The organism is Siculibacillus lacustris, assembly GCF_004328075.1.
Lineage (GTDB): Bacteria > Pseudomonadota > Alphaproteobacteria > Rhizobiales > Ancalomicrobiaceae > Siculibacillus > Siculibacillus lacustris.
On record NZ_SJFN01000003.1, the window covers coordinates 113,197 to 170,019 of the forward strand.

A 56,823-nucleotide genomic window follows, 5' to 3' on the forward strand; every position below is an offset into this window, starting at 1 on the left:
CCGACCTGCTTGGCGACCGCCCACAGGTTCACCGCATCGTCGGCGATCGCCTCGTCGGTGCCGAGGCAGACCGGGATGCCGCGGTCGCGGATGCGGCGGAAGGACATCACGCCCGAGCCGAGCCGCAGATTGCTGATCGGATTGTGGGCGATCACCGCGCCCGAGGCGGCGATCAGATCGAGGTCGGCGTCGTCGACCCAGATCGCATGAATGATGTTCATGCGCTCCGACAGGAGACCGAGATCGGCGGTGTAGCGCACCAGCGAGCGGCCGGCGAAGCGCGGCTGGCTCTCGGCCAGGACCCGCTGCAGCTTGGTCTCCAGCATGTGGGCATAGATCGGCGTGCCGTGGCGGCGCGACAGATCGTCGAGGGCGGCGAAATAGTCGGGACTGACCCGCTGCGGCGCCGAGATCGAGGTCGCGGCGCGGATGCGGCCGTCGCAGGCGCCGTGCCAGCGGGTGAAGAGATGATCATAAGCTCCGAGCAGGTCGGCGCGCCCGAAAGTCGGGGGGCGATCGAGATCGCCGCGCAGCTCCGGCGGCACCAGATCGCGCAGGAACGGCAGTTTGTCGGCTTCCGGCAGTTCGGGCTGGTCGAGCGCCAGGGTCGCCCGGATGCCGCTGTCGGCATAGGCCTGGGCGACGGCGTCGATCAGCTCCGGCGTCGGGTTGGGTACGAAGAAGGCGTCGTCCTGCACCGAGGTGGTGCCGGTGGCGAGCATCTCCATCGCCGCCAGCAGCGTGCGGACATAGGCCTCGCGCGGGCTCGGCTTCAGGGCGTCGAGCGCCGGGCTCTCGTAGAGCATGAACACCTCGAGCGGCAGGCTCGGCAGGCGGCCCTTCATGTGGTTGACCGGCGAATGGAAATGGGCGTTGACGAGGCCGGGCATCAGCAGCCGGCCGGCCCCTTCGATCACCCGGGTCTCGGGGGTGATCGCGGCCCCGAGGTCCGGGCCGACCGCGGCGATGGTCGCGCCCGCCACCAACACGTCGGTCGCCGGCGACCGGCCGTCGGGGGCGCTCGGGTCGATCAGCACGACGCCTCGAAACAGGGTGGTCACGGCGCTTCGTCTCCTTCGAACAGTCGGCCCCAGGCGCGGGCGGGGTGCGGATCGATGCCGGCGGCCTCGAGCCCGGCGAAGACCCCGGCCAGCGTCGAATCCCAGATCGGCAGGCCGGTCTCGCGCTCCAGGTCGGCGACGACCCAGGCGGCGGGGAAATTGGTGCAGAGGGTGAGGATCACCTGCGGTCGGGCGGCGGAGACGCGGCGGATCAGGGCCGCGATCTCGGTCTCCGACACCCGCATGTAGGCGAGGTTGTCGGCGACCCCGGCGTGGGCTTCCGCGACGACGGTCAGGCCCTCGCCCGCGAGGGTGGCGACCAGCCGCTCCTGATAGTCGCCGCGGTAGGGCGTGACCACGGCGACGCGGGTGAGGCCGAGGCGGCGCAATTCCGATTCGATCGCCGTCATCGAGGTTGCGGCGCGGATGCCGGTCTCGCGTTCGATCGTCGCGATCAGCGCGTGGTCGTGGGCGAAGCCGATGCTCGCGCCCTTGCTGCCGTTCCAGACGATGGCGTCGAGCGCCGCGTCGCCGAGCAGCCGGGCGGCGCCGAGCATGCCGTCGAGGTCGTAGGCGTCGGGGTGGCCGTCCTTGGAGCCGCGCACCGGGGTGCGCGAATAATGCGCCGAGACCTCGGGAAAGTCGGCCAGCACCGCCGCGGTCACTCGTTCGACCACCAGATTGGCCGAGGGGGTGATCACGCCGATCGCCCTGGTCGCCAGGGGGATACGATGCGGGCCGGGGCGGTCGCTCATGCCGGATCCTCCGCGACGACGTGGTTGCGCTCGTCCGGCCACCACGCCTCGACCGCCGCGCCGGGGACGAGGCCGGCGAGGATGGCGCCGTCGTCGTTCTGGCGGATCGCCGTCAGCGGCTCGCCGCCGGCGCGCTTCAGATAGACGTGGGTGGTCAGCCCGCGATAGATCACCTGATCGATGGTGGTGGCGACCCGGTTGGGGCCGGATCCGGTGGTGCCGGCGAGGTCGAGGCGGATCGCCTCGGGTCGCAACGCCACGGTCAGGCGTTCGCCGACCGCCGCGGCGGAAGCGACGGTGACGCGGATGCCGTCGTCGCTCTCCATCAGCGCACGATCGCCTTGGCGCAGGACGATCCGCCCGCGCAGGAAGTTCGAGGTGCCGATGAAGCCGGCGACGAAGGCCGAGGTCGGCGACTGGTAGATCGCCGTGGGGCTCGCCAGCTGCTCGATGCGGCCGCCGCGCATCACCGCGACCTCGTCGGACAGCGTCAGGGCCTCTTCCTGATCGTGGGTGACCATCAGCGTGGTGATGCCGAGCCGGCGCTGCAACAGCCGGGTCTCGACCTGCATGGCCTCGCGCAGCTGTTTGTCGAGGGCGCCGAAGGGCTCGTCGAGCAACAGCACCGAGGGCTCGACCACCAGGGCGCGGGCGAGGGCGACGCGCTGCTGCTGGCCGCCGGAGAGCTGGTGCGGCATGCGGCCGGCGAGCTTGTCGAGCTTCACCAGCGCGAGCGCATCGATCACCTTGCGGGCGACGTCGGCCTTGGCGACGCCGCGCATCTCGAGGCCGAAGGCGACGTTGCCGCCGACGTCGAGATGCGGGAACAGCGCGTAGTTCTGGAACAACATGCCGACGTTGCGGCGATGGACCGGAACCCGGGTGACCGGCTGGCCCTTGATCGCGATCTCGCCGGCGTCGGGGCGCACCAATCCGGCGATCATCCGCATGACCGTGGTCTTGCCGCAACCGGACGGCCCGAGCAGGGACAGGATCGTGCCCCGCTCGACGCCGAACGACACGCCGTCGACCGCGCGGTGGCCGTGATAGGCCTTCACGACCCCGCCGAGTTCGATGTCCGGCCTCGCCATCATCGCCGCCTCACTTGGTGAAGATCTGATTGAGCTTCTCCACCCAGACCGAGCGGACGGCGTTCACATGGGCCCAATCGGGGCTGAACAGGCCGAGTTCGTCCATCTTGGTGTCGGGGTAGGCGAGCAGATCGGCGATCGGCGAGGTGAAGCTCAGGCCGCCGATCGAGGGCGAGGCGATCGCCGCTTCGGCCAGCCCCTGCTGCACCTCGGGCGCCAGCATGCGGTTCATGAACTCGGCGCCGAGATCCTGGTTCGGCGCGTTCTTGACCAGGATCTGGCAATTGACCCCGGCGAAGGCCCCCTCCTTGGGGAAGCACATGTCGATGCTCGCGCCCTTCAGCTTGTAGGGGTAGACATATTTCGAATATTCCGGCCCGCCGATCGCCCCTTCGCCCTGGGCCACCAGGAGCGGTGCGTCGTCGGTGTCGTAGAGCTTCAGGACGTTGGGCTTCAGCTCGGCGAGCTTGGGCCAGGCGGCATCGGCGAGATACTGGGCTTCCTTGTAGGGCTTGCCGGTGGCCACCGCGGCGGCGGCGATCACCGTGAAGACGCTCGGCGTGGTCTTGGTGCCGACCAGCGAGACCTTGCCGGCGAAACGCGGATCCCACAGGTCGGCATAGCTCTCGAGCGGCTTGGTCGCTTTCGGATTGTAGAACAGGCCGGCCGAGGAGATGGCCAGCGCGACGCCGTAGCCGTCGTTGTAGATGAAGCGCGGGAAGACCCGGGCGAGGTTGGGCATGCGATCCTTGGGCAGCGGATCGATCAGGCCTTCGCGCTTGGCGATCTCGACGCCGAGGTCGTCGACGAACATCACCGTGAACTTCGGCGCGTCTTTGGAGGCGCGCAGCAGGGCGATCTGGCCGAGGGTCGAGCCCTGCTGGGCGGTGACCTTGCAGTCGAAGTCCTTCTCGAACTTGGGCAGCACCGACTTGCGGATGAACTCGCCCTGGGTGCCGCCCCAGATGCCGATCTGGAGCGTCTTGCCCTCCGACCAGGCGTTGCGGACGAAGACGGTCGGCGCGGCGATCGCGGCGGCGCCGGCGGAGAGGAGGCCACGGCGGGTCGGACGGTAGAGGGAGGTCATGGAACGCACTCCTTGTCAGCGGCCGGCGACTCGCGTCGACGCGGCAGGGTCGGATCGAACGGCGAGGCTAGAGGCTCATGGCTTTCTGCAGCCCGGTGACCCGTTCGACGACGAGCACCAGGACCAGGGACAGCAGGATCATCAGGGAGGCGATCGCGGCGATGCCGGGATCGAACATGCGGCTGATCAACGAGAACATGGTCAGCGGCAGCGGCACGTTCTCGGCGTCGAACAGCCACATCGAGATGGCGTAGTTGTCGAAGGAGGTGACGAAGGCGAAGATCCCGCCGGCGACCAGACCGGGCACGATCTGCGGCCGGGTGACGTGCCAGAAGGTGCGCCAGCGGCTCGCCCCGAGCGTGCGCGCCGCCTCCTCGATCGCCGGATCGAGCATGATCAGCGACGCCGAGACGGTGCGCACGACATAGGGAACGGTCACCAGCACGTGGCCGATCACCAGATTGACCAGGGCGTCGTGCGAGCCGATCGACGAGAAGAAGCGCAGCAGCGCGATGCCGGTGACCAGACTCGGGAACACCAGCGGCGACAGCACCAGGCTCCGGATCAGGTCGCGGCCGGGGAAGGCATGGCGGGTCAGGCCGATGGCGGTCGGGGTGCCGAGCACCATGGCGCCGAGGGCGGCGAGCGACGACAGGATCAGGCTGAAGGTCAGCGAGTCGGTGAAGTCGCGTTCGCCGAGCACCGCGACGTACCAACGCAAGGTGAAGCCCTGGGGCGGGAACACCACGAAGGGCGTGTCGGAGACGCTGAGTGCGATCGGCAGCAGGAGCGGCACCAGCAGGAACAGCGAGATCAGGCCGGCGGCGAGATAGACGGGGAGGGCGGCGGCGCCGAGACGGTTTTCCATCAGCGCGCCCCCTTCATCTTCCGCTGCAGCCGGCGCTCGATCAGGCCGACCGAGGCGAGATTGACGCCCATCACCAGCACCACCAGCAGCGTCGCCAGGGCCGCGCCGAAGGGCCAGTCGAACACCGACAGGATCTGCTCCTGGACCAGCGGCCCGAGCATCTTGACGAAGTTGCCGCCGAGCAGCGCCGGGGCGACGAAGGCGCTGGCGGTCAGCGAGAACACCAGCGTCGAACCGACCGCCAGACCCGGCAGGCTGAGGGGAAAGGTCACGCGGCGGAACACCGCGAAGCTCGAGGCGCCCAGCGTGCGGGCGGCGTCCTCGACCGCCGGATCGATGCGCCCCAGCGCCGCGGCGATCGGCAGCACCATGGTCGACAGGAAGACGTGGACCGAGCCGATGACGATCGCCCATTCGGTGTAGAGCAGATGCACCGGGCCGAGACCGATCTGGGCGAGCAGCCAGTTGACGATGCCCTGATCGCCGTTGGCGAGGATCACCCGCCAGGCATAGGCGCGGACCACGACGTTGATCAGCATCGGGGCGATCACCACCACGGTCAGGATCCGGCCGATCAGGGCCGGGCCGCGGGCCATCACCAGCGCCAGCGGATAGGCCAGCAGCGCCGAGACGACGGTGGTCAGGACGCTGATCTCGAGGGTCGTCCAGGTCGCCTTGCGGTAGAGGTCGACCGAGAACAGGCGGATGTAGTTGGCGAAGGTGAAGCCGTCGGAGAGCGCGCCGGTATCGAGCTGGCGGTAGAAGCCCCAGCGGACCATCAGCCCGACCGGGACGAGGAAGACCACCGCGAAGAACAGCACCACCGGGGCGACCAGCCCCCAGCCGGCGAGGCCGTCGCCGGCGCCGCGCAGCGCCCCGGCGAGGCGTCGCCACGGGGACCCGAGATCGGTGCGCCGGTCGGTGATGCTCATGGCTGCCCCCCGTGCCCGGGCTCGAGGTGCGCGCGGTCGGTGGTCACCGACGCGGTACCCGAACGGCCTTCGCCCTGCCTCCGAGGCGCCTCCCGTGGCCCCTCGAAAGCTCGATGCCGACAGCGTCTCATCATATTGTCGACAATCAAAGGTGATATTGTGAGCGCAAATAGCGATAGAATGCCCATAATCTGGGCGCGATCGCCGCAGCGGTGATCGCCCGATGTTGACAAAGCCCCCGGGTGGGGGCACCCAGGATGGCTCTCGGGCAAGAGGACTTTCGTGATGCCGCAGTCGCAGGACACCGCCGATGCCGAACTCGGCTGGATCGGGATCCCCGAGGACGCCGGCCCCGACGAGAACGCGATCTACGAGCAGATCCATCTGGCGATCGCCCGTCAGGACCTGTCGCCGGGCACGCGTCTGCGCGAAGATCATCTGCGCCGGATCTTCGGGGTCAGCCGCGCCCGCATCCGCAACGTCCTGACGCGGCTCGCCTATGCCGGGGTGGTGACGCTCGAGCCCAATCGCGGGGCCTCGGTGACCAAGCCCAGCCCGAAGGACGCGCACGACAATTTCGTCGCCCGGCGGGCGGTCGAGGACGCGATCGTGCGGATCGCCGCCGGTCACATCGGGCCGGCCGATCGCGCCCTGCTCACCGCCAACATCGAGGCGGAATCCAAGGCGCGCCACGACGGCGACACCGCCGGCATGGTCTGGCTGTCGGGCGAATTCCACATGCTGCTCGCCCGGATCACCGGCAACCGGATCCTCGAGGGCATCTTGCGCGAACTGATCACCCGCGAGGCGCTGGTGATCTCGACCTTCGAGCGGCCCGGTCGCCCGAGCTGCTCCCACGACGAGCACCACGCGATTCTCGAGGCGCTGTGCGCGGGCGACGCCGACCGCGCCTCGCGTCTGATGCTCGGCCATCTCGGCAACGTCGAAGATCGCCTCGACCTCGACCCGCCCAAGAAGCCGGCCGATCTCGCCGAGATCTTCGGCCGCCATCCGACGCGGGTGTGAGCCGCCGCGGCGGGCGTCGCGGCGCCGTGCCCTTGATCAGAACCGCAGGTTGCGGATCAGTTCGTCGATCGCCTTCTGCCGCTGCGCAATGGCGTCGACCAGGGCCTTGTCGTCGCGGGTGATCTCGGCGAGGCGGTCCTCCTGCTGGCGCAGGGTGTCGAGGAAGCGCCGCCCGAGATCGGAGCCGGCCCCGGCCGACTGCAGGTTCTTGCGGATGCGGTCCTGGTCCTCGGTGATCGTCCGCCGCTCCTGGGCGAGCTTCGCCCGATCGGCTTCCGCGCGCGCCACGGCGCCGCTGAGCTCGGCGAGGCGCGCGACGAAGGCCTTCACCGCCGGCGTCGCCGCGTCCAGCCCCCGCACCTCGGCGAGCACGGCGTCGGGCGGCAGCGAGGTCAGCGTCACGCTCTGGCGATCGACGCGCTCGACCGCCAGCTCGGCCTTGGCGGTCTGGCCCTTGGCGACGTGGACGCGCCGCCGCAGCACTTCCGGCGTAGTCTCGACGCCGTCGCTCCCCGTCGCGACCGACCAGCCGTCGGCGCGCGCCTCTTCGAGCAGCACGTCGCGATCTTCGTCGGGCGGGGCGGTGATCTCCCAGGCGATCACCCGGCGCGAGGTCGTGGTCGTCGACAACAGGCCGTCCGCCGCGGTGCCGACCACGGTCTGGCGGATTCCGCGGTCCTCGCGCCGCACCCGGGTCTTGGTGTCGAGCGCGAACAGCACGATCTGATCGCCGGCGCGCGGCAGTTGCGCCAGCAGGGCGTCGCCGACATGGGTGACCGCCCCGTCGGCGCCGGTGGCGAAGGCGGTGACGATGCCCGGCGGCAAGGTGGCGTCGCCGTCGTTCTTCAGGCGGGCGGCGATGAACGGGCGCTGCTCGGCGGAACCGCCGCGATAGAAGGAGATTCGCTCGGCGGCGATCGTCCGGTCGACGAAGGGGACCATCATGGTGTGCCCGGTCGCCAGCGTCACGGCGGTCGGGAAATGGAACAGCAGTTGGGCGCTGCTCTCCTCGGCGACGGCGGCGGTGGCGCTCGACGCCGCGGCGAGATCCTGGACGGGCGCCGGGGCCATTTCGGCGGGGGCGGCCAGCATCGGGGCCGGCTTCGCCCGGGAGGCCACCCCCTTGGCCATCATCGGCGGCGGAGCCGCGGGCGCCCGCGCCGCGATGGCCGGCAGGGCCGGCGCGGCGGAGCCGGTCACCGGCACCTCCTGGCGGCGGCCGAACACCGGGTCGTAGAGCGGCTGATGCAGGGCCACCGGATTGCCGGAGACCAGGGTCAGATCGACCTTGGTCCAGTCGCCGCCGGTCAGGTTCTCGAGCACCGCCCAACCCTGGAGGCGCGCGGTCGCGTCCTTCGCGCCGGCCGGCGGCAGCACCAGCCGCCAGGTGGTCTTCCAGATCGGCGCCGGCACCACGTAGCTCAGAGCGACGTCGCGGGTACCGCTGCCCGACAGGCCGATCGCCACGGTGCGCCGGTCCTTGGCGCGGTTCTCGACCAGCCCCGCGAGCGCCCGGTCGATCTGGGCGCGGGTCTGCGGGTCGACGAAGGCGAGTTCGGTGACCTCTTCGAGCACCGCCTGCACCAGCCCGCGCTCGGTGACCAGGGTCAGCCGATGGCGCTCCTGGGTGCCGGCGCCGTCGGGCAGCCGGACGGTCTCGGTGACCAGGCGCAGCACCCGGCCGCGCGCCTCCACCGGTCCCTTGATGGTGATCTCGCTGCCGACCAGAGCGTCGATCAGGACGGCCGGCGCGGCCAGCGCGGTGCGGTCGAAGGGGAGGTCGCGGAACAGTTGGTCGAGCGGTTCGCGCCCGGGCAGCGACACCGCGCCGAGCGAGCCGATGCGATCGAACACCGTCAGGCTCTTCAGGATGTCGTCGACCTGATCGAGGCGGACGGTGAGATCGACGGTGGCCGAATCGGTCACCGGTCCGGACCGTGTGAACTGCGCCAGCCCGGCGGTCGATAGGACCACCCGGGTGAGCGGCAGTTCGTCGGCGCGCAACGGCGTGGCGGTCGCGAGCGCGAGGACGGCGACCGCGGCGAAGAGCCGGCGGCGGTGGGCGGCGAAGGGCGAGGAGCGAGGAGCCATGGATCACCGACTTGTCCCGGGGGAGCGACGCATGTCGCAGGCGGGGAGAGAATAGCGCCGGCGTCGGTCGTCCGGAACCGGGGAAATGACCCCGTCGGATCGGCGGCGATGATCGTCGCCGCCGATGTTCCCCGACGCGGCCTTTCTGCTCCTGCGAACATCTGTCGCGGGGATGCGCGTTGCGGTCGCGGGCGCCCTCGTCAGTGCTCCGCGAACGTCGTCTTCGCGACGCCGGATCGGCCCTTGCGGCGATACCGGCTATTGACGGGACTTGCATTCCGACATTTCTCTTGCATCGGCGAGTCTGTCGGTCGGCCCCACGACGGGACGGCGATCGACGCCGCATCCGGGTGCCGACGGCCGCAGAACGCCGTGATGTCTTGGAGTCGTCGCATGCCGACGGTCGCTGCCGAGCCCGTGATCCCCGCTCCCATCCTGTTGCTCAGACGGATCGGCAAGTCGTTCGGGCCGGTGCGGGCGCTCGAGGACGTCTCGTTCGACGTGCGCCCCGGCCGCGTCCACGGACTGGTCGGCGAGAACGGCGCCGGCAAGTCGACGCTGGTCAAGATCATCACCGGGCTCGAGGAAGCCGACGAGGGCGAGGTGATCCTCGCCGGCCGCGCGGTGCGCTTCCGCACCCCGATCGAGGCGCGCAACCACGGCATCGCCGCGGTCTACCAGGACCCGAAACTGTTTCCGCACCTGTCGATCGCCGAGAACATCGCGATGGGCGCCTATCCGTCGGGGTGGTTCGGCACCGTCGATCGGCGGGCGATGATCGACACGGCGCGCGAGCATCTCGCCCGGGTCGGGTCGGATCTCGATCCGAAGCGCACCGTCGCCGGCCTGTCGGTGGCCGAGCACCAGTTTGTCGAGATCGCCCGGGCGCTGTCGTCCGACGTGCGGGTGCTGATTCTCGACGAGCCGACCTCGGCGCTGACCCCGACCGAGGCCGAGCGGCTGTTCGCGGTGGTGCGCAGCCTTCGTGATCGCGGCACGGCGATCATTCTGATCACCCACCGCCTCGAGGAGATCGAGGCGATGTGTGACGACGTCACCGTGCTGCGCGACCGTCGCCACGTCGCGACGCTGCCGCGCGCCGAAGTCGATCGCGCCAAGCTGGTGCAGCTGATGGTCGGGCGCCCGCTCGAGGCGCTGTTCGCGCGCCGCGAACGGCCGACGATCGGTGAGGACGTGCTCCGCGTCGAGCATCTGTCGCTGGACGGGGTGTTCGACGACGTCTCGTTCTCGGTCCGAGCCGGCGAGATCGTCGGCATGGGCGGGCTGGTCGGGGCCGGGCGCAGCGAGATCGCTCAGACCCTGTTCGGGATCACCCCGCCGACCGCCGGCCGCGTGGTGCTGAAGGGCGTCGAAGTGGCGCCGCAGAGCCCGAAACAGATGCTGGCGCGCGGCCTCGCCTATCTCCCCGAGGATCGCGACCGCGACGGGCTGATCATGCCGGAGACGATCACCCACAACATCACCCTGCCGATCCTCGATTCGCTGTCGCATTGGACTGTGGTCGATCGGGCGGGCGAACGGCGGCTGGCCGAGAGCGCGTCGCAGACCTACCGGGTGCTGACGCCCTCGGTCGAGACGATCGTCTCGGCGCTGTCCGGCGGCAACCGTCAGAAGGTGGCCTTCGCCAAATGGTTGGCGACCGAGCCGGTGGCGCTGATCCTCGACGAACCGACTCACGGCATCGACATCGGCTCCAAGGCCCAGGTCCACGCGATGGTCGCCCAACTCGCCGATCGCGGCCTCGCGGTGTTGCTGATCTCCTCCGACCTGCCGGAGCTCTTGGCGATGAGCGACCGCATCCTGGTGATCGCCGAAGGTGCGCTGGTCGCCGAATTCGCGCGGGACGAAGCCACCCAGGAATCGGTGATGATGGCGGCGGCGCGCCAGCGCGGGGGGAAGCGGTGATGTCGGAGGCTCCGTCGGTCGCCGCGCGGCCGGGTTCGCGCAATCTCGTCGAAGTGGTGCTGCGCCTGCGCGAAGCCGGCGTCGTGGTGTTCCTGGTGGTGCTCGGGCTGGCCTTCGGTCTGGCGACCGATCGCTTCCTCAGCGTCCAGAACCTGACCACCGTCGCCTCCAGCGCGGCGATCCTGGCGATCGCCGCCTGCGCCCAGGCGATCGTGCTGATCACCCGCAACCTCGACGTCTCGGTCGGCTCGATGATGGGCCTCGTCGCCTATCTCACCGCCGACTGGGCGGCGACCCATCCGGGGATCACGCCGGTCGAGGTGGTGGCGATACCCTTGATGATCGGCACCGTCCTCGGGGCGATCAACGGTCTGCTGGTCGCCTATGGGCGGGTGCCGGCGCTGATCGCCACGCTCGGGACGATGTCGCTCTACCGCGGCTTCACCTACATCTACGCCCATGGCCAGGAAGTGACCTCGAGCCGCCTGCCGCCGTGGATGCTGTCGAGCGTCGATGCGCGCATCGGCGGGCTGCCGATCCTGATCCTGGTGTCGATCGCCATCGTCGCGGTGGTCGCCTGGCTGCTCCACGCCTATCCGTTCGGCCGGCGGCTCTATGCGGTCGGTTCGAACGGCGTCGCCGCCTGGTTCTTCGGCCTGCGCGCCGAACGGGTGGTGTTCTTCGCCTATGTCGCCTGCGGCTTTCTCTGCGGCATCGCCGGGCTGCTCTATGCGGCGCGGGTCGGCACGGTGACGGTGGTGCTGGCCAACGGCTGGGAGATGAGCTCGCTCGCCTCGGCGGTGATCGGCGGGGTCAGCGTCTCCGGCGGCTCGGGGACGGTGGTCGGCGCGGCGCTCGGCGCCGTGGTGCTGGCGACCATCGACAACGGGCTGGTGCTGCTCCGGGTCCCGGAATTCTGGCGGATGTTCATCCAGGGCGCGGCGATCGTCGCGGCGGTGGCGGTCGATGCGCTGATCGCCGAGGCGATCCGCCGGTCGACCGGCGGGCGGCGGCGATGAGGCGGGGGCGGCGATGAGCACGAGCGCGAAACGGCAGTTGCCCCTGTGGGAGATGGCGCTGGTGGTGGCGATCCTCGCCGCCGGGGCGTGGTCGTCGACGCTGTCGCCCTACTATCTGTCGGTCGACCAGCTGTTCGGCTCGACCCGGGCCTTCATCATTCCCGGCCTCCTGGCGCTCGGTCTGGCGGTGGTGGTGTCGCTCGGCGAGATCGACATCTCGCTCGCCTCGATCATCGCGGTCGGCACCGTGGCGCTGTCCAAGCTTTCGGCCGCCGGCGTGCCCTTCGCGGTCGCCGCGCCAATCGTCGTGGCGATCGGCGCCCTGTGCGGCGCCTTCAACGGCCTCCTGGTCGCCAAGTGGCGGCTGCCGTCGCTGGCGGTGACGCTCGGGACCATGGGCGCCTTCCGCGGCCTCGCCTTCATCGCCGGCTCGGAGGTCGGCTACACCGACTTCGACGACGTCTATCTGTGGCTCGGCTCGGACTACGTGTTCGGCGGCGTGGTGCCGGTGTCGCTGATCCTGTTTGCGCTCGCCGCCGCCGGGGTGTGGTTCCTGATGCACCGCACCGGCTACGGACGGCGCTGTTTCTCGATCGGCCTCAACCCGGACGCGGCGTGGTTCGCCGGGGTCGACGTGGTCGGGGTCAAGATCCGCGCCTATGCCCTGGCCGGGGCGCTGGCCGGCGCCGCGGCGCTGGTGTGGGTCGGCCAATACGGCTCGGCGCGCGGCGACAATGCCGACGGCTCGATCCTGTTCGTGGTCACCGCGGTGGTGCTCGGCGGCATGGACATCAACGGCGGCCGCGGCACGCTGTCCGGCGTGGTGCTGGCGCTGTTCCTGCTCGGCACGATCCGCAACGGCCTGGGGCTCGCCAACGTCGGCGGGCCGACCCAGACCGTGGTTCTGGGCGGTCTCCTCGTCGCGGGCGTGCTGCGCCCGGCGGCGGCGGCGGCGATCGCCCGCCTGTCTCGCCCTGCCAAGACCCGAGAAGCGCGCGCGCAGGGAGAGTGAAACGCGCGTCCAAGAAACGAGAATGGGGAGAAACGACGATGAAGATGAAACTCCTGGCCACGCTCGGGGCCGCGGTTCTGGCGGTCGGTCTGGCGGCGGGTCCGGCGCTGGCGCAGCAGAAGACCTCCGGGTTCAAGCTGATGATGACGCCGAAGTGGACCGGCTTCCCCTATTTCGAACTGACCGGCGAAGGCGCCAAGGCGGCCGCCACCGAGCTCGGCGACACGCTGATCTACGCCGGCGCCGATCATGCCGAAGTGTCGCTGCAGGTCGAGACCCTGCAGAACTTCGTCACCCAGAAGCCGGACGGCATCATCCTGGCGGCGATCGACGGCAACGCCGTGGCGCCCGTCCTCAAGCAGGCCCGCGCCAAGGGCATCGTGGTCGGCACCTATGACGCCGACGCCGCGGTCGCCGGCCGCGACATGTTCGTCAACCAGCTGTCCTACGAACAGGCCGCCCGCGTCATGCTCGACGCGGCGCTGATCGATGCGCCGGAGGGCGGCGAGATCGCCTTCATCGCGGCGTCGCCGACCTCGCCGAACCACGTCGCCCACATGAAGATCATGACCGAGCTGAGCAAGACCGAAGCCAAGTACAAGGTCTTCTCCGTGGTCGACACCCAGTACGCCGGTGACGACGACGCCAAGAGCTACGACGTCGCGGTCAACCTGATGCAGGCTCATCCCAAGCTGAAGGTGATCATCTCGTCGTCGGCGGTCAGCGCCCCGGCGGCGGCCCGCGCGATCGAGGCGACCGGCCACGTCGGCAAGGTCTGGGCAACCGGCTTCGCGCTGCCCAGCGCCATCAAGCGCTACCTCGAAAACGGCTCGCAGAAGGCCTTCGCCTTCTGGGATCCGTGGGAACTCGGCTATGTCGCGGCCTATGCCGTGCACCAGAAGCTGGCCGGCAAGTTCGACCCAAAGGAAGGCGCCGTCCTCGACGTGCCCAAGGCCGGCAAGTTCAAGACCTTCAAGGACGCCGAGGTGGTCTACGGCAAGCCGTTGATCTTCACCAAAGAAACGGTCGGCAAGTACAACTTCTGAGGTTCTCCTGCCGTCGGTGACGGCGATCGCGATGAGGGCGGCATCCCGAGGGTGCCGCCCTTTCGTCGTCGAGGGGCGCCACGTCTCGGCATCGGGGGTGACGATGGCGGCGTGCGGTGTGCCCGTCGCCCCTCGCCTTCCTCGCAGGCGAGACGCAGAACCCCGGCGGTCGCCCGCCGGGGTCGTGGGGGTGCGCATCGACGGCGAACCACCGGGGCTGTTCCCGGGGGGTCAGACTTCGGCGGTGCGGCGCGCCGCATGGTCGACCGGCGTCGCCGTCCCGGGGCGACGGGCGATGCCCAGGGCGAAGACGCCGAGGATCATCACCGACCCGATGATGGCGATGCCGCCCAGCAGATAGAGGCCGGCGGTGGTCGAATCGAACAGGGATTCGGCCCAGACCCGGATGTTCGGGGCGACGAAGCCGCCGAGATTGCCGAGCGAGTTGATCAGCGCGATCCCCGAAGCCGCCGCGGCGCCGCCGAGATAGCCCGTCGGGAAGGTCCAGTAGATCGGCTGGACGGCGAGCAGGCCGGCGCAGCCGATGCACAGCGCGACGAAGGCGGCGAGCGGCGAGACGACCGCCAGGGCCCCGGACAGGGCCACACCGGCGCCGCCGAGGAACAGGGTCGCCGCCGAGATGACCCGACGTTCGCCGGTGATCGTCGACAGATGCGGGATATACCAAGCGGCGAGCGCCGCGACCGCCCAGGGAATGCCGGACAGCACGCCGACCAGGAAGCCGACCTTGGAGCCGACCAGAGCCGCGACCTGGGTCGGCAGGAAGAAGGCCATGCCGTAGGAACCGACCTGGATGGTGAAGGCGATCAGGCAGAGATAGAGCACCTTGGGATCGGCCAGCGCCGCCCACACGCCCTTCGGGCCGTGGTCGAGCTTCTCGCGTTCTTCGGCGTCGATCACCGTCGCCAGCGCCGCCTTCTCCTCGGCGTCGAGCCAGGTGCAGCGCGCATCGGACGGCCGGTCGTCGAGGTAGAAGAACGCCCAGACACCGACGACGACCGCCAGCAGGCCCTCGACCAGGAACATCAGCTGCCAGGACTGCAAGCCCAGGAAGCCGTCGATCTGCAGCAGGCCACCGGACAGCGGGCCGCCGAGGACGAAGGCGATCGGCGGGCCGAACCAGAAATAGCCGGCGACCTTGGCGCGCACGTCGATCGGAAACCAGAAGGTCAGATAGAGCATGACGCCGGGCATGAAGCCGGCTTCGCTGGCGCCGAGCAGGAAGCGCAGCGTGTAGAAAATGGTTTCGGTGTGCGAGAACATCATCGCCGCCGAGATCAGGCCCCAGGTCACCATGATCCGCGACAGCCACATGCGGGCGCCGACCTTGAACAGCAGGACGTTGCTCGGAACTTCGAAGATCGCATAGCCGATGAAGAAGATCCCGGCGCCGAAGGCATAGGCCGCGTTGCTGAGGCCGGTGTCCGCCTGGAAGGCCTGTTTGGCGAAGCCGACGTTGGCCCGATCGAGATAGGCCATCACGTACATCAGCGCCAGGAACGGCAGCAGCCTCCTGATCGATTTTCCGATCGCCGCCGACAGTGCCGCCGGCCTCTTCTCTTGTGACATTTCCTCGCTCCTGTGCTCATGGTTGAGTCTGGTTTTTCGGCCCGTGGCAAGGGGAATTGCTGCGCCGTCGAGCCGTGGCCGTCCGCGATCTCGACCGGGCGGCACCCGGTGGAGCCGCGGACGCCGGCCTTCGGCTCAGGCCTGCCACTCCGCGCCGTGCGGGTAGGCGAAGCGCTCCAGCGTCTCGGGCTTCATGGTGACGCCGTAGCCCGGCAGCTTCGGCGGCATGTAGCGGCCGCGCCGGATGACGATCGGCTCGATGAAGTTCTCGTGGAGATGGTCGACGTATTCGAGGACCCGCTTCTCGAGCGACGCCGAGACGGCGATGTAGTCGAACAGCACGACGTTCTGCGAATATTGGCAGAGGCCGACGCCGCCGCCGTGCGGACACACCGGCACGCCGAACTTCGCCGCCATCAGCACCACGGCGAGAACCTCGTTGAGGCCGCCGAGACGCGCCGGATCGAGCTGGCAGAAGTCCATGCCGCCGGCCTGGAAGAACTGCTTGAACATCACCCGGTTGTGGGCGTGTTCGCCGGTCGCCACGCCGATCGGATGGATCCGGGCGCGGATCGCCGCATGGCCCAGCACGTCGTCGGGGCTGGTCGGTTCCTCGATCCACCACGGATCGAATTCGGCGAGCCGGCGCATGTTGGCGACCGCCTGATCGACGTCCCAGGTCTGGTTGGCGTCCATCATCAGCTTGCGGTCCCAGCCGAGTTCCTCGCGCAGGATGCGGGCCCGCCGCATGTCCTGCTCGATGTCGGCACCGACCTTCTGCTTGAGATGGGTCCAGCCGGCCTCGACCGCCTCGCGCGCCAGCCGCCGCATCTTCTCTTCGGAGTATCCGAGCCAGCCGGCGGCGGTGGTGTAGCCGGGGTAGCCGGTGTCCTGCATCTCGGCTTCGCGCGCCGCCTTGCCGGGCGCCACCCGGCGCAGCATGGCGATGGCTTCCGACGGGGTCAGCACGTCGGTGATGAAGGTGAAGTCGATGCAGCGCACCAGCTCTTCCGGGCTCATGTCGACCAGCATCTTCCAGATCGGCTTGCCCTGCTGCTTGGCCCACAGATCCCAGATGGCGTTGATGATCGCCGCGGTGGCGAGGTGGACCACGCCCTTTTCCGGGCCGACCCAGCGCAACTGGCAGTCACCGGCGACGATCTCGTGCCAATAGGCCCCGAAGTTCTCGGTGATGCTCTCGAGCGTCCGGCCGGTGACGAACAGCGCCGCGAGCGCCTTGACCGCCTCGACGCAGAGATCGTTGCCGCGGCCGATGGTGAAGGTCAGCCCGTGCCCGGTCAGCCCGTCCGGGGCATCGGTCACCAGCGTGACATAGGTCGCGGAATAGTCCGACGTGGCGTTCATCGCGTCGGACCCGTCGAGGCTGCGCGAGGTCGGGAAGCGAATGTCCCGCACGATCACGTCGGTGATCTTGATCGGCATCGAAGACTCCTTGGTGTACATCTCCCGGGGCACCGTCGTTCTGCGCTCCGGTTGCCCGCCGTCTTCACCAGAATCGTCTTTCTGCCACAATTGAATTCTGTTGATTGGGGCTATAACCGGGGGTTATCGCTATAATGTTCGCCACCGGACAGATCCTCAGAAACCGCATGAGTATGCGGTATCTGAAATTATTGTTTGTCTTGTCCGAGCAGAAATCCTTGCGAAAAGCCTCGGAGGTGCTGTCGCTGACGCAGCCTGCCGCGACCAAGACTTTGCATGAACTCGAGGACCTGATCGGAGAACGCCTGTTCGTGCGAACCGCGCAAGGGTTGATCCCGACCGCACTCGGCGAAGCGGCGATTCGCTACGCCCGCCTGGTGTTCAAGGATCTCGACGCGCTCGGCGAAGAGCTCGGGGCGCTCCGGGCCGGCGGCATCGGCAACGTCCGGATCGGCTCGATGGCATCGCAGACCGGCCTGTTGCTGCCGCGCGCCATCGCCGCGTTGAAGCGCGATTTCCCCCGCATCAACATCTCGGTCGTCGAGGAGACCAGCGACCATCTGCTGCGCGCGCTCGAAGACGACGACCTCGATCTGGTCGTCGCCCGTATCCCGCAGGGGTGGCCGAGCGACAATCTCGACTTCGACACCTTCGGCGAAGAGATCATCACCGTCGTCGCCCGTCGCGGCCACCCGGCCGACGGCGAACGCCGGCTCGCGCTCGCCGATCTCGCCGATCAGACCTGGATCGCCCAACTCCATCCGGCACCGCTGCGCGAGATCTGGGACCAGATCTTCCGCGAGGAGCGCTTGGCCTTGCCGCGCAGCGTCGTCGAGACCTCGTCGACCATCCTCACGGTGTCGTTGATCGAGCAATCGGACATGGTCGCACTGCTGCCTCTGTCGGTTGCCCGCAACTTCGGCCGCCTCGGGCTGGTCACCACCCTGCCGCTGACCATTTCCGCCAAGCTGCGCCCCTTCGGTCTGATCCGCCGTCGAAACCGCATCCCGACTCCGGCGATGGAGACGGTCGCCCGAATCCTGCGGGAATGCGCCGAAGGCGATGGGGCGACCCCGGGTTTGTGAAATCGGGGTTGCGACCGCTCGGCCCGGCCCGGGCGGGCCGCGGGATCTCGATCGCGGGCGGAATGCCGACGTCGGGCGTCGGTTGCCGCCGCCGATGGGCGCCTCGCGCCCGACGAGCGGAGACGCGGACCGACCGGCGCCGGTCGAACCGTGGAAATCGAACGATTTCGGGTGCGGAAGGTGGTGGTGGGCGTGACAGGGATCGAACCTGTGACCCCTACGATGTCAACGTAGTGCTCTCCCGCTGAGCTACACGCCCGGAACCACCGGTGCCGCCCATCGGGATCGGGCGGCGGGTCGGTCTATAATGGGGTTCGCCGGCTTCCGCAAGCCCGGATGTGCCGAGACCGCGGCGCCGTCCCCAGGTCCCTCTTCCCTCGGCCCCCACGACGAAACACCGCGCCGACGGCGGAGCCGCGGCGCGGTGGGAAGAGCGGAACGCGGGATCGGGCGCGACGATCGCGCTCGGGGCGAGCGTCAGGCGGCGAGGAGCTTTTCCACTTCGCGCACCAGATCGCGCAGATGGAAGGGCTTGGACAGCACCTTGGCGTCCTTGGGGGCCTGGCTGTCGGGGTTCAGCGCGACCGCGGCGAAGCCGGTGATGAACATCACCTTCAGGTCGGGGTCGAGCTGGGTGGCGCGGCGGGCCAGTTCGATCCCGTCCATCTCCGGCATCACGATGTCGGTAAGGAGGAGAGTGAACGGTTCCTCGCGCAGGCGTTCGTAGGCGCTGCGGCCGTTGTCGTAGGAGACGACGTCATAGCCGGCGTTGGCGAGGGCCTTCGCCAGGAAACGCCGCATGTCGTTGTCGTCCTCGGCGAGGATGATGCGCGCCAATGGGTCCATGGGAGTTCTCTTCTCGGCTGCTCGGGAATCACTGTGGTCATAGAAGGCCGCCGCGGTAAAGATCCGGTGAAATCGGCGAAAGATCGGCACGCGCCGACGCCGCGGAGCGGGATTGCGTGGACAGCGACCGACGACGGAGGCAACATGGACCTGCGCCGGCTTCGGATCGGCGGTCGCTCGCCGACCCCGGGGTCGGCGGCTCGGCGGGAGGACGGGGKTGCGCATCGTCGAGGACTTCGTCTCCGAACCGGCCTTCGATCTCCTCACGCCGACGCCGATCCGCGCGCCGTTTCTGTTCGACGCGCCGCACAGCGGGCGGGCCTATCCGGCCGCCTTCCTCGCCGAGAGCCGGCTCGACGCCCATGCCATCCGCGCCTCCGAGGACGCCCATGTCGACGCGCTGGTGCGGTCCTGCGTCGATCGCGGCATGCCGCTCCTACGGGCGCGCTTTCCGCGGGCCTTTCTCGACGTCAATCGCGAGCCGCTCGAACTCGATCCGCGGATGTTCGACGGCCGCCTGCCGGTCGACGCCAACACCCGGTCGCCACGGGTGACCGGCGGTCTGGGCACGATCCCGCGGCTGGTGTCGGAATCCGACGAGATCTATCGCGGGCGGATCCCGGTCGCCGAGGCGCTCGGGCGGATCGAAGGGATCTACCGGCCCTATCACGAGACGCTGCGGCGGACGCTGGGCGAGATCCACGGTCGTTTCGGCGTGGCGGTGCTGATCGATTGTCATTCGATGCCGTCGGTGCAGCGCATGACCGAGACCGGCGGCCGGCCCGACGTGGTGCTCGGCGACCGCCACGGCACCAGTTGCCATCCCGGGCTGATCGACGTGGTCTCGGCGCTGCTGCGCACCGCCGGCTACCGGGTGGCGCGCAACAAGCCCTATGCCGGCGGCTTCATCACCGAACACTACGGCCGGCCGGCCAAGGGCCTGCACGCCCTGCAGATCGAGATCGCCCGCGGCCTCTACATGGACGAGACGACGCTCGAACCGAATGGCGGCTTTTCCTTGCTGCAGCGCGATCTGGACCGCTTGATCGGCGAGCTCGCCGGCAACTGGGGTCTGATCCTCGCCGGCGACGCCCAGGCCGCCGAATGAGCCGCCGGCCATCCCGGCAACCCTCTGATCGCACATAAAAAACGGGCCGCGCGCGAGAGCGGCGGCCCGAAAGTGGTATCAGGGAGGAAACGCCCGAGAAGGGCGGCGGCCGGACGCGAGCCCGACCGCCATGTCTTAAAATTTATATTGCGTCGCACAAATGTCAAGGGCTTTCGCGAACGTTTCGCAAGTGTCCGATGGTCCACGCGACCCAGCGACCGTGGAAGTCGGCGCGGCCGAGCGCGCGGGTCTCGCCGCCCGGCCACAGCGTGAGCAGGACGGCGGCGGACTCGGGGGCGACGGCATCGCCCTCCATGCGCAACCAGGCGAGCGGCGCCGCGGCGGTGGCCGCCGCGCCCGCCGCGGCGAGCCGGTCGGTGATGCGGGCGCGGGTCGCCTCGGCCATGTATTGCCAGGCGACCGAATGCATCACCACGCGGACGCGGCCGGAACGGGGCGGGGCGGCGAGATGATCCTCCGTCCAATCGCCGGCTTCGGCGCGCTCGACCCGGAGGCCGGCCGCGGCCGCCGCTTCGAGAGCGGCGCGGGTGCGCTCCAGGCGTTCGGTCTGGTCGGCCCAGATGTAGGCGAGCAGGCGGCGCCGGTCGTGCGGATCGCCGGGATCGATCGGCATCAGGTCGCAGCCGGCACGCGCGATCACCGCGAGCGGGGCGTCGAGCGGCGGCGGCGTGCCGCGCCAGTCGCAGGCGATGCGGACGGCCGACGCGGCCGGCCCCCAGGTGCCGACCCCGAGGTCGTAGCGATGGCGGTCGAACAGCAGGTTGAGCCCGGCGCTCGCCCCGATTTCGAAGAGTTCGAGCGGCAGCCCGGTCTCGGCGGCGACGACCAGTGCGCCGCCGAGCAGCACCGCCGAGCGGCCGACCTCGTTGGTCTGCGGTGGGCTCGCGAGGCCTTCGGTGAGGCGGAGATCGAAGCGCGGCAGGATGTCGGCGATCACCCCGGCGAGGCGATGGTCGTCGACCCGCTCGGGTGGCCACACCGCGGCGAGTTCGGCGGCGTCGCCGGAATGGGCGAGGGCATTGAGGGCGCCGCAGGCGCGCAGCGCCAGGGCATCGCGCCGGGGATCGCCGGTCCAGGTCAGGATGCGGCGACCGAACGCGGTGGTCCGGTCGAGGTCCCGGGCGAGGATGTCGCAGAGGCGCGCCGTGAAGGGCGAGCCGAGGTCGCGGCACATCCGCGCCTGGTTGTGCAGAGCTTCCACGATCGCCGCGGATTCGGTCATGTTCGAACTCCCGAAAGGGCCGACGGCCCATCCTAGGCCGATCGGCGGCGGGCGTGCAGCGGAAACCCGGGCACACGGCGGGTCGGGGTGGTTCGGACTTGCCAAGCGCCCGCCGCGGCGCCAAGGCTTGCCCCACCACGTCCGCGTTTCAGTCCAGAGGATCCTCCGATGACCGATCATCCGTCGCCCGCCGAGCTCGTCGCCTTCCTCGACGAGATGGCCGACGTCTCGGGCCGCGCCATTCTGCCGCACTTCCGGTCGCGGATGATCGTCGAGAACAAGCTCGGGGTCGGCGCCTTCGATCCGGTCACGGTGGCCGATCGGGCGGCGGAGACGGCGATGCGCACCCTGCTCGCCGAACGCTATCCCGCGCACGGCATCCTCGGCGAGGAGTTCGGCCGCGAGCGCGAGGACGCCGAGCACGTGTGGGTGCTCGATCCGATCGACGGCACGAGAGCCTTCATCAGCGGGTTGCCGGTGTGGGGGACGCTGATCGGCCTGAAGCGCGACGGGCGGCCGATCCTCGGCATGATGCATCAGCCGTTCACCGGCGAGCGCTTCGTCGGCGACGGGCGGCGGGCGTGGTATCGCGGTCCCGACGGCGCGCGCGACCTCGCCACCCGTCCCTGTAGCGATCTCGCCGACGCGGTGCTGTTCACCACCACGCCGATGATGCTCAAGGGCGAGGAGCGGATCGCCTACGACCGGGTCGAATCACGGGTGCGGCTCGCGCGCTACGGGGTCGACTGCTACGCCTATTGCATGGTCGCCGCCGGCTTCGTCGACACGGTGATCGAGGCCGGGCTCCAGCCCTACGACATCGTCGCCCTGATCCCGGTGATCGAGGGGGCCGGCGGTGTCGTCACCTCCTGGACCGGCGGCAGCGCCGTCGACGGCGGCCGGGTCGTCGCCTCCGGCGATCCCCGGCTGCACGAGCGGGTGCTCGCCCTCCTCGCTCGAGGTTGAGGCGACCGGCGCGGCCGCGTCGCCGCCGGGCACGAAGGCGTCGAAGGCCGCCCAGAACGGCTCGCGGTAGCGATCGCGCTCGTGCAGCAGCTCGTGGCGGGCGCCGGGAATCACCAGATGATCGGTGAAGCGGGTCGAGATCGAGAAGCGCTCGATCGCCCGATTCGACACCACCCGGTCGGCGCCGCAGACGACCAGCAGGGTCGGCAGGCGCCAGGCGGCGAGGGCGCGTTCGGCGAAGGCGCGATCGAAGGCGGCGAAGGCCCCGGCGACCCAGCCGACGGTCGGCGAGCCGATCGCCAGATCGGGGTTGCGCCAGGAGAGATCGGCGCTGAGCGCATGGCGGCGGGGATCGGAGGTCAGCCGGTTGCGCGCGAAGGGCTTGGTGTGGACCGCCGTGGCGCCGCCGCCGGGGATCCAGGAGCGCGCCATACCGAGGGCGCGCAGGACGCCGGCGAGGCGGCGGATCACCGGCGCCGGCAGGCCGAAGTCGCCGAGGCCGAGGAACGGGGCGATCAGCACGGCGCGTTCGAATACCGGCAGCAGGCGCTCGGCCGCCTCGATCGCCACCAGACCGCCGGTCGAATGGGCGAGCAGCCAGCGCGGCGCCGGAGTGCGCGGCAGGACCTCGCGCAGGATCGCGTCGAGATCGAGCCCGTATTTGCGGAAGTCGGCGACGTGGCCCTTGCGGCGATCGGGCAGCAGGCGCTGCGATCCGCCCTGGCCGCGCCAGTCGAAGGCGACGACGACGAAGCCGCGGGCCTGAAGATCGCGCACCGTCTCGAACCAGCGTTCGATGAATTCGGCGCGGCCCTGGAGCACCAGCACGGTGCCGCGCGGCGGACCGGCGGGGCGGAACATCGCCCAGCGCAGGGCGATGCCGTCGGCGGCGCGGACGATGCCGCAGGTGGCGCCGGGCGGCACCGGGGCGTCGGGATGGTCGATCAGCCGATCGCAGACCTGCATCGCTCCACGCTCCCTCGCCCGCGGACCCGGCCGAATCGGGCACATCCGCGCGTTCGAACCCGCCCGCCCCCGAGATAGCGCGTGGGCGCGGCGCTCACAACCGGGGCCGGCGGGAAGGGCGCGCGGCGGCGGCAGGACCCCCCCGCGAAATTCGAGCGGAGCACTCTTGAAAGCACTCGGACAGCATCCCACATCGATCGACGTGGACGCCGCAAGGGTCCACGAGGCCATCGCATCTGCGGCCAGGTTCCGGCGCGCCCGAGTGGGCGTCGGAGGGTGAGACAGACCATTGCGATCGCCTCCAACCCTGTCGCTCGTCTTTCAGGAGGACACATCATGCGCATCGATTTCTCTCCGCTCTATCGGTCCACCGTCGGTTTCGACCGTCTCTTCTCGTTGATGGACGGCGTCGGCGCGGGCGATGCCTCGCAGCCGGCCTATCCGCCCTACAACATCGAGCGCACCGCCGAGAACGCCTACCGCATCACCATGGCGGTGGCCGGCTTCGCGGCCGAGGACCTCGGCGTCGAGCTCAAGGAGAACACCCTGACGATCAAGGGTGAGAAGACGTCGACCGACGAGACCCGGGACGTGCTCTATCGCGGCATCGCGTCGCGCAGCTTCGAACGTCGCTTCCAGCTCGCCGACCACATGCTGGTCGAGGGCGCGGGCCTCGAGAACGGCCTGCTCCACATCGATCTGGCGCGCCGGATCCCCGAGGAGCTGAAGCCGCGGCGGATTCCGATCGCCCATACCGTCTCGGCCGCCCGCCTGTCGAACCCGACGGTCGTCGGTGACGAGACGGCCCCCAAGGTCGAAGCCGCCTGACGGCCCGACCGATCGTCGGGCCCAGGCCCCCCCGTTTCGGGCCCGACGCCAGCCTCGCCGATCGCGCCCCCCGATCGGATGGACCGGATCCGCCCCGTACGTCGCCCCGACGTGCGGGGCGGTCTCCGTTTGGGGGGGTAGCGAAGCGATGGCGCGGCCCGATCCGTTTCGACGGCGGAGCGGAAAATCCTTCTCCCCTCGAGGGAGAAGGTGCGAAGGCCGGATGAGGGGTCGGACGCTTCTCCGGAACTCCGGGACCGCGGTTTCGGCGCGCTCGCCGCTGCGCGGCGCCCCCTCATCCGCCGCTTCGCGGGACCTTCTCCCGCGAGGGGGCCTTTGCGCAATTTCCCGATTCTCTTCCCTGGAGATCGATCTCTACCGTCGCTCCCGGCGAGCGCAGCGAGGGAAGGGAGCCCAGATATTCGGTAAGCTACTGAAAATATTATGGATCCCCTTCCCGGCGCGTGCCGCGCCGCCGGGGATGACGGCGGTGGGTGTGCACCCTCTCGGGTATCCGTTCGAGCGGATCGAAGACCCTGGGACAGATTGTGCAAAGGTCCCACGAGGGGAGAAGGGACGCCCGCAGCGGGTGTGGGTCGAATACCGCCCCGGTCGGGCCTCCCGCGCCCTCCCGAAAGGCGCCTGCGCCGGTTTGTCTCGCGGCGCCGAACGCGCTAGGTGTTCGTCGAACCGGCGGCGCCCGCCGTCCGGGACGATGCCGCCCCGCCGGACGGGCCGGCGTCCGCGAACGAGGTTCCCCTTGATCCGCCACGTCGTGTTCTTCTCCGTCCCCAACGCCGACGATCGCGACGCGGTCGCGGCCGGGCTGGCGATCCTGACCCGCAATCCCCATGCCCTGCGGCTCGAGGTGCGGCCGAATCTGCGGCGTGACAGCTGGTCGGGCGAAGTCGACTTCGTGGTCTACGGCGAATTCGCCGACGAGGCGGCGCTCGCCGCCTACAAGGCCCACCCGACCTACGCCGAGGCGATCGCCGCGGTGCGCCCCCTGCGCGATCTGCGCATCGCCGCCGACTTCGTGCTCGATTGAGCGCCGGACCCGCGCCTCAGGCCGTTGGGGTCGCGGTGGCTCAGGCCGTCGGCGTCGCGGCGAGGGCGGCGAGCAGGGCGTCGACGTCCGCGTCGGTGGTGGCGAAGCTGGTGACGAAGCGATGGAGCGCCTCGCCGTCGCGCGGCAGGTCGTCGCCGGCGAGGGCGGCGGTCGACCAGTCGTAGAAGTGGGCGCCGGCGGTCTGCAGCGCTGCGGCGGTGGTGACCGGCAGGAAGGCGAAGACCTCGTTGGCCTGCGGCTGCCAGGCGAGGCGGGCGCGGTCGCTCGCCGCGAAACCGGCGGCGAGGCGGGCGGCGCGGGCGTTGGCCCGGGCGGCGAGGTCGAGCCACAGATCGCCGGCGAGCCAGGCGTCGAACTGGGCGGCGACGAAGCGGTGCTTGGAGACCAGCTGGCCGGCGCGTTTGCGCAGGTAGGTCAGGGTCTCGCGGCGGGCGGGATCGAAGGCGACGATCGCCTCGGCCATCGGGCAGCCGCCCTTGGTGCCGCCGAAGGACAGGAGGTCGACGCCGGCCCTCCAGGTGGCTTCGGCCGGGGTGCAGCCGAGATGGGCCAGCGCATTGCCGAATCGCGCGCCGTCCATGTGGACGGCGAGGCCGTGGGCGCGCGCGGCTTGCGCGAGCGCCGCGGTCTCGGCCGGGGTGTAGACCAGACCGAATTCGTTGGGCTGGGTCAGCGACAGCACCGACAGGCGGCCGTGATGGGTGCCCTGTGGGGAGGCGGCGAGGCGGCGGGCGACGTCGTCGGCGGCGAGTTTGCCGCGCACGCCGGGCCAGCGCAGGGTACGGGTGCCGGCGAAGAACTCCGGCGCGCCGCATTCGTCGATCGCCAGATGGCCCTCCTCGTGGGCGACTACCGCGCCCCACGGCGGCGCCAGCGCGGCGACCGACAGGGCGTTGGCGGCGGTGCCGGTGGTGACCAGGATCACCGCGACCTCGCGCTCGAAGATCTCGCAGAGGCGCGCCTCGACGCGGGCGGTCAGCGGGTCCTGGCCATAGGCGGGGACGGCCGCGGGGCGGGCGGCGGCGATCATCGCCTCGAGGACCGGCTCGCAGGCCCCGGCCCAGTTGTCGGACGCGAAATTCATGACGGCGATCCCGGTGGTGGAGCGGCCCGGCGGGGCCGCGGAGAGCTCCGCTCTAGCACGCGGGCGCGGGGCTGCGAACCGTCGGCGGAGGCGCATCTGCCGAAGGAATCGGCGGTCCGCCCGTTTCCTGGTCGAATTATCGGCACCTGCATGGATTCGCGCTGCTTGCGAGCGGTTCCAATTTCTGCGATGTTCCGCCGATGAGAGATAGGTCAGTGTCCCTGACCTAATTCTCCGGTTCGGGGAAAAGACGGCGGATTTCCGCGGTTTTCCCTCCGGAGTTCGTCCTCGGGGGACGGGCTCGGTGCCCGTTGCGTGCGCCTTGCGCCGCCCGCGGCCCGGACCTTGCCCTGCGGGAGGCCCCGGAACGCCCGGCCCGCGACCTTCGCCGACGCTCGCCCACCCGTCCGACGGGACCGGGTGGGGGGACGGGGGCCGCGGCACTTGACGTCAGGTCGCGCCGCGAGGCGCTGCAACGCGAGGAATGGATCCATGGAACGGATCGCGTCGGAAGGCTCCCTGAGCTCTCTCGCCCCCGAGGTTTCGATCGCCGCGGCGGTTCCCTCGGCGACGGCCGTTGTCGGGCCTTCGGGCCTTCCCGAAGCGCAGGGCATGTTCGATCCGGCCGAGACGCGCGACGCCTGCGGCGTCGGCTTCGTCGCCGACATCAAGGGTCGCAAGAGCCACGCCATCGTCAAGGACGCCCTCTACGTGCTCGAGAACCTCGAGCATCGCGGCGCGGTCGGGGCCGATCCGCTGATGGGCGACGGCGCCGGCATCCTGGTGCAGATCCCCCATCGCTTCTTCGCGGAAGAATGCGCGTCGCTCGGCTTCACCCTGCCGGCGGCCGGAACCTACGGTATCGGCCAGTTCTTCCTGCCGCGCGACGAGGCCGAACGGGTCCGTTCGGTGGAGATCGTCGAGCGCGCGGTCAAGGCCGAGGGTCTGGTGGTGCTCGGCTGGCGCGACGTGCCGGTCGACAATTCCAAGCTCTCCGACGGCGTCAAGGCGACCGAGCCGCTGCATCGGCAGCTGTTCGTGTCCTGCCCGACCGCGGCCGACCAGGACGAGCTCGAGCGTCACCTCTACATCGCCCGCAAGGTGCTGTCGGGCGACGTCTACGAGGCCGACTGGAACGGCGCCACCAAGCGCAACCAGGACTGGTTCTACCCGGTGTCGTTCTCGTCGCGGACGATCGTCTACAAGGGCATGTTCCTGAGCTATCAGGTCGCCGCCTATTACCACGACCTGCACGACGACCGGTTCGAGTCGGCGCTGGCGCTGGTCCATCAGCGCTTCTCGACCAACACCTTCCCGTCGTGGAAGCTGGCCCATCCCTACCGCATGGTCGCCCACAACGGCGAGATCAACACCCTGCGCGGCAACGTCAACTGGATGTACGCCCGCCAGGCGACGACCACCTCGCGGGTGCTCGGCGAGGACATCTCGAAGATCTGGCCGATCTCCTACGAGGGTCAGTCGGACACCGCCTGTTTCGACAACGCGCTCGAGTTCCTGATGCGCGGCGGCTACTCGCTGGCCCACGCGATGATGACTCTGATCCCCGAGGCCTGGGCCGGCAACCAGGTGATGGACGACGAACGCAAGGCCTTCTACGAGTACCATGCGGCGATCATGGAGCCGTGGGACGGGCCGGCGGCGGTGTGCTTCACCGACGGTCGCCAGATCGGCGCCACCCTCGACCGCAACGGCCTGCGTCCGGCGCGCTACATCCTCACCGACGACGACCGGGTGATCCTGGCGTCGGAAGCCGGCACGCTGCCGATTCCCGAGGAGAAGATCGTCGCCAAGCTGCGGCTGCAGCCGGGCAAGATGCTGCTGATCGATCTCGAGGCAGGACGGATCGTCTCCGACGACGAGATCAAGCACACCATCGCCACGGCGCACCCTTATGCCGAGTGGATCGACGACACGCAGCTGGTGCTCGAGGATCTGCCGGAAGTGCCGGCGCGCGCGCCCAAGACCATGGAGAGCCTGCTCGATCTGCAGCAGGCTTTCGGCTACACCCAGGAAGACCTCAAGATCCTGCTGTCGCCGATGGCCACCACCGGTCAGGAAGCGATCGGCTCGATGGGCACCGACACGCCGATCAGCGTGCTCTCGGACAAGTCGAAGCTGCTCTACACCTACTTCAAGCAGAACTTCGCCCAGGTCACCAACCCGCCGATCGATCCGATCCGCGAAGAACTGGTGATGAGCCTCGTCTCGTTCATCGGGCCGCGGCCGAACCTGTTCGACCTCGAGGGCTCGGAAGCCCAGAAGCGTCTGGAAGTGCGCCAGCCGATCCTCACCAACGAGGACCTGGAGAAGATCCGGACGATCGGCGACGTCGAGGAATCGGGCTTCAAGTCGATCACCATCGACGTCACCTATCCGGCGGCCAACGGCCCGGCCGGCATGGGGCCGGCGCTCGATGCGATCTGCGTGCAGGCCGAGGCCGCGGTGCGGCTGTCGGCCAAGGGCCAGATCTACAACATCATCGTGCTGTCCGACCGCATGGTCGGGCGCGAGCGCATCGGCATTCCGGCGCTGCTGGCCACCGCCGCGGTGCATCATCACCTGATCCGCAAGGGTCTGCGGACCCGCGCAGGTCTGGTGGTGGAATCGGGCGAACCGCGCGAGGTCCATCACTTCGCGCTGCTCGCCGGCTACGGCGCCGAGGCGATCAACCCCTATCTGGCCTTCGACACGCTGATCGCGATGAAGCCGCAGTTCCCGGAGAACGTCGACGCCCACGAGATCGTCTATCGCTACATCAAGTCGATCGGCAAGGGTCTGCTCAAGGTCATGTCCAAGATGGGCATCTCGACCTACCAGTCCTATTGCGGCGCCCAGATCTTCGACGCGGTCGGCCTCAAGTCGAGCTTCGTGAAGACCTATTTCTTCGGCACCGCCACCAAGATCGAGGGCATCGGCCTGGAGCAGATCGCCCGCGAGACGGTGGAGCGCCACAAGTCGGCCTTCGGCGACGATCCGGTGTTGACCGGCGCGCTCGACGTCGGCGGCGAATATGCCTTCCGGCTGCGCGGCGAGGCCCATGTCTGGGGTCCCGGCGTGGTCGCCGGCCTCCAGCATTCGGTGCGCACCAACGATTTCGCGACCTTCCAGAAGGAGTTCTCGGCGGTCATCGACGCCCAGAACGAGCGGCTGACCACCATCCGCGGCCTGTTCCGGATCAAGACCGCGGAAGAGGACGGGCGTACCCCGGTGCCGCTCGACGAGGTCGAATCGGCGGCGTCGATCGTCCATCGCTTCGCCACCGGCGCGATGTCCTACGGCTCGATCTCGCGCGAGGCCCACACCACTCTGGCGATCGCCATGAACCGCATCGGCGGGCGCTCGAACACCGGTGAGGGCGGCGAAGAGGCCGATCGCTTCGTGCCGCTCGCCAACGGCGATTCCCTGCGGTCGGCGATCAAGCAGGTGGCCTCGGGCCGCTTCGGCGTGACCACCGAATATCTGGTCAACTCCGACCAGATGCAGATCAAGATGGCGCAAGGGGCCAAGCCCGGCGAAGGCGGTCAGCTGCCCGGCCACAAGGTCGACGCGGTGATCGGCAAGGTCCGCCACGCCACCCCCGGCGTGCAGCTGATCTCGCCGCCGCCGCACCACGACATCTATTCGATCGAGGATCTGGCGCAGCTGATCTTCGACCTGAAGAACGTCAACCCGACCGCGGAAGTGTCGGTCAAGCTGGTCTCGGAAGTCGGCGTCGGCACCGTCGCCGCCGGCGTCGCCAAGGCGCGCGCCGACCACATCACCATATCGGGCTTCGAGGGCGGCACGGGTGCCTCCCCGCTGACCTCGATCAAGCACGCCGGCAGCCCTTGGGAGATCGGGCTCGCCGAGACTCAGCAGACGCTGGTGGTCAACGGCCTGCGCTCGCGCGTCGTTCTCCAGGTCGACGGGGGGGTGCGGACCGGCCGCGACGTGATCATCGGGGCGCTGCTCGGCGCCGACGGCTTCGGCTTCGCCACCGCGCCGCTGATCGCCGCCGGCTGCCTGATGATGCGCAAGTGCCACCTCAACACCTGCCCGGTCGGCATCGCCACCCAGGATCCGGTGCTCCGGAAGCGCTTCGTCGGCCTGCCCGAGCACGTCATCAACTACTTCTTCTTCGTCGCCGAAGAGGTCCGGCGCCATCTCGCGGCGCTCGGCTTCAGGCGCCTCGACGAGGCGACCGGGCGCTCCGATCTCCTCGACAAGCGCGGGTCGATCGAGCATTGGAAGGCCAAGGGTCTCGACTTCACCCGGCTGTTCCACAGCCCCAAGGCGGCGCCGGACCAGATCCGCAACACCGCGGCCCAAGCGCATCCGATCCACGACGTGCTCGACCGCCGGCTGATCGCCGAGGCCGGGCCGGCGCTCGATCATCGCCAGCCGGTGCGGATCGAAGCCGACGTGATCAACGTCAACCGCTCGGTCGGCGCGATGCTGTCGGGCGAGGTGGCCAAGCGCTTCGGCCATGCCGGCCTGCCCGAGGACACCATCCACGTGACCCTCACCGGCACGGCGGGTCAGTCCTTCGGGGCCTGGGCGGCGCGCGGCGTGACGCTGGAGCTGATCGGCGACGCCAACGACTACGTCGGCAAGGGCCTGTCGGGCGGTCGCCTGGTGGTCAAGCCGAACCCCAAGTCGAAGATCGTTCCGGAGACCTCGATCATCGTCGGCAACACCGTGCTCTACGGGGCGATCGAGGGCGAGTGCTACTTCCGCGGCCTCGCCGGCGAGCGCTTCGCGGTGCGCAACTCCGGAGCGATCGCGGTGGTCGAAGGCGTGGGCGACCACGGCTGCGAATACATGACCGGCGGCATCGTGGTGGTGCTCGGGTCGACGGGCCGCAACTTCGGCGCCGGCATGTCGGGCGGCATCGCCTATGTGCTCGACGAGGACGGCACCTTCGGCAAGCGCGTCAATCTGGCGATGGTCGATCTCGAGCCGGTTCCGGAAGAGGACATCCTGCTCGAGAAGCTCCACCACCACGGCGGCGACCTCGACTTCAAGGGACGGGTCGACATCACCGGCGACATGACCCGCCACGACGACGAGCGGCTGTGGCAGCTGATCTCCAGCCATCTCCACTGGACCGGTTCGGCCCGGGCCAAGGAGATCCTGGAGCACTGGGAGCTGTTCCGGCCGAAGTTCGTCAAGGTCATGCCGGTCGAGTACCGCAAGGCGCTCGAGGCGATGAAGACGCAGCGCCAGGCGGCGGAGTGACGCGCCGCCGCTGAGGCGGCGGATCGAAGGGGACTTGCGACCCACCGGCCGGGTCGGCGCGGGCGAGAACGCCCGGCGCGGCCGCCGGTGGAAGTCAGGGCAGACGAACGGAGCGCGAAATGGGCAAGGTCACCGGTTTCCTCGAGTTCGACCGGCAGGAACTCAAGTATCAGCCGGCAGGCGACCGGGTTCGCCACTACGGCGAATTCACGCTGCCGCTGAGCGACGTCGACGTGGAGCGCCAGGGCGCACGCTGCATGGACTGCGGTATTCCCTATTGCCACCGCGGCTGTCCGGTGAACAACCAGATCCCGGACTGGAACGACCTCGTCTACAACGGCGACTACGAGCAGGCCTCGCGCAACCTGCATTCGACCAACAACTTCCCGGACTTCACCGGCAAGATCTGTCCGGCGCCGTGCGAGGCGGCCTGCACCCTCAACCTGTTCGACTCGCCGGTGACGATCAAGACGATCGAGAGCACCATCGTCGAGCGGGCCTGGGAGAACGGCTGGCTCGCGCCGGAGATCGCCAAGGTGCGCACCGGCAAGAAGGTGGCGGTGGTCGGCGCCGGCCCGGCGGGGCTCGCGGCGGCGCAGCAGCTCGCCCGCGTCGGCCACGAGGTCCACGTCTACGAGAAGAACCTGAAGGCCGGCGGCCTGCTGCGCTACGGCATCCCCGACTTCAAGCTCGACAAGGGCGTGGTCGAACGGCGCGTCCAACAGCTGGTCGCCGAGGGCGTCGTGTTCCACTTCGGGGTGATGATCGGCCGCGACGTGGCGGTCGAGACGCTGCAGGCCGACCACGACGCGGTGCTGCTGTCGGGCGGTTCGGAGAAGCCGCGCGATCTGCCGGTGCCGGGGCGCGAGCTGTCGGGCGTGCATTTCGCCATGGAGTTCCTGCCGCAGCAGAACCGGCGGGTCTCCGACGAGCCGCTCGGCGACGTCGCGCCGATTCTGGCGACCGGCAAGCACGTGGTGGTGATCGGCGGCGGCGACACCGGCTCGGACTGCATCGGCACCTCGGTGCGCCAGGGCGCGCTCAGCGTGACCCAGCTCGAGATCATGCCGCGTCCCCCCGAGAAGGAGGACAAGCTGACCACTTGGCCGAACTGGCCGCTGAAGCTCAGGACCTCGTCGTCGCACGAGGAGGGCGCCGAGCGCCGCTTCGCGACCACCGCGGTGCGTTTCGACGGTGCCGACGGGCGGGTCAAGGAAGTGCGGGTGACGGAAGTCGACGGGCGCTTCCAGCCGGTGCCGGGCACCGAGCAGGTGCTGCGCGCCGATCTGGTGCTGCTCGCCATGGGCTTCGTCTCGCCGGTGCACGAGGGCATGATCGCCGCCCTCGGCGTCGAGACCGACGGTCGCGGCAACGTCAAGGCCAACGAGGACGACTATCGCACCTCGATCCCCAAGGTGTGGGCGGCCGGCGACATGCGGCGCGGCCAGAGCCTGGTGGTGTGGGCGATCCGCGAAGGTCGGCAGGCGGCGCGCGCCATCGATCTGGCGCTGATGGGCAAGACCCTGCTGCCGCGCTGAGACGAATTACGATCGAACTTCGGCGGCGCGTCCCTCGCGGGGCGCGCCGTCGGCGTTTCTGCGCGGGGCTCGGCGCTCAGGGCGTGCGGCGGACGATGTCGTCGACGCGGCCGGGCGGGCCGTCGATCGGCAGGCCCTCGACCAGCCGCCGCCAGCCCGGCGAGGCGGCGACGGGGAAGCCGCCGGGCAGTTCGGCGCGCGGTTTCCGATCGGGGCCGCCGGCCAGGGTGACCGGCGCGTCGGGGGCGGCGTCGCCGAGCGGCAGGACCGGGCCGATCAGGCTCCAGGGGGCCGGCGGCAAGGGCGGCGGGCCGGCGACGATCGCCTCCTCGGGCTTGGGCGCCACCACCGTCTCCTCGGGCACCGCCGGGGCGGTGGTCGGGGTGTCGCCGCGCATCACCTTGCGGATCCCCTCCTCGACGAAGAAGGCGAGTTTGCGCTGGCCGGCGCGGGTGAACAGGATGCCGTCGGAGGCGCGCAAGCGCTTGACCTGGCCGTCGACGTCGGGGCCGTTGGCGGTGTAGTGGCCCTCTTCGTCGGTGAAGGCGTTCCAGATGTCGACGAAGGTGCCGCCGGCCGCCTGGACGCGGGGGCGGGCGAGGTCGTTGAGACCCGACAGGAAGGCGGCGTAGTTGGCCCGCGCCGTCGGTTTGAGGTCGGGATCGGCGGTCGGCGGCAGGCCGACCCACCAGAAGGGTTTGCCGCTGGCCTTGAGTACGGCGACGTAGCGGTCGAGGCGTTCGCCGTAGAGGCGCTTCCAGTCGTCGGTGGCCATGTCGAAGGGCTTGGCACCGGGGACCGGGAACGGCTGCCAGTCGTTGACGCCGATCATGGTGACGACGAAGTCGGCCTTGGTGTCGGCGATGATCTTGGTCGCCGCCTGGGTCCAGTCGGCGTCGCCGTCGCGAATCAGGCCGGCCGAGGCGCGGGCCTTGGCGACCACCACCAGCGAGGGCTCGTCGGCGAAGGCCATCTGCAGGCCGAAGGCGAGGCCCTGGGCCTGGACGTCGCCGATCACCGCGATCACCTGGGCGTCGGAATTCTTGGGGATCTCGACGATCTTGGGTTCGGGCGGGCGCACCTTGCGCGGCGGCTCGACGGCCGCCGGCGGCGGCGCGGCGCGCTGCGGGGGCGCGCCGAACAACATGCGGAAGAAGCCGCCGATCGGGTCGTTCTGGGCGGCCGCCGGGACCGGCGTCAGGGCGAGCATCGCCGCCGCGAGCAGGCCGAACAGCGGGATCGACAGACGGCGCATCGCGAGGTCCTACCGGTGCGGGGGCCGGCGCGGCGCGTCGGCGTGCCCCAGTCTAGCTCCCGCGCAGCCGCTCGAGAACCTTGTCGGAGGGGTAACCGTCGGGCGGCGCCATGCCGGTGGCCTTCTGCCAGGCCTGGATCGCTCCTCGGGTCTTCTCGCCGAAGCGGCCGTCGACGCCGCCGGTGTCGTAACCGAGCGCGGTCAGGCGCTCCTGCATCTCCTGGGTCTCGGCGAGCGACAGCAGGCGCTCCTCGGTCGGCCAGGGGTGGATGAAGGGACCGCCGCCGCGCAGCCGATCGGCGAGGTGGCAGATCGCCAGCGCATATTTGTAGGAGGGATTGTAGGACTTCACCGCTTGGAAGTTCTGGAGGAGGGCGAAGGCCGGCCCGTTGGCGCCGGCCGGCAGCGACAGGCGGGCGGCATCCTCCAGGCGCGGGAACGGCTGGCCGTTGGCGCGCGAGACGCCGCGCGCCTGCCAGTCGCGCAGAGGGCGCTGGGTGTGACCATCGGCGAGGCCGACGTCGAAACCGGGGGCGAGCGAGATCTCGTAACCCCAGGCCTCGCCGCGGCGGTATTTGCCGCGTTCGACCAGATAGCGGGCGGTGCCGGCGAGGCTGTCGTCGGGGCGACCGAAGGGCGAGACGCGGCCGTCGCCGTCGAAGTCGACGCCCATGGCGAGCCAAACCTCGGGCATCCATTGGGTGTGGCCCATGGCGCCGGCCCAGGAGCCGATCATCTCGGCCGGTTCGGCCCAACCGCGGTCGATGATGATCAGCGCGTTGATCAGTTCCGCTTCCCAATAGCTGCGCCGGCGCGGATCGCCCCAGGCCAGGGCGGCGAGGCAGGGCATCACCGGGCGATTGTACTTCGGCGTCACCACCAGATCGCCGAACGAGGTCTCCAGGCCCCACAGGGCGCACAGGATGTGGCGATCGACGCCGTAGACGCGCTCGAGGCGGGTCCACAGCTCGTCGTATTCGCGGATCCGCTTGCGCCCGGTGTCGACGTTCCATTCGTTGGTGCGCTTGTCGATGTAGCGCCAGATCGGCTCCTGGACCTCCGGCTGGGCCTGATCGGACTTGTAGACCGAGGTGTCCGGTTCGATCGCCGCCATCACCCGGTCGTAGGTCGCCGCCGAGACGCCCTTGGCGAGCGCCCGCGGGCGAAAGACGCGGACCCAGTCGGGAAAGGTCAGATCGGAGACCTGGGCGAGAGCCGGCAGTCCGGCGGTCGTCAGAGCGGTTCCGGCGACGAGCGCCAGAAAGCGGCGCCGGTCGGGCGTCGGACCGCGCCGGCGCGGCTGCGTCGGTGTCGGCGTCATGGGTCTCTCCTCCTCTGCGCGGCCGTGGCGGCGTGCCGGGCCGCGGCGGCCGGTCGCCCGGTCCCTCCCGCTTCGGGGAAATCATGGTTAATCCCGCCTTAACGTCGCCTTAACGACGGACTGAAGTGGCACCGATCGGGGTGACGGAGGCGTTCGACGGAAGTAGTATCCCTGATGGGTTCGGCCATCGATCGACCGGCCGATCGGGTGCGCCACGGCAGGGCTTGTCGCAGTGGAACCGATCGACTACCGATGAACCCCACTCCGCCGGTCGGACCCCGTCGCCTCGCGTTTCAACAGGGACAGCCATCGACATGACGAAAAAGATCCGCAAAGCCGTCTTCCCCGTCGCCGGTCTCGGCACCCGCTTCCTCCCCGCCACCAAGGCGATGCCGAAGGAAATGTTGACCGTCGTCGACAAGCCGGTCCTGCAGTACGTGGTCGACGAGGCCCGCGAGGCGGGGATCGAACACCTGATCTTCGTCACCGGCCGCAACAAGGGCGTCATCGAAGACCATTTCGACATCGCCTTCGAGCTCGAAGCGACGCTGAAGGCGCGCGGCAAGACCAAGGAACTCGAGATCCTCGCGGCCCAGCGGCCGGACGCCGGCACCACCAGCTTCACCCGCCAGCAGGAGCCGCTCGGCCTCGGCCACGCCGTGTGGTGTGCGCGCGAACTGGTCGGCGACGAGCCCTTCGCGGTACTGCTGCCCGACATGATCATGAAGGGCCGCATCAAGAGCTGTCTCGCCCAGATGGTCGACGTCTACGAACAGACCGGCGGCAACGTCGTGGCGGTCGAGGAATGCGCGCCCGAACAGGCCCATCAATACGGGATCGTTGGGGTCGGCGAGAGCCGCGGCAACGCCTTCCGGATCACCTCGATGGTCGAGAAGCCGAAGCCGGGCACGGCGCCGTCGAACTTCTTCATCAACGGCCGCTACATCCTGCAGCCGGCGATCTTCGATCTGCTCGCCGCCCAGGAACGCGGCGCCGGCAACGAGATTCAGCTGACCGACTCGATGCTCAAGCTGCTCGATCGCGACGCCTTCTGGGGCGCCACCTTCGACGGCAAGACCTACGACTGCGGCTCCAAGGTCGGCTTCCTCGCCGCCAACGTCGCCTATGGCATGGAACACGCGGAACTCGCCGACGAGTTCCGCGCCGAGATCGCCCACATCCTCGACGCGATCTGAGCCGCGCGACCCGGCCGTGCCTCGCGGTGCGGCCGGGGTCAGCGTTGCAGGCGGACGCCGACCATGACGACGGCGGTGTCGTAGCCGACGTCGGCGAGCGAGCCGGAGAATCGCTCGAACGACCCCTTCACGAAGGTCTGGAGATTGCGGTCGACCTTCCAGGTCAGGCCGCTCGACAGAATCACGTCGCGCTCCTCGCGGTTCAATCCGACGAAGCCGCGGGTGGTGAGGCTCGCCCCGAGGCTCGCCACCAGGTCGCGACGCAGCGAGCGCTCGACGGTGACCGCCACGGTGCGGGCGAGCGAGCCGGTCGCCGCGGCCAGCGTGGTCGGCTCGAAGGCGGTCTTGGCCTCGAGCTTGACCGAGGTCAGGCGATCGGGCGACCAGATCAGCGATCCGTCGAGCAGCCAGCCGGCCATCTGCGGCAGTGATCCGTGATCGGGGCGTTCCGAGCCCCAGCCGGTGGCGAGTTCGCCGCGCAGCATCGGGCCGAGATCGGCGACCACGCCGACCACGCCGGCGCGGCCGGTGGCGTCGCGCGGCGAGCCCGAGACCACCGCCTCGTCGTAGGTCCGGCGGGTCGAGCGCACCTCGACGAAGGGCCGGAGGCCGCCCGTCGGGCCGAGGGTGGCGCGCAGGGCGCCGGTCCAGCGGGTGTTGTTCTGCGCCTCCGAGCCGAGCGGGGTGCCGCCGGTGGTGAGGCCCCCGGAGTAGTCGGCGCGTTCGACGTCGCCGCGCAGGGTGAGCGCCACGAGGCCGATGTCGCGGGTCAATCCCAGGGTGGCGGTGCGGGTGGCGAGATCGGCGCCGACCGCGGTCGAGGTCGGATCGTCGGATTTGGCGGCGGTCTGGCGTTCGCGCGACCAACCGGCGCCGACGTCGACGCGCATCTCCTCGCCGAGATCGATGCGGCCGCGCAGCGCGGCGCGGAACGACGGGCGGTCGTAATCGTGATCGTCGGCGTCGACGAGGCGGCTGCCGCGCAATTCGAAGCGCAGGTCGTGGCGCGACCAGTCGGAGCGGCCGAGGAGTTCCGGCGAGACCTGCCACAGGGTGGCGCCGGGTCCGGCGTGTTTGCCGGCGACGTTGGTGGTGCGGCCGGCCGAGAGCTCCAGCGCCGGCAGCCACAGGAACGAGCCGGTGCGCAGGCCGAGCGGCTCGAGGCCCTCGTCGGCCGGCTCGATCTCCTGGCGCAAGGTGGAAAGCGCATCGCGGGGCACCGGTTCGGTCGCCGGCGCGGCGATCGCCGGGCCGCCGTCCGGCACCGAGGGGCTGCGCGGCTGGGGATCGACCGGGCCTTTGGCCCGCAGCGGCGTGGGGGCCGCGCCGGTGGTGCGGGTCGCGGGACGACCCGGCGCCGGGGTCGGCAAGGGGGTGGCCGCAGCGCCGGCGGCCGGGGCACCGGCCGCGCCGGGCGTCGCGGGGGCGGTGCCGGGGGTCGGCGGGATGGATTCGAGCGGCGGCGGATCGGTGGCGTCGAGGGTCTCGGTGTCGACGGCGGCGCGCGGCCGGGTCGGCGCGGCGGCGCGCCCGGTCTCGTCGAAGGGCGAGGGGGTCGCGCCGGTGTCCTCGAGATTGCCGCGCAAACCGCCGGTCCGCCAGGGCGGGCGCGTCGGGTCGCCGGCGGTCTGGGCGAGGGCGAGGCCGGCGGCGAACAGCAGAGCGGCGGCGGCGAGCGACGGCACGAGGGCATGCGGCGTCGACCGGCGGCCGAGGGCGCGACGGCGGATCGACGGGGACGCGGGGGCGTGCGGACGACGCGGCATGGATCCTCGGGGCTCCTCCGGCGGTGGCCCGCGGCCGGAGTCTTGCCGAAAGGTAAAGGGTCATGGTTAAGGCTTGGTTAGCCGCACCCCGAGGGGCCGAGACGCGGCGGATCCCGCGGCGGCGAGAACCGGCCGGGGGGCGGGGCGGCGCCGTCGCCCTGCGGCGGGTGCGGCGCCCCTGCGCGTCCGACGCGGTGGGCGGCGCGCCGATTCGTGCTATGGAGCCGCCGTCGACGCCGCCGATCCGGCGGCCGTGCCTCTTCCTCGTCCGGACCTCGCCGATGACCTCCCCAGCGCTCTCCTCCGTCCGTCGCGCGATCGACACCGAAACCGAAGGCATGCGGGCGCTCGCCGCGGCCCTCGACGGGGCGCTCGGCGCCGCGGTGACGGCGGCGGTCGAGACCATGGCGGCGGCGCGGGCGCGGGTGATCGTCACCGGCATGGGCAAGAGCGGCCACGTCTGCCGCAAGATCGCCGCGACGCTGGCCTCGACCGGCACGCCGGCCTATTTCGTCCACCCGGCCGAGGCCGGCCATGGCGATCTCGGCATGATCACCCCCGACGACGTGATCCTCGCCGCCTCGTGGTCGGGTGAATCGACCGAATTGGCGGCGATCATCGCCTTCGCCGGGCGCTTCCGGGTGCCGCTGCTGGCGATCACCTCGAATGCGGCTTCGGCGCTGGGGCGCGCCGCCGACGTGGTGATGGAACTGCCGCGGGTCGAGGAGGCCTGTCCGCACGGACTGGCGCCGACCACCTCGACGCTCTTGCAACTGGCGCTCGGCGACGCCATCGCCATCGCCCTGCTGGAGGGCCGCGGCTTCACCGCCCAGGACTTCCGCATCTTCCACCCCGGCGGCAAGCTCGGGGCGAGCCTGCGCATGGTGCGCGACGTGATGCACGTCGGCGACTCGCTGCCGCTGGTGGCGAGCGGCACGTCGATGAAGGAGGCGATCGTCGCGATGTCGCGCAAGGGCTTCGGTTGCGTCGGGGTGATCGACGACACCGGGTTGCTGATCGGCATCGTCACCGACGGCGATCTGCGCCGCCACCTCTCCGACGGGCTGCTCGCCCTGACCGTCGACGCGGTGATGACCCGCAATCCGAAGACGACGCGGCCGGAGATCCTGCTCGGGCGGGTGATCGAGACCCTCAACGTCGCGTCGATCACCGCGCTGTTCGTGCTCGACGCCGGCCGCCCGGTCGGCATCGTCCACGTCCACGACCTGCTCCGCGTCGGCGTCGCCTGAGGGACGCCGCCCGGTCGGCCATGAGCCGGCCCGATCCTCGGCCGTCATCCCCGGCCGGAGCCGGCCTGCCGGCGGAGGGGAAAGGGGATCCAGGACTTGGGCCGGTGTGCCTTCGGCTTTTCCCGTGTGGCCTCTGGGTCCCCTTCCCTCGCCCTGCGGGCTCGCCGGGGACGACCGCCGAGGCGGGGGTGCGACCGGCCGGCAGGACGTGAGTTTCGACGAAATCCGACTGCAATTGCCCTGCCAGAGCGGCGACGCCCGGTCGGGCGTCGCGTCAGTCGGGAGCGGCTTCGACGATCAACAGATTGCCGTCGACGGCGCGGACCACGACCCGGGTGCCGGCCGGCAGCAGCGGGCCGGTGATCCGCCACATGCCGTCGTCGATCGCCAGATGCCCGCCGTTCTCCCCGAGCGGTTCGGCGAGGGTGAAGATCCGCCCGACCAGCCGCCCGCCGCGATCGTTGAGGAGGGGATCGTCGGTGGCCTGCGGCGCCGTCCGGCGGAACCAGGTCCGGCCGGCGACCAACAGGACGATCGAGGTCGCCGCCCAGATCAGGGCGAGCGTCTGGATCGACCAGTGGACGGTCAGGGCGAGCACGCCGACCACCAGCGCGGCGACGCCGAACCACAGCAGCACGAAGCCCGGCATCGCCAATTCGAGCCCGAGCAGCAGGAAGCCGAGGAGCCACCAGCTCCAGGCTCCGTAGCGGACGAACAGTTCGGCGATGGTGTCGATCATGGTCGGACCTCGAGATTCCGGTTCGGGCGCGCGTCGACGTCACTCACCCGCGCGTGTCGGGCACGCCGGGGCGACGGCGCTGCTGATCGGCGGAGTCGGAGAAGGACGCCTTGGCGATCTCGGCGATGCCGGCGATCGAGCCGAGCAGCGAGGTCGCGTCGATCGGCAGCATCAGGACTTTCTGGTTCGGCGCCGAGGCGAGGCTCTTCAGGGCCTCGACGTATTTCTGGGCGACGAAGTAGTTGATCGCCTGGACGTCGCCGGCGGCGATCGCCTTGGACACAACCTCGGTCGCCTTGGCCTCGGCCTCGGCCCCGCGTTCGCGGGCCTCGGCGTCGCGGAAGGCAGCCTCGCGGCGGCCTTCGGCTTCCAGGATCAGCGCCTGCTTCTGGCCCTCGGCCTTGAGGATCTCCGACTGGCGCAGGCCCTCCGATTCGAGGATGGCGGCGCGCTTGTCGCGCTCGGCCTTCATCTGGCGGCCCATCGAGGCGACCAAGTCGGCCGGCGGCAGGATGTCCTTGATCTCGATGCGGGTGGCCTTGACGCCCCAGGCGGAGGTGGCGCTGTCGACGACGTGCAGCAACTGGGTGTTGATGGCGTCGCGATGGCTCAGCAGCTGGTCGAGATCCATCGAGCCCATGACCGTACGGATGTTGGTCATGGTCAGGTTGAGGATCGCCAGTTCCAGATTCTGCACCTCGTAGGCCGCCTTGGCGACGTCGAGGATCTGATAGAAGGCGATGCCGTCGACCTTCACATTGGCATTGTCCTTGGTGATGACCTCCTGGTCGGGCACCGGCAGGACTTGTTCCATCACCGACAGCTTGGCGCCGATCACCTCGATGAAGGGGGTGATGACGTTGAGGCCGGGCTTGAGGGTGCGGGTGTAGCGGCCGAAGCGCTCGACCGTCCAGTTGTAGCCCTGCGGGACCTGTTTGACGCCGGCGAAGAACACCAGCACGACGATCGCCACGAAGGCGATCACCACCATGTCGAAACCCGTCAGCATGAATCCGTTCATCGCACTCTCCCACCCGTGCCGCACGCGGCGGTGCGGATTCGCCCGTCGATCGGCGGGCGCGAATCTGCGCAACCATCATGACCGAAGCGCGACGGAAACGGCGGGAAGACTTCGTGGTGCGACGACGTTTCAGACCCAGCCGGCGAGTTCTCGGGTCACCACCGCCTCGAGAACGTCGAGGCCGCGGGGCGAATCGTTGAAACAGGGCACCAACTGGAAGTCCTCACCGCCGGCGGCGAGGAAGGCCGCGCGGTTCTCGTGGCCGAGTTCCTCGAGGGTCTCGAGGCAATCGGCGACGAAGCCGGGTGCGATCACCATCAGCCGCCGCACGCCGGAGCGGGCCAGCGCGACGATGGTCTCGTCGGTATAGGGCTGCAACCACGGTTCACGGCCGAAGCGCGACTGGAAGGTCATGCGCAGGCGGTCGCCGAGCCCGGTCGCCTCGCGCAGCAGCCGCACGGTCTTGGCGCAGTGGCAGAAATACGGATCGCCGGCGTCGAGGAAGCGCTTGGGGATGCCGTGGAACGAGGCGAGGATCACCTCGGGCTCGTGGTCGGCGGCGGCGATCGCGGCCGTGAGGTCGGCGGCGAGGCGGTCGATGTAGGTCGGATCGTCGTACCACGGCGGGGCGACGCGCAGGGCCGGCTGGCGGCGCATCGCCTTCAGGGCATCGAAGGCGGCATCGGCCACGGTCGCCGAGGTCGCGGCGGCATATTGCGGATAGAGCGGCACCAGCAGGATGCGCTCGCAGCCCTGGGCGAGCAGCGCCGCGATGCGGTCGGCGATGGTCGGGCGGCCGTAGCGCATCGCCCAGTCGACGACGATGCGGTCGGAGAGACCGGCGAGGCGCTCGCCGAGGTGCGCGGCCTGGGATCGGGTGATCGTCTTGAGCGGGCCTTCGCCGAGTTCGTGGTTCCATATGGTGTCGTAGTCGCGACCCTTGCGGCCCGGCCGGGTGGTGAGGATCACCAGATTGAGCAGCGGCCACCAGATCAGCCGCGGCACGTCGACGACCCGGCGGTCGGACAGGAATTCGCGCAGGTACCGCCGCATCGACCAGTAGTCGGTGGCTTCCGGCGTGCCGAGATTGACGATCAGCACGCCGATCCGGCCGGTCGCCACCTCGGGGTGGCCGGCAGGGCGGGCGGCGCGGGCGGCGGTCTCGGAGGGCGTCATCGCGGGGCTCGTTCGGTTCGGCCGACGGTGTCCCGCCGGCCCCTGTCCTACGCCGCGCGAGGCGCGGCGGATCGCTCGCGGCTCAGAAACACTCGCGCTCGAGCTTGGCCAGCGCCGCGATCGCTTCGGCGTCGTCGCGATCCTCGAACAGGTCCGACATGTAAGTGACGTGGGAATGCATCAAGAGCAGGCGGTCGGCGATCGATGTGGTGCCGGCGTCCGCCGCCGCGAGCCGTTCCTCGAAGCGCTGCCAAAACGGATCGGGCACGCCGTCGACGGCGACGAGGCGGCGCAGATGGCCGAGGACTGCGGTCATGTTGGCTTCGAAGTCGATGCCGCGGAAGGAGACGTACCGGTCGGGGGCGGCAGCGGGGGACGGCACGGACATCGCATCGCTTTCGGACGGAGGAGGGGCAGCGCGGGCGGCGATCATACGGGGTTCGCGGCCGCGGGCAATCCCGCCGGGACGGCTTGTCGGGGCGAAAGTGTTACGTTATAACATTCGCCATGACCGATGCCCCGCGCCTCTCCGAACCGTTCCTCGTCGCCGCCCGCGCGACTCAGTCTCCGACTCCGCCCGTCCAAGGCGCGGCGGGAAGGGCCGAGCACGGCCATGCTCGCCACGATCACGCCCATACCCATGCTCATGACCATGCCCACGGGCATCGTCCGGCGCACGGTCCCGTCGCACGGCCGCGGCCGGCGGCGGTGCCGTTCTCGCTGCTGCGCGCCTCGCTCGCCGTGCGGCTGGCGATCGCCGGCGGCGCCGCGGCGGCGATCTGGGCGGCGGTCGCCTGGGCGACCACACCGATTTCCGGGCTCTGATCGAAAGACGCGCGCCATGACCCTCGCCATCGAACTCGACGATCTGACGCTCGGCTACGACCGCCATCCGGCGGTCCACCATCTCTCCGGCCGCATCGCCCAGGGCACGCTGACCGCGGTGATCGGTCCCAACGGCGCCGGCAAGTCGACGCTGCTCAAGGGCATCGTCGGGGCGCTGCCGCCGCTCGGCGGGACACTGCGCTTCGTCGGCTGCGATCGCCGCGACATCGCCTATCTGCCACAGACCGCCGAGATCGACCGCAGCTTCCCCGTGACCGTGTGGGACTTCGTCGCCATGGGCCTGTGGCGGCGGGTCGGAGCCTTCGGCGGCATCGGGCGCGGCGCCGCCGGGCCGATCGCCACGGCGCTCGAAACCGTCGGGCTCGAAGGCTTCGAGACGCGGCCGATCGGCACCCTGTCGGGCGGCCAGATGCAGCGCACCCTGTTCGCCCGCCTTCTGGTGCAGGACACCGCGGTGATCCTGCTCGACGAACCGTTCAACGCCGTCGACGGGCGCACCGTCGAGGACCTCCTGGTGCTGGTGGAACGCTGGCACGCCGAGGGCCGCACCGTGGTGGCGGTGCTGCACGACCACGCGATGGTGCGCCGGGTGTTCCCCGACGCGCTGCTGATCGCCCGCGAACCGGTCGCCTGGGGCGCCACCGGGACGGTGGTGACCCCGGACAATCTGTCGCTCGCCCGGCGGATGATCGAAGCCTTCGATGCCGGCGCGCCGGTCTGCGCCCGCGACGCCGCCTGACCCCCGAGGACGCCCGATGTTCGCTCTGTTCCACGATCTGGTGATCGCGCCCTTCGCCGAATTCGAATTCATGCGCCGGGCCCTGGTCGGGGCGGTGGCGCTGGCGATCGCCGCGGCGCCGATCGGGGTGTTCCTGATGCTGCGGCGGATGTCGCTGACCGGCGACGCGATGGCCCATGCGATCCTGCCCGGGGCGGCGCTCGGCTATCTGGTGGCCGGACTGTCGCTGCCGGCGATGACCTTCGGCGGACTGGTCGCCGGGGTCACGGTGGCGGTCGGGGCGGGGGCGGTGGCGCGCGCCTCGGTGCTCAAGGAAGACACCACGCTCGCCGCCTTCTATCTGCTGTCGCTGGCGCTGGGTGTGACCATCGTGTCCCTCAAGGGCTCCAATGTCGACCTGTTGCACGTGCTGTTCGGCTCGGTGCTGGCGCTCGACGACACGGCGCTGGTGCTGATCGCGGCGATCGCCACGCTGACGCTGTTCGCCATGGCGGCGATCTTCCGGCCCCTGGTGCTCGAATCGGTCGATCCGGTGTTCCTGCGCTCGGTCGGGCGGGTCGGCGCGCCGGTCCATCTGATCTTCATGGCGCTGGTCGTGCTCAATCTGGTCGGCGGCTTCCTGGCGCTCGGCACCCTGCTGGCGGTCGGCATGATGATGCTGCCGGCGGCGAGCGCCCGATTGTGGACCGACGACCTCACGCAATTGGTCGGGCTCGCCGCGGCGATCGGTGCCGGTTCGGCGGTCGTCGGACTGCTGCTCTCCTACCACCAGAGCCTGCCGGCCGGGCCGGCGATCATCCTGGTGGCGGGCGCCTTCTACCTTCTGTCGCTGATCGTCGGTCGGCGCGGACTGCTGGCCGCCCGGATCGGGCGGCGACATCTCGAAGCCTGACATCCGCATCTCACGTCCTGTTCTTCCCCCAACGTCGGAGGTTCGCCCCATGACGCAGGTCTCACGTCGCCTCGTTTCCGCCGCCCTCGCGGGCCTCGCCCTCCTGTCCCTCGCCGCGGTGCCGTCGGCGCGCGCCGAGGACGCCAAGCTGCCGGTGGTCGCCAGCTTCTCGATTCTCGGCGATTTCGTCACCCGGATCGGTGGCGACCGCGTCGCGCTGACCACCCTGGTCGGGCCCAACGGCGACGCCCATGTCTACGAGCCGACCCCGGCCGACGCCCGCGCGGTGCAGGCGGCGAAGCTGGTGGTGATCAACGGCCTCGGCTTCGAGGGCTGGATCGAGCGGCTGAGCCGCGCCTCGGCGACCAAGGCGACGATCGTCGCGGCGACCCGGGGCATCGCGCCGCGCGAGATGGAGGACGAGGACGCCAAGCCGGTCGCCGGCAAGAAGCCGATCGTCACCGACCCCCATGCCTGGCAGGCGGTGGCCAATGCCCGGATCTACGCCGCCAACATCCGCGACGCGCTCACCGCCGCCGATCCGGACGGCCGGGCGATCTATGCCGCCAATGCCGAGGCCTATCTCGCCGAACTCTCCGCTCTCGAGGGCGAGGTGCGCGCCGCGGTGGCGGCGGTGCCGCAGCCCAAGCGCCGGGTGATCACCTCGCACGACGCCTTCGGCTATTTCGCGGTGGCCTACGGCATCGAGTTCCTGGCGCCGCAGGGCGTGTCGACCGAGGCGGAGGCCAACGCCAAGGCGATCGGCAAACTGATCCGCCAGATCAAGGCGGAGAAGATCACCGCGGTGTTCATCGAGAACATGTCCGACCGGCGGCTGATCGACCGCATCGCCAAGGAGACCGGCGTGACCCCGGGCGGTGAACTCTTCGCCGACGCCCTCTCGCCGAAGGGTGGACCGGCCCCCACCTATGTCGATATGGTCCGCCACAACGTTCGGCTTCTGACCCGGGCGATGATCGGCAGCTGAGCCGGTCCGTCCGAAACACCGAGGCTTCCGACGAGGCCGCGACCGGGATCGACCCGGCCGTGGCTTCGTCGTCTTCCATCGAAAGGATCTCCGTGATGACCACGTCCGCTCCCGCACCGATCCCCGTGACGGTGCTCACCGGCTATCTCGGTGCCGGCAAGACGACGCTCCTCAACCGGATCCTCACCGAGGATCACGGCAAGAAATATGCGGTGATCGTCAACGAGTTCGGCGAGATCGGCATCGACAACGACCTGGTCGTCGACACCGACGAAGAGATCTTCGAGATGAACAACGGCTGCATCTGCTGCACCGTGCGCGGCGATCTGATCCGCATCCTCGAAGGTCTGATGAAGCGCAAGGGGCGCTTCGACGGGGTGCTGATCGAGACCACCGGCCTCGCCGATCCGGCGCCGGTCGCCCAGACCTTCTTCATGGACGACGACGTGCGCGCCAAGACCCGCCTCGACGCGATCGTCACCGTGGTCGATGCCCTGAACCTCCTCGCCCGCATCGAGGACAGCCCGGAAGCCGAGGACCAGATCGCCTTCGCCGACGTGGTCCTGCTCAACAAGGTCGATCTGGTCGACGCGGCCCAGCTCGCCGCAGTGCGCGCCGAGATCCGGGCGATCAATCCTTACGCCCGGGTGATCGAGACCGAGCGCTGCGACGTCGACCTCGGCGAGATCCTCGACCGCGGCGCCTTCGATCTCGGCCGCATCCTGACCGTCGAGCCGGACTTCCTGGAGGCGACCCACACCCACCACGACGAGGACGTGAAGTCGATCTCGCTCCGCGCCGGCGACATGAAGCCCGATGCCTTCTTCGACTGGATCAACCGGGCGACCCAGGAGCAGGGACCGAAGATCCGCCGCCTGAAGGGCATCATCGCCTTCGAGAAGGATCCCGAGCGCTACGTCGTCCAAGGCGTCCACATGATCGTCGAGGGCGATCACCAGCGGCCCTGGAAGGTCGGTGAGACGCGCGAGACGCGGCTGGTGTTCATCGGTCGCGATCTCGACTTCGCGGCGATCGCCGCCGGCTTCGACTCCTGCAAGGCGTGAGATGATGGCGACGGTCGATTCCTGGTCTCTCGAGTCCTACGTCGTCGCCACCGCCTTCGTCGGTGAGGCGGCGCTGTTCGCCTGCGGCGACGGCACGATCGAACGGCGCGAGGGTATCCGCGCCGATCGCTCGGTGGTCCACGACGGCGGCATCCTGGCGGCGGTGGCGAGCGCCGACGGCAAGGCCTTGCTCACCGGCGGCGACGACGGGCGGGTGATGGCGACCGGTGCCGAGGGCGCCTCGACGCTGCTGTTCGAGAAGCCCGGCAAATGGCTCGACCAGCTCGCGGTCGGGCCGCAGGGGGCGATCGCCTGCGCCGCCGGGCGCACCGCCTGGGTGCGGCTCGCCGACGGCACGATCGTCGAGTTTCCCCACGACAAGGCGGTCGGCGGCGTCGCCTTCCTGCCCAAGGGCCTGCGGCTCGCCACCGCCACCACCGACATGGCGCGGCTGCACTGGATCACCGCCAAGGGCACGCCGGTCGATCTGCCGTGGAAGGGCGCCCACACCGGCGTGGTGATCTCGCCCGACGGGCGCTTCCTGGTGACCACCATGCAGGAGCCGGCGCTGCACGGCTGGCGCATCGACGATGCCAAGAACATGCGGATGACCGGCTATCCGGCCAAGGTCAAATCGGTGTCGTGGTCGGCCAAGGGCCGGTTCCTGGCGACCGCCGGGGCCAACGCGGCGATCCTGTGGCCGTTCCTGTCCAAGGACGGACCGATGGGCAAGGCGCCGTTGCAGCTCTCGGTGCGCGAACAGCTGGTCAGCCGGGTCGCCTGCCATCCGAGCGAGGACGTGGTGGCGATCGGCTGGGACGACGGGATGATCCTCGGCGTGCGGTTCGGCGATTCCGCCGAGGCGCTGCTGCTGGCCTCCCAAGGGTCGCCGGTCTCGGCCCTGGCCTGGGATCGCGCCGGCGTGCGGCTGGCCTACGGCTGCGAGAACGGCGCCGCCGGGGTGATCGACATCCGCGCCTGAGGATCGGTGCAGGCCGGACGCGCGCGGGTCAGCGGGTCAGGGCGCGGTTGGCCTTGCGCACCGTCACCACGTTGGTGGCGGCGGCCGGCGGGGTCCAGGCGCGGCGCAGGTTCTTCGGCTGGACGAGGCCGAAGGCGAAGCCGCCGAAGGCGGCGCAGACGGCGATCCCGAGCGGATCGAGATGGAGATAGACGAAGGGACCGCCGGCCAGTTCCAGAACCAGAAAGGTCGCCGAGGTCATCACCGCGAAGATCGCGGCGCACCACGCCGGCTTGCCGGTCTCCCACAGCGGTTCGGCATGCCAGGCATGGTCGGCGGCGCGATAGAGGATCAGCGCGCCGAGGTTCATCACCAGATGGAACAGACAGGCGCCGAGGGCGATCAGCGGGATGGCGGTGAAGGGACCCGCCCCGCTCTGCAGGCGCGCGAAGCGGCGTCCCTGGATCGCCAGATCGGGCAGCACCGCCCCGACCGCGTCGGGGAAGGTCAGGGCGCGGACGACGAAGGCGTCACCGATGTTCCATGAGATCAGGACCGTGGCGAGCAGGGCGCAGGCGACCGCCGCCCCGACGTAACCGATCATGTTCCGCATCGTCCCCTCCGATCGTTCCCGGTCGGATCCTGCCCGATGTTTCTATCGATTCCGTTCACGCGGCGCGCAGCGCGCCGATGAAGGTCTCGACCCGCAGGGACAATTCGCCGGTGCGGTGGGTCAGGTTCTCGGCGAGGCCGACCAGGCCTTCGGCGCTGTGGAGGGTTCCGGCGACGACCTCGTCGACCTCACGGATGTTGGCGTCGACCTCGGCCGTGGCGCGCGCGGCGTGGGCGACGTTGCGGGCGATCTCGGTGGTCGAGGCGCCCTGTTCCTCCACCGCGGCGGCGACCGTCATGGTGATGCCGTCGATGCTGCGGATGGTGCCGCGGATCGCTTCGATGGCGTCGACCGAGGCGCGGGCGGTCGACTGCATGTCGACGATCTGGCGGGCGATCTCCTCGGTGGCCTTGGCGGTCTGCTCGGCCAGGGCCTTGACCTCGGTGGCCACGACCGCGAAGCCGCGGCCGGCGTCGCCGGCGCGGGCCGCCTCGATGGTGGCATTGAGGGCGAGGAGGTTGGTCTGTTCGGCGATCGAGCGGATCAGACCGACGACGTCGCCGATGCGCTGCGCCGAACTCGACAGACCCTGGACGGCGGCCGACGAGGTCTCGGCGGTGGTGACCGCGCCCTGGGCGGTGCGTGCGGCCTCGGCGACGCGCGAATTGATCTCGGCGACCGACACCGACAGCTGTTCGGCGGCGGCGGCGACGGTCTGGACGTTTCCGGTGGCGCGATCGGAGGCGCCGGCGACCCGGCGGGTGCGGGTCGAGGCGTCGTCGGCGGCGCGGATCTGCTCGTGGGCGGCGCCCGACAGGGTCGAAGCGGCGCCGGCCAGCGCCGCGACCAGGCTCTTGATCTCGGCGTCGAAGGCGGTGACGGCCTGTTCGATCCGGTTCTGGCGATCGGCGCGGGTACGGCTCTCGTCGGAGATCTCAGCCTTCATCGCGTCGGAGCGGGCGACCGCGTCGCGGAAGGTCTCGACCGCGCCGGCGATGCGGCCGATCTCGTCGCCACGGTCGCGGCAGGGCACGACCACGGTGGTGCGGCCGGCGGCGATTTCCATCATCACCTCGATCAGGCGGCCGATCGGCCGGGTGATCTGGGCCCGGGCGATCCAGATGCCGAACAGCCCCGCGGCCATCGCCAGGGCGATCAGCACCACGGTGGCGGTCCGACTGGTGTCGGCGAGCCGGTCGAGTTCGGACGACGTGGCGGCGGCCTGGGTGGCGAGACGACCGGCGAGGGTCTCGAGGTCCTTGTTCAGCGCGGTGCGCACCGCGCGATTGGCATCGTTGTCGCCGTGTTCGCGGGCCGCCTGATGGCCGATCTCGATGCCGCGCCGGGCGGTCTCCTGGCGGAACTCGCGGAACTGGGCGACCCGGTCCTTCAGGGTGCGGAAGTCGGCCTCGAGGCCGGGCGTCAGGTTCTTCTCCCATTCGGCGACGGTGGCGACCATTCGGTCGAGCGAGCCGGACATCGCCGCGGCGTATTTCTTCAGGATGTCCTTTTCGTCGGACATGTAGATGCCGCGGCTGTCCATCACCACGGCGTAGACCAGACCGTTGAGCTTCTCGACGGTGGCCTGACCGCGCGAGGTGTCGCGCATCGTGGCGTCGAGCCGGCGCTGAGCGGATCCCGCCCATTCGGCGAAGGCGCCGAGCACCACGGCGGCGACGATGGTCGCGACGAACAGAGCCGTCAGCTTGCCGGACAGGGACCACGATTTCATGGGGATCTTCCTTCGAGTGTTTTGCCGTCGAAGGTGCGATCATCACGATGAAGAAATCGTTGAAGGCGCATATGAGATTCGCGACGATTGCCGAAATGATGGGCAAAAATGTCGAGGGGACCGCAGTTTTCACCGCGGTCCCCTGCGATCGTCACGGATCTGCGACGCTTCAGCGCACCAGGACGTTGCGGAAGGCCCAGGGCTCGGCCGGGTCGATGTCCTCGGGGAACAGGCCCGGACGGCCGTGCAGCGGCGTCCAGTCGGTGTAGTAGCCCGCGACCGGGCCGAGGTAGGGTGATTGCACCGCGAGGCAGCGCTCGTGGTCCATCTCGTCGGCCTCGACGATGCCGGCCTCCGGATTTTCCAGCGCCCAGACCATGCCGGCCAGCACGGCGGAGGAGACCTGGAGGCCGGTGGCGTTCTGGTAGGGGGCGAGCGCCCGGGTCTCTTCGATCGACAGCTGCGAGCCGAACCAATAGGCGTTGCGGGCGTGGCCGTAGAGCAGCACGCCGAGCTCGTCGATGCCGTCGACGATCTCGTGCTCGTCGAGGATGTGGTTCTCGGGCTGCTTGACGCCGGCGGCGCCGAACATCTCGTGCAGCGACAGCACCGCGTCGTCGGCGGGATGATAGGCGTAGTGACAGGTCGGGCGGAACTCCGGCGTGGCCGGCTCGCCGACCGTGTAGTAGTCGGCGATCGAGATCGACTCGTTGTGGGTCACCAGGAAGCCGTACTGGGGGCCGGGGGTCGGGCACCAGGAGCGCACGCGGGTATTGGCCCCGGGCTGCAACAGGTAGATCGCGGCGCGGCAGCCGGCCTCGTGGCGATGGCCGTTCTGCGGCATCCAGGTCTCGTGGGTGCCCCAGCCGAGCTCGGCCGGCTGCAGACCTTCCGAGACGAAGCCTTCGACCGACCAAGTGTTGACGAAGACGCCGCGCGGCTTCGGGGTGCGGGCGCGCTGGGTGTCGCGTTCGGCGATGTGCACGCCCTTGACGCCGAGGCGCTGCATCAGTTTCGCCCAGCCCTCGCGGGTGGTCGGCTTGTCGACGGCGGCACCGGTGTCGCGGGCGAGGTTCAGCAGCGCCGCCTTGACGAACCACGAGACCATGCCGGGGTTGGCGCCGCAGCACGAGACCGCGGTCGAGCCGCCGGGGTTGGCGGCCTTCTCGGCGCGCACCGTCTCGCGCAGGGCGTAGTTGGAGCGCTCGGCGGTCTTCTTGGCAGTGTCGAAATAGAAGCCGAGCCAGGGCTCGACCACGGTGTCGATGTAGAGCGCGCCGATCTCGCGGGCATATTTCATCAGATCGAGCGACGAGGTGTCGACCGACAGGTTGACGATGAAGGGCCGGCCGCCGCCGGCGGCGAGCAGGGGCCCGAGCAGGTCGCGGTAGTTGTCGCGGGTCACCGCCTCCTGGATGAAGCTGTAGCTGCGCTCGTCGACCAGCCGGCGGTCGGCGTCGGAGGGATCGATCACCGTCAGGCGCGTTCGGTCGAAGACGAAATGACGTTCGATCAGGGGCAGGGTGCCCCGGCCGATCGAGCCGAAGCCGATCATCACGATGGGGCCGGTGATCTCGCCGTAGATCGGCCAAGTCGTCATGCGGGTGGTCTCCTGAAAGCGGCGGGCGCGGGCCCGAGGGAAGGGGGGAGCGCCGGTCGGCGCGTCGGATCTCACAGAACAGAGCGGGCGCCCCGGGGTCAACGGCTATTCCTGTCGGAAAACCGTCATCCGCGGCGGAGATCGACGCCGCGGGACCGGCGCCGGCGGTCAATCGGGGTCTTCGCGGCCGCCGCGCTCGACCACGGCGATCAGCCGCGCCGCGCCGAGGCGGTCGGCAGGATCGAGTTCGGCGACCTTGGCCAGCGCCGCGGCGCCGCCCTCGAAGTCGCCGGTGCGGATCCGGCAATAGCCCCAGGCGACCAGCGCGTGGAGCAGGCGCCGCGGCTCGGCGTCGAAGCCGTCGAAGGCGGCGGAACGAGGCGCGATCCGGCGCCAATCCTCGTCGAGACCGAGGGCGCGGGCCGCCGCGGCGATGCAGAAGGCGGCGTGGGGGACCGCCTCGGCGAGGCGGTGGTCGTAGAAATAGAACTTGTAGGCGCCGGTCCGCACCTCCCAGGAGTCGGGCGCCAGGGCCAGCGCCGCGGCCACCGCCGCTTCTGCGGCGACCGGATCGGTGCGGGCGGCACGCGCCCCTTCGAGCGCCGCGAGCGCGGCGGCGTGGCGGTCGACGGGATCGAGCGTTTCGGAATCGGACACGGCGAGGCTCCTCGGACGGCGGTCGAGCGCGGGACCCCGCGACCGCGGTCGCGAGGATTCGCGCCGGCCGAGCAAGATCTCGGCCAGCCGGGCGGGGATCAGGCGGCGCGGACCGCGGCGAGCGGTCGGCCGGTGGCGACGACGAGGCCCCTCGCTTCGGCGAGGGCGCCCTCGACCAGTTCGAGGCCGAGGAAGCGGGCCCGTTCGACCGGGCCCGGCAGGTCGAGGCCGAGGGTGAGGTCGGGCGCGAAGCCGAAGCGGGCGTACCAGGCGGCGTCGCCGACCAGCAGGATCGAGCGATGGCCGAGACGGCCGGCGCGGGCGATGGCGGCGCGCATCAACGCCCCGCCGAGGCCGAGGGAGCGGGCGGCGGCGGCGACGGCGATCGGCCCGAGCATCAGGCTCGGCCCCGCCTCGCCCGCCTCGACGTGCCACAGGCGCACGGTGCCGATCAGGCGGCCGGCGCGGTCCTCGGCGACGAGGGCGAGACCCTCGGCCGGGCGGCGGCCTTCGCGCAGGCGCTCGCAGGTCTTGGCGAAACGGCCGGCGCCGAAGGCGGTGTCGAGCAGCGCCTCGCGCGGCGCGACGTCGAACGAACGTTCGTCGCGGATGCGAAAGGCGGCGGGGGCGAGAGCGGTCAGATGCGGGCGAAACGACGTCATCGGTCGCGGTCCTCGGGGTGCCGAAGGGGACGACGACCCTCGTACCGGGCTGTCGCCAGCCGGCCGGTCGGGAGCGGAGGTGGGGATCACGGCTCGGGGCGCGCGAGGCTCCCGAGCCGGAGAGTGACCGATCGAGCGATCAGATCACGTAGCTCTTCAAGGGCTCGAAGCCGTTGAAGGCCACCGCCGAATAGGTGGTGGTGTAGGCGCCGGTGCCTTCGATCAGGACCTCGTCGCCGATCTCAAGGGAGACGGGCAGGAAGTAGGGGTCCTTTTCGTACATCACGTCCGCCGAATCACAGGTCGGGCCGGCGAGCACGCAGGGTGTCATCTCGTCGCCGTCCCGCTCGGTTCGGATCGGGTAGCGGATCGCCTCGTCCATGGTCTCGGCGAGACCACCGAACTTGCCGATGTCGAGATAGACCCAGCGGACGTCGTCGGTGTCGCTCTTCTTGGAGACGAGCACGACTTCCGCCTTGATGATGCCGGCCGAGCCGACCATGCCGCGGCCGGGCTCGATGATCGTCTCGGGCACCTGATTGCCGAAGTGGGTCAGGATCGCGTCGGAGATCGCCTGGGCGTAGGCCTGGACCGCCGGCACGTTCTTGAGATAGCGGGTCGGGAAGCCGCCGCCGAGGTTGACCATCTTCAGCGTGATGCCGCGATCGCTCATCTCGCGGAAGATCCCGGCGGCCGAGGCCACCGCGGCGTCCCAGGCGCCGGTGTTGCGCTGCTGGGAGCCGACGTGGAAGGACACGCCATAGGCCTCGAGGCCGAGACGATGGGCATGTTCGAGGATGCGCGGCGCCATCGCCGGCTCGCAGCCGAACTTGCGGCTGAGCGGCCATTCGGCGCCGGCGCCGTCCGACAGGATGCGGCAGAACACGCGGGCGCCCGGCGCCACGCGGGCGATCTTCTCGACCTCGGCTTCGCAGTCGACGGCATAGAGGCGCACGCCGAGCTCGAAGGCGGTGGCGATGTCGCGCTCCTTCTTGATGGTGTTGCCGAAGGAGATGCGGTCCGGGGTCGCGCCGGCGGCGAGCGCCATCCGGACTTCGGCCACCGAAGCGGTGTCGAAGCAGGAGCCGAGTTCGGCGAGCAGGGCGAGCACTTCCGGCGCCGGGTTGGCCTTCACCGCGTAGAACACGCGGGTGTCGGGCATCGCCTTGGCGAAGGACAGGAACTTGTCGCGGACCACGTCGAGGTCGACCACCAGGCAGGGACCATCGGGACGTCGGGTACGCAGGAACTCACGGATGCGGTCGGTCATGGTCGGGTCTCCCCCCGGGCAGAGCGTGCCGGCAGACGGGCCGGCGTTCGGTCATCCCCGCGTCGGGCCGTCGAGACGGCCTCCTTCGGGCGTTTCCTCCGCGCCGCGGATCCAACCGCTGCGCGAAAGTGTTCGGGGGGTTCGACTTCATCGTGCGGACCGCTTTGGAGACGGTCGTACGATGGCGACGAGCACCCGATGAGCCGGCGGCGAAGCCGACCCGAACCCGCGCAATCAAGGGGCGCGGACCCCTCCGATCCCCAGACGACGCCTATCGTCGGGAAGACCGGATTTGCTGCCATGGCTTGGATGGGAGAGCCCCGTCCGCACGCCGGCAAGGAAGTAGTTGCCTCTTCAGTAACCCCGGCCTTTGGAGAGCCGGCAGAGACCAAAAAAGCCCTCTACGTCGTTGCTTCAAGCCACGTCCCCCGTGTGAGACACAGGGTGCGCCGGTTAACTCCGGCTGCCGGTTGCCCCGCTGATGGTCCGGGCCTCTTGTCCCTGGAACATCAACGACCGGCACGCGGCCACAGGCACGTGCGAATTTGGGCGAGGGGTTATTTAGTCCCACACCCCCCCCGACACAAGAGGAAATCGCGGGGGTGCGACATTTCTCTCTAACCCCCCGCCGAGACAGGGATTCTCCAACGTTTTGCAGCGCCGAATCGAGTGAGTTCGGCCGATCGATCTGGTAGGGATGGCGGAGGTGGTCAGCGGGAGTGCGCCATGGACACGTTCACGCGGATGCAGGCCTTGATTCAGGTGGTGGAGGCCGGCGGCTTCTCGGCGGCGGCGCGCAAGGCGGGCAAGTCGAAGGCGCTCCTCTCCAAATACGTGCGCGACCTCGAGGACGAGCTCGGGGTGCGGCTGCTCAACCGCACCACCCGGCAATTGTCGATGACCGAGGTCGGTCAGGCCTATCACCGCGAGGCGGTGGAGATCCTGCAGCGTCTCGAGGAGCTGGCGGCCTCGGTCAGCGACAGCCACGGCGAACCGCGCGGGCACCTCCGGGTGTCGGGACCGCGGTCGCTCGGCGACGCCGACCTCGGCCGGGCGGTGACCGAGTTCCTGGTGACCCATCCCGACATCACCATCGACCTGCGCCTCGACGACCGATTCGTCGATCTGGTCGAAGAAGGTTTCGACGTGGCGATCCGAGTCTCCGAACCGCTCGATTCGAGTCTGATCGCCCGACGCCTGTCGACCTTCCGGGTGGTGTGCTGCGCCTCGCCCGACTGGATCGCCCGCCACGGCCGGCCGGCGGTGCCGACCGATCTCGCCGGCCTGCCGGCGATCGTCGACACCAACGCCCGCAACTGGAGCCACTGGCCATTCCTGGTGGACAATGAACGGGTGGTGGTCGCGGTCACCGCGCGGATGAACGCCAACAGCCCGCTGGTCACCGCGGTCGCCGCCGAGGCCGGCCTGGGGGTGGCGCGGATCCCGTGGTTCGCGGTGCGCCGGGCGGTCGAGGAGGGGCGGCTCGAACTGCTGCTCGAGGCCTACGAGCCGAAGACCCTGGCGATCAACGCGGTCTATCCGCACCGCCGGCATCTGTCGGGCAAGGTGCGGGCCTTCGTCGATTTCCTGGTCGCCTGGTTCGAACGGCGGCGCAAGATCGATCCGACGACGTGATCGCCCGAGGGTCGGCGCGCCCTTGTTTCCGCCACGATCGGCGGCCGTGATGGCCGCCGCCGCCCGACGCTTCTCCCGCGTCGCCGCTGCGACCGGACACCACCCGAGGCTTCCATGATCTCGTTCTTCGCGCCCTTCGCCCGCCTCGTCGGTCTCGCCGGGCTGGTGGCGGCGGCCTTCGTCGGACCGGCGGCGGCGCATCCGCACGTCTTCGTCGATGCCCGGGTCGAGGCGGTGTTCGACGGCGAGGGCCGCATCGTCGCACTGCGCCAGGTGTGGCGCTTCGACGACGCCTTCTCGGCCTTCGCCACCCAGGGCCTCGATACCGACGGCGACGGCATCCTGACGATCGAGGAGCTGAAGCCGCTGGCCAAGGTCAACATCGATTCCCTCAAGGACTACGACTATTTCACCACCCTGCGCTCGGGTGGGCGACGTGTCGGGTTCAAGATCCCGACGGAATATTGGCTGCAGATGAACGACGGCTACCTGACCCTGTTCTACACGCTCAATCTGATGCAG

47 protein-coding genes, 1 tRNA gene and 1 pseudogene (2 of these 49 cut by a window edge) are annotated in these 56,823 nt (G+C 69.9%); 22 read left to right on the top strand and 27 right to left on the bottom strand.

Features of this window, described 5'->3' with window-relative positions:
- The 6 genes from EYW49_RS03075 to EYW49_RS03100 all read right to left on the bottom strand — a co-directional run.
- A protein-coding gene (locus tag EYW49_RS03075) for an amidohydrolase family protein (protein ID WP_131305971.1) crosses the window boundary here: on the bottom strand, nucleotides 1-1,061 show its 5' portion. Its footprint begins 457 nt before the window's first position; only the first 1,061 of its 1,518 coding nucleotides appear in the window; its start codon is at nucleotides 1,059-1,061; the stop codon falls past the left edge of the window.
- Nucleotides 1,058-1,816: a maleate cis-trans isomerase family protein gene (locus EYW49_RS03080; protein ID WP_131305974.1), complete on the bottom strand. Its 759-nt coding sequence runs from the start codon at nucleotides 1,814-1,816 to the stop codon at nucleotides 1,058-1,060. Before EYW49_RS03080 ends, EYW49_RS03075 begins: the two co-directional genes overlap by 4 nt.
- A complete protein-coding gene (locus EYW49_RS03085; RefSeq protein ID WP_228259443.1) occupies nucleotides 1,813-2,907 on the bottom strand; it encodes an ABC transporter ATP-binding protein in 1,095 nt (364 codons plus the stop codon). Before EYW49_RS03085 ends, EYW49_RS03080 begins: the two co-directional genes overlap by 4 nt.
- 10 nt (nucleotides 2,908-2,917) lie before the next feature.
- Nucleotides 2,918-3,994: an extracellular solute-binding protein gene (locus EYW49_RS03090; RefSeq protein ID WP_131305980.1), complete on the bottom strand. Its 1,077-nt coding sequence runs from the start codon at nucleotides 3,992-3,994 to the stop codon at nucleotides 2,918-2,920.
- 67 nt (nucleotides 3,995-4,061) lie between these two features.
- Nucleotides 4,062-4,862, bottom strand: a complete 801-nt coding sequence (locus EYW49_RS03095; RefSeq protein WP_131305983.1) for an ABC transporter permease — start codon at nucleotides 4,860-4,862, stop codon at nucleotides 4,062-4,064.
- Nucleotides 4,862-5,794 carry an ABC transporter permease gene (locus EYW49_RS03100; protein WP_165498106.1) on the bottom strand — a complete coding sequence of 311 codons (933 nt, stop codon included), beginning with the start codon at nucleotides 5,792-5,794 and terminating at the stop codon, nucleotides 4,862-4,864. The genes EYW49_RS03095 and EYW49_RS03100 overlap by 1 nt, the downstream gene beginning before the upstream one ends.
- Before the next feature lie 285 nt (nucleotides 5,795-6,079).
- Here EYW49_RS03100 and EYW49_RS03105 point away from each other — a divergent pair, with 285 nt between their 5' ends.
- Nucleotides 6,080-6,820 carry a GntR family transcriptional regulator gene (locus tag EYW49_RS03105; RefSeq protein WP_131305989.1) on the top strand — a complete coding sequence of 247 codons (741 nt, stop codon included), beginning with the start codon at nucleotides 6,080-6,082 and terminating at the stop codon, nucleotides 6,818-6,820.
- Between the two features lie 36 nt (nucleotides 6,821-6,856).
- Here EYW49_RS03105 and EYW49_RS03110 read toward each other — a convergent pair whose 3' ends face one another.
- A complete protein-coding gene (locus EYW49_RS03110) occupies nucleotides 6,857-8,911 on the bottom strand; it encodes a hypothetical protein (protein WP_131305992.1) in 2,055 nt (684 codons plus the stop codon).
- Between the two features lie 393 nt (nucleotides 8,912-9,304).
- On the opposite strand from EYW49_RS03110, the gene EYW49_RS03115 reads away from it, so the two are divergent.
- The 4 genes from EYW49_RS03115 to EYW49_RS03130 are packed head-to-tail and all read left to right on the top strand — an operon-like array spanning nucleotide 9,305 to nucleotide 13,914.
- Nucleotides 9,305-10,837: a sugar ABC transporter ATP-binding protein gene (locus EYW49_RS03115; protein WP_206365367.1), complete on the top strand. Its 1,533-nt coding sequence runs from the start codon at nucleotides 9,305-9,307 to the stop codon at nucleotides 10,835-10,837.
- On the top strand, nucleotides 10,837-11,856 hold the full coding sequence (locus EYW49_RS03120) for an ABC transporter permease (protein WP_131305998.1): 1,020 nt from the start codon (nucleotides 10,837-10,839) through the stop codon (nucleotides 11,854-11,856). Before EYW49_RS03115 ends, EYW49_RS03120 begins: the two co-directional genes overlap by 1 nt.
- A 13-nt stretch (nucleotides 11,857-11,869) precedes the next feature.
- Nucleotides 11,870-12,868: an ABC transporter permease gene (locus tag EYW49_RS03125; RefSeq protein ID WP_131306001.1), complete on the top strand. Its 999-nt coding sequence runs from the start codon at nucleotides 11,870-11,872 to the stop codon at nucleotides 12,866-12,868.
- 38 nt (nucleotides 12,869-12,906) lie between these two features.
- Nucleotides 12,907-13,914 carry an autoinducer 2 ABC transporter substrate-binding protein gene (locus EYW49_RS03130; RefSeq protein WP_131306004.1) on the top strand — a complete coding sequence of 336 codons (1,008 nt, stop codon included), beginning with the start codon at nucleotides 12,907-12,909 and terminating at the stop codon, nucleotides 13,912-13,914.
- A gap of 231 nt (nucleotides 13,915-14,145) precedes the next feature.
- Here the strand turns inward: EYW49_RS03130 and EYW49_RS03135 are convergent, their stop codons facing one another.
- Nucleotides 14,146-15,504: an MFS transporter gene (locus EYW49_RS03135; RefSeq protein WP_131306007.1), complete on the bottom strand. Its 1,359-nt coding sequence runs from the start codon at nucleotides 15,502-15,504 to the stop codon at nucleotides 14,146-14,148.
- Nucleotides 15,505-15,639: 135 nt separating this feature from the next.
- Entirely contained in the window at nucleotides 15,640-16,947 is a 1,308-nt protein-coding gene (locus EYW49_RS03140) for an enolase C-terminal domain-like protein (protein ID WP_131306010.1), read from the bottom strand.
- Nucleotides 16,948-17,120: 173 nt separating this feature from the next.
- Here EYW49_RS03140 and EYW49_RS03145 point away from each other — a divergent pair, with 173 nt between their 5' ends.
- Complete coding sequence (locus EYW49_RS03145; RefSeq protein ID WP_228259456.1) at nucleotides 17,121-18,032, top strand: LysR family transcriptional regulator; 912 nt, start codon at nucleotides 17,121-17,123, stop codon at nucleotides 18,030-18,032.
- A gap of 184 nt (nucleotides 18,033-18,216) precedes the next feature.
- On the opposite strand, the gene EYW49_RS03150 is transcribed toward EYW49_RS03145, so the two are convergent.
- Both EYW49_RS03150 and cpdR read right to left on the bottom strand, forming a co-directional pair.
- A tRNA-Val gene (locus tag EYW49_RS03150) sits at nucleotides 18,217-18,291 on the bottom strand.
- A 218-nt stretch (nucleotides 18,292-18,509) separates the two neighbouring features.
- Nucleotides 18,510-18,878 carry a cell cycle two-component system response regulator CpdR gene (gene cpdR, locus EYW49_RS03155; RefSeq protein WP_131306016.1) on the bottom strand — a complete coding sequence of 123 codons (369 nt, stop codon included), beginning with the start codon at nucleotides 18,876-18,878 and terminating at the stop codon, nucleotides 18,510-18,512.
- Nucleotides 18,879-19,095: 217 nt separating this feature from the next.
- Here cpdR and EYW49_RS03160 point away from each other — a divergent pair, with 217 nt between their 5' ends.
- A complete protein-coding gene (locus EYW49_RS03160) occupies nucleotides 19,096-19,986 on the top strand; it encodes an N-formylglutamate amidohydrolase (protein ID WP_131306250.1) in 891 nt (296 codons plus the stop codon).
- Between the two features lie 163 nt (nucleotides 19,987-20,149).
- Here the strand turns inward: EYW49_RS03160 and EYW49_RS03165 are convergent, their stop codons facing one another.
- Nucleotides 20,150-21,229, bottom strand: a complete 1,080-nt coding sequence (locus EYW49_RS03165; protein WP_131306019.1) for a DUF2332 domain-containing protein — start codon at nucleotides 21,227-21,229, stop codon at nucleotides 20,150-20,152.
- 168 nt (nucleotides 21,230-21,397) lie between these two features.
- On the opposite strand from EYW49_RS03165, the gene hisN reads away from it, so the two are divergent.
- Nucleotides 21,398-22,195, top strand: a complete 798-nt coding sequence (gene hisN, locus EYW49_RS03170; RefSeq protein ID WP_131306022.1) for a histidinol-phosphatase — start codon at nucleotides 21,398-21,400, stop codon at nucleotides 22,193-22,195.
- An 84-nt stretch (nucleotides 22,196-22,279) separates the two neighbouring features.
- Here the strand turns inward: hisN and EYW49_RS03175 are convergent.
- Nucleotides 22,280-23,392 (bottom strand): annotated as a pseudogene (locus EYW49_RS03175) (alpha/beta hydrolase); the annotation flags it as partial.
- A 102-nt stretch (nucleotides 23,393-23,494) separates the two neighbouring features.
- Between EYW49_RS03175 and EYW49_RS03180 the strand changes: the two are divergent.
- Nucleotides 23,495-23,989 (top strand): Hsp20 family protein, encoded by a 495-nt coding sequence (locus tag EYW49_RS03180; protein ID WP_131306253.1) that lies wholly within the window; start codon nucleotides 23,495-23,497, stop codon nucleotides 23,987-23,989.
- 760 nt (nucleotides 23,990-24,749) lie between these two features.
- On the top strand, nucleotides 24,750-25,037 hold the full coding sequence (locus EYW49_RS03185; protein WP_131306025.1) for a Dabb family protein: 288 nt from the start codon (nucleotides 24,750-24,752) through the stop codon (nucleotides 25,035-25,037).
- 40 nt (nucleotides 25,038-25,077) lie between these two features.
- Here the strand turns inward: EYW49_RS03185 and EYW49_RS03190 are convergent, their stop codons facing one another.
- Complete coding sequence (locus EYW49_RS03190) at nucleotides 25,078-26,142, bottom strand: threonine aldolase family protein (RefSeq protein ID WP_131306028.1); 1,065 nt, start codon at nucleotides 26,140-26,142, stop codon at nucleotides 25,078-25,080.
- Between the two features lie 492 nt (nucleotides 26,143-26,634).
- Here EYW49_RS03190 and gltB point away from each other — a divergent pair, with 492 nt between their 5' ends.
- Nucleotides 26,635-31,380, top strand: a complete 4,746-nt coding sequence (gene gltB, locus EYW49_RS03195; RefSeq protein WP_131306031.1) for a glutamate synthase large subunit — start codon at nucleotides 26,635-26,637, stop codon at nucleotides 31,378-31,380.
- Nucleotides 31,381-31,499: 119 nt separating this feature from the next.
- Complete coding sequence (locus tag EYW49_RS03200) at nucleotides 31,500-32,918, top strand: glutamate synthase subunit beta (protein ID WP_131306033.1); 1,419 nt, start codon at nucleotides 31,500-31,502, stop codon at nucleotides 32,916-32,918.
- A 76-nt stretch (nucleotides 32,919-32,994) separates the two neighbouring features.
- Here the strand turns inward: EYW49_RS03200 and EYW49_RS03205 are convergent, their stop codons facing one another.
- Nucleotides 32,995-34,173 (bottom strand): SGNH/GDSL hydrolase family protein, encoded by a 1,179-nt coding sequence (locus tag EYW49_RS03205; protein WP_131306036.1) that lies wholly within the window; start codon nucleotides 34,171-34,173, stop codon nucleotides 32,995-32,997.
- A gap of 52 nt (nucleotides 34,174-34,225) precedes the next feature.
- Nucleotides 34,226-35,494, bottom strand: coding sequence for a lytic murein transglycosylase (locus EYW49_RS03210; RefSeq protein WP_131306039.1), 1,269 nt, complete (start codon nucleotides 35,492-35,494; stop codon nucleotides 34,226-34,228).
- A gap of 314 nt (nucleotides 35,495-35,808) precedes the next feature.
- Between EYW49_RS03210 and galU the strand changes: the two genes are divergently transcribed.
- On the top strand, nucleotides 35,809-36,690 hold the full coding sequence (gene galU, locus EYW49_RS03215; RefSeq protein WP_206365369.1) for a UTP--glucose-1-phosphate uridylyltransferase GalU: 882 nt from the start codon (nucleotides 35,809-35,811) through the stop codon (nucleotides 36,688-36,690).
- A gap of 38 nt (nucleotides 36,691-36,728) precedes the next feature.
- Here galU and EYW49_RS03220 read toward each other — a convergent pair whose 3' ends face one another.
- Nucleotides 36,729-38,456, bottom strand: coding sequence for an outer membrane beta-barrel protein (locus EYW49_RS03220; protein ID WP_131306041.1), 1,728 nt, complete (start codon nucleotides 38,454-38,456; stop codon nucleotides 36,729-36,731).
- Between the two features lie 281 nt (nucleotides 38,457-38,737).
- Here EYW49_RS03220 and EYW49_RS03225 point away from each other — a divergent pair, with 281 nt between their 5' ends.
- Nucleotides 38,738-39,706 (top strand): KpsF/GutQ family sugar-phosphate isomerase, encoded by a 969-nt coding sequence (locus EYW49_RS03225; RefSeq protein ID WP_131306044.1) that lies wholly within the window; start codon nucleotides 38,738-38,740, stop codon nucleotides 39,704-39,706.
- A 274-nt stretch (nucleotides 39,707-39,980) separates the two neighbouring features.
- Here EYW49_RS03225 and EYW49_RS03230 read toward each other — a convergent pair whose 3' ends face one another.
- The 4 genes from EYW49_RS03230 to cowN all read right to left on the bottom strand — a co-directional run bounded on the left by EYW49_RS03230 (nucleotide 39,981) and on the right by cowN (nucleotide 43,030).
- Nucleotides 39,981-40,445 carry an NfeD family protein gene (locus EYW49_RS03230; RefSeq protein ID WP_131306047.1) on the bottom strand — a complete coding sequence of 155 codons (465 nt, stop codon included), beginning with the start codon at nucleotides 40,443-40,445 and terminating at the stop codon, nucleotides 39,981-39,983.
- Between the two features lie 43 nt (nucleotides 40,446-40,488).
- Nucleotides 40,489-41,466: an SPFH domain-containing protein gene (locus EYW49_RS03235; protein WP_228259444.1), complete on the bottom strand. Its 978-nt coding sequence runs from the start codon at nucleotides 41,464-41,466 to the stop codon at nucleotides 40,489-40,491.
- A 129-nt stretch (nucleotides 41,467-41,595) separates the two neighbouring features.
- A complete protein-coding gene (gene hemH / locus EYW49_RS03240) occupies nucleotides 41,596-42,642 on the bottom strand; it encodes a ferrochelatase (RefSeq protein ID WP_131306050.1) in 1,047 nt (348 codons plus the stop codon).
- Nucleotides 42,643-42,724: 82 nt separating this feature from the next.
- Complete coding sequence (cowN, locus tag EYW49_RS03245; protein ID WP_131306053.1) at nucleotides 42,725-43,030, bottom strand: N(2)-fixation sustaining protein CowN; 306 nt, start codon at nucleotides 43,028-43,030, stop codon at nucleotides 42,725-42,727.
- A 119-nt stretch (nucleotides 43,031-43,149) separates the two neighbouring features.
- On the opposite strand from cowN, the gene EYW49_RS23365 reads away from it, so the two are divergent.
- The 6 genes from EYW49_RS23365 (at nucleotide 43,150) to EYW49_RS03275 (ending at nucleotide 48,153) form a co-directional block, all read left to right on the top strand.
- Nucleotides 43,150-43,467 (top strand): hypothetical protein, encoded by a 318-nt coding sequence (locus tag EYW49_RS23365; protein ID WP_228259447.1) that lies wholly within the window; start codon nucleotides 43,150-43,152, stop codon nucleotides 43,465-43,467.
- Between the two features lie 16 nt (nucleotides 43,468-43,483).
- Nucleotides 43,484-44,227 carry a metal ABC transporter ATP-binding protein gene (locus EYW49_RS03255; RefSeq protein ID WP_131306056.1) on the top strand — a complete coding sequence of 248 codons (744 nt, stop codon included), beginning with the start codon at nucleotides 43,484-43,486 and terminating at the stop codon, nucleotides 44,225-44,227.
- Between the two features lie 16 nt (nucleotides 44,228-44,243).
- Entirely contained in the window at nucleotides 44,244-45,119 is an 876-nt protein-coding gene (locus EYW49_RS03260) for a metal ABC transporter permease (RefSeq protein WP_131306059.1), read from the top strand.
- Between the two features lie 49 nt (nucleotides 45,120-45,168).
- Nucleotides 45,169-46,107 (top strand): metal ABC transporter substrate-binding protein, encoded by a 939-nt coding sequence (locus EYW49_RS03265; protein ID WP_131306061.1) that lies wholly within the window; start codon nucleotides 45,169-45,171, stop codon nucleotides 46,105-46,107.
- A gap of 95 nt (nucleotides 46,108-46,202) precedes the next feature.
- Entirely contained in the window at nucleotides 46,203-47,171 is a 969-nt protein-coding gene (locus EYW49_RS03270; protein ID WP_131306064.1) for a CobW family GTP-binding protein, read from the top strand.
- Nucleotides 47,172-47,175: 4 nt separating this feature from the next.
- Nucleotides 47,176-48,153: a WD40 repeat domain-containing protein gene (locus EYW49_RS03275; protein WP_131306067.1), complete on the top strand. Its 978-nt coding sequence runs from the start codon at nucleotides 47,176-47,178 to the stop codon at nucleotides 48,151-48,153.
- Between the two features lie 28 nt (nucleotides 48,154-48,181).
- On the opposite strand, the gene EYW49_RS03280 is transcribed toward EYW49_RS03275, so the two are convergent.
- The 6 genes from EYW49_RS03280 to EYW49_RS03305 form a co-directional block, all read right to left on the bottom strand.
- Nucleotides 48,182-48,745, bottom strand: a complete 564-nt coding sequence (locus tag EYW49_RS03280) for a hypothetical protein (protein ID WP_131306070.1) — start codon at nucleotides 48,743-48,745, stop codon at nucleotides 48,182-48,184.
- A gap of 55 nt (nucleotides 48,746-48,800) precedes the next feature.
- Nucleotides 48,801-50,477, bottom strand: coding sequence for a methyl-accepting chemotaxis protein (locus EYW49_RS03285; protein WP_131306073.1), 1,677 nt, complete (start codon nucleotides 50,475-50,477; stop codon nucleotides 48,801-48,803).
- A gap of 169 nt (nucleotides 50,478-50,646) precedes the next feature.
- Nucleotides 50,647-52,077, bottom strand: coding sequence for a homospermidine synthase (locus EYW49_RS03290; RefSeq protein ID WP_131306076.1), 1,431 nt, complete (start codon nucleotides 52,075-52,077; stop codon nucleotides 50,647-50,649).
- Nucleotides 52,078-52,245: 168 nt separating this feature from the next.
- Nucleotides 52,246-52,734 carry a hypothetical protein gene (locus EYW49_RS03295; RefSeq protein WP_131306080.1) on the bottom strand — a complete coding sequence of 163 codons (489 nt, stop codon included), beginning with the start codon at nucleotides 52,732-52,734 and terminating at the stop codon, nucleotides 52,246-52,248.
- A gap of 98 nt (nucleotides 52,735-52,832) precedes the next feature.
- The gene (locus EYW49_RS03300) at nucleotides 52,833-53,396 is read right to left on the bottom strand and encodes a GNAT family N-acetyltransferase (protein ID WP_131306084.1); all 564 of its coding nucleotides are present in this window, start codon (nucleotides 53,394-53,396) and stop codon (nucleotides 52,833-52,835) included.
- A gap of 139 nt (nucleotides 53,397-53,535) precedes the next feature.
- Nucleotides 53,536-54,666, bottom strand: a complete 1,131-nt coding sequence (locus EYW49_RS03305; RefSeq protein ID WP_131306087.1) for a type III PLP-dependent enzyme — start codon at nucleotides 54,664-54,666, stop codon at nucleotides 53,536-53,538.
- Between the two features lie 726 nt (nucleotides 54,667-55,392).
- Here EYW49_RS03305 and EYW49_RS03310 point away from each other — a divergent pair.
- Nucleotides 55,393-56,301 (top strand): LysR family transcriptional regulator, encoded by a 909-nt coding sequence (locus tag EYW49_RS03310; RefSeq protein ID WP_131306090.1) that lies wholly within the window; start codon nucleotides 55,393-55,395, stop codon nucleotides 56,299-56,301.
- A 114-nt stretch (nucleotides 56,302-56,415) separates the two neighbouring features.
- Nucleotides 56,416-56,823, top strand: partial view of a DUF1007 family protein gene (locus EYW49_RS03315; protein WP_131306092.1) — the 5' portion only. Its footprint extends 264 nt past the window's final position; 408 of the gene's 672 nt are visible here — the first part of the coding sequence; it begins with the start codon at nucleotides 56,416-56,418; its stop codon lies off the right edge, out of view.

Bases quoted from the DNA above. Each gene is read 5' to 3' on its own strand.
- EYW49_RS03115 (WP_206365367.1), top strand. From the start codon at position 9,305: ATGCCGACGGTCGCTGCCGAGCCCGTGATCCCCGCTCCCATCCTGTTG.
- EYW49_RS03145 (WP_228259456.1), top strand. From the start codon at position 17,121: ATGCGGTATCTGAAATTATTGTTTGTCTTGTCCGAGCAGAAATCCTTG.
- EYW49_RS03270 (WP_131306064.1), top strand. From the start codon at position 46,203: ATGACCACGTCCGCTCCCGCACCGATCCCCGTGACGGTGCTCACCGGC.
- EYW49_RS03130 (WP_131306004.1), top strand. From the start codon at position 12,907: ATGAAGATGAAACTCCTGGCCACGCTCGGGGCCGCGGTTCTGGCGGTC.
- EYW49_RS03080 (WP_131305974.1), bottom strand. From the start codon at position 1,816: ATGAGCGACCGCCCCGGCCCGCATCGTATCCCCCTGGCGACCAGGGCG.
- EYW49_RS03135 (WP_131306007.1), bottom strand. From the start codon at position 15,504: ATGTCACAAGAGAAGAGGCCGGCGGCACTGTCGGCGGCGATCGGAAAA.
- EYW49_RS03120 (WP_131305998.1), top strand. From the start codon at position 10,837: ATGTCGGAGGCTCCGTCGGTCGCCGCGCGGCCGGGTTCGCGCAATCTC.
- EYW49_RS03300 (WP_131306084.1), bottom strand. From the start codon at position 53,396: ATGACGTCGTTTCGCCCGCATCTGACCGCTCTCGCCCCCGCCGCCTTT.
- EYW49_RS03190 (WP_131306028.1), bottom strand. From the start codon at position 26,142: ATGAATTTCGCGTCCGACAACTGGGCCGGGGCCTGCGAGCCGGTCCTC.
- EYW49_RS03255 (WP_131306056.1), top strand. From the start codon at position 43,484: ATGACCCTCGCCATCGAACTCGACGATCTGACGCTCGGCTACGACCGC.
- EYW49_RS03210 (WP_131306039.1), bottom strand. From the start codon at position 35,494: ATGACGCCGACACCGACGCAGCCGCGCCGGCGCGGTCCGACGCCCGAC.
- gltB (WP_131306031.1), top strand. From the start codon at position 26,635: ATGGAACGGATCGCGTCGGAAGGCTCCCTGAGCTCTCTCGCCCCCGAG.
- EYW49_RS03200 (WP_131306033.1), top strand. From the start codon at position 31,500: ATGGGCAAGGTCACCGGTTTCCTCGAGTTCGACCGGCAGGAACTCAAG.
- EYW49_RS03110 (WP_131305992.1), bottom strand. From the start codon at position 8,911: ATGGCTCCTCGCTCCTCGCCCTTCGCCGCCCACCGCCGCCGGCTCTTC.
- hisN (WP_131306022.1), top strand. From the start codon at position 21,398: ATGACCGATCATCCGTCGCCCGCCGAGCTCGTCGCCTTCCTCGACGAG.
- EYW49_RS03085 (WP_228259443.1), bottom strand. From the start codon at position 2,907: ATGGCGAGGCCGGACATCGAACTCGGCGGGGTCGTGAAGGCCTATCAC.
- EYW49_RS03205 (WP_131306036.1), bottom strand. From the start codon at position 34,173: ATGCGCCGTCTGTCGATCCCGCTGTTCGGCCTGCTCGCGGCGGCGATG.
- EYW49_RS03090 (WP_131305980.1), bottom strand. From the start codon at position 3,994: ATGACCTCCCTCTACCGTCCGACCCGCCGTGGCCTCCTCTCCGCCGGC.
- EYW49_RS03220 (WP_131306041.1), bottom strand. From the start codon at position 38,456: ATGCCGCGTCGTCCGCACGCCCCCGCGTCCCCGTCGATCCGCCGTCGC.
- EYW49_RS03275 (WP_131306067.1), top strand. From the start codon at position 47,176: ATGGCGACGGTCGATTCCTGGTCTCTCGAGTCCTACGTCGTCGCCACC.
- hemH (WP_131306050.1), bottom strand. From the start codon at position 42,642: ATGACGCCCTCCGAGACCGCCGCCCGCGCCGCCCGCCCTGCCGGCCAC.
- cowN (WP_131306053.1), bottom strand. From the start codon at position 43,030: ATGTCCGTGCCGTCCCCCGCTGCCGCCCCCGACCGGTACGTCTCCTTC.
- EYW49_RS03230 (WP_131306047.1), bottom strand. From the start codon at position 40,445: ATGATCGACACCATCGCCGAACTGTTCGTCCGCTACGGAGCCTGGAGC.
- EYW49_RS03095 (WP_131305983.1), bottom strand. From the start codon at position 4,862: ATGGAAAACCGTCTCGGCGCCGCCGCCCTCCCCGTCTATCTCGCCGCC.
- EYW49_RS03235 (WP_228259444.1), bottom strand. From the start codon at position 41,466: ATGAACGGATTCATGCTGACGGGTTTCGACATGGTGGTGATCGCCTTC.
- galU (WP_206365369.1), top strand. From the start codon at position 35,809: ATGACGAAAAAGATCCGCAAAGCCGTCTTCCCCGTCGCCGGTCTCGGC.
- EYW49_RS03140 (WP_131306010.1), bottom strand. From the start codon at position 16,947: ATGCCGATCAAGATCACCGACGTGATCGTGCGGGACATTCGCTTCCCG.
- cpdR (WP_131306016.1), bottom strand. From the start codon at position 18,878: ATGGACCCATTGGCGCGCATCATCCTCGCCGAGGACGACAACGACATG.
- EYW49_RS03225 (WP_131306044.1), top strand. From the start codon at position 38,738: ATGACCTCCCCAGCGCTCTCCTCCGTCCGTCGCGCGATCGACACCGAA.
- EYW49_RS03165 (WP_131306019.1), bottom strand. From the start codon at position 21,229: ATGACCGAATCCGCGGCGATCGTGGAAGCTCTGCACAACCAGGCGCGG.
- EYW49_RS03260 (WP_131306059.1), top strand. From the start codon at position 44,244: ATGTTCGCTCTGTTCCACGATCTGGTGATCGCGCCCTTCGCCGAATTC.
- EYW49_RS03265 (WP_131306061.1), top strand. From the start codon at position 45,169: ATGACGCAGGTCTCACGTCGCCTCGTTTCCGCCGCCCTCGCGGGCCTC.
- EYW49_RS03305 (WP_131306087.1), bottom strand. From the start codon at position 54,666: ATGACCGACCGCATCCGTGAGTTCCTGCGTACCCGACGTCCCGATGGT.
- EYW49_RS03310 (WP_131306090.1), top strand. From the start codon at position 55,393: ATGGACACGTTCACGCGGATGCAGGCCTTGATTCAGGTGGTGGAGGCC.
- EYW49_RS03125 (WP_131306001.1), top strand. From the start codon at position 11,870: ATGAGCACGAGCGCGAAACGGCAGTTGCCCCTGTGGGAGATGGCGCTG.
- EYW49_RS23365 (WP_228259447.1), top strand. From the start codon at position 43,150: ATGACCGATGCCCCGCGCCTCTCCGAACCGTTCCTCGTCGCCGCCCGC.
- EYW49_RS03105 (WP_131305989.1), top strand. From the start codon at position 6,080: ATGCCGCAGTCGCAGGACACCGCCGATGCCGAACTCGGCTGGATCGGG.
- EYW49_RS03285 (WP_131306073.1), bottom strand. From the start codon at position 50,477: ATGAAATCGTGGTCCCTGTCCGGCAAGCTGACGGCTCTGTTCGTCGCG.
- EYW49_RS03290 (WP_131306076.1), bottom strand. From the start codon at position 52,077: ATGACGACTTGGCCGATCTACGGCGAGATCACCGGCCCCATCGTGATG.
- EYW49_RS03100 (WP_165498106.1), bottom strand. From the start codon at position 5,794: ATGAGCATCACCGACCGGCGCACCGATCTCGGGTCCCCGTGGCGACGC.
- EYW49_RS03280 (WP_131306070.1), bottom strand. From the start codon at position 48,745: ATGCGGAACATGATCGGTTACGTCGGGGCGGCGGTCGCCTGCGCCCTG.